Source organism: Kitasatospora sp. NPDC034533 (assembly GCF_055575155.1).
This window is the reverse complement of record NZ_JBVITE010000042.1, coordinates 1-57,671: the sequence shown is the minus strand read 5'-3', so window position 1 is coordinate 57,671 and position 57,671 is coordinate 1. Positions and strand designations below refer to the sequence as shown.

Genomic DNA, 57,671 nt, shown 5'->3' with positions numbered 1-57,671 from the left:
CAGCAGGCCGACCACGTCCGACCCGTGGCGTCGATCGGCTGGGTCTTCGACGGCGGCACGCTCACCGAGGAGCAGCAGGCCCGCATCGTCCTCGACCCGGCCGAGCACTGCGAGCACCGCTTCGAGACGGCCTACGACTGGCGCCACCACATGACTCCCGAGGAGTACCGGGAGCGGCTCCAGGTGCTGCGCGCCGCCCGCTCCGGCCGGGTGCTCTACCTCCAGCGCCCGACCCCGCCCGAGCAGGACTTCGAAGGCGTCGTCGTGTTCGTCACCACGCCTGACGGCGAGCTGCTGGTGCACCACCGGGACGACAAGGAGGGCATCGCCTGGCCCGGACACCGGACCCCCATCGGCGGATGGCGCGAGGACGACGAGACGCCGCCCGAGACCGCGACCCGGGAGGTGTTCGAGGAAGCCGGGATCACCATCACCGACGTCCGGGAGCTGCCCGGCCCCCGCCACGAGCGCGTCTCCGCGATGACCCGCGTCCTGCACGCGGTGTACACCGGCCCGAAGGACGCGATCCGGCTCGGCGACGAAGGCGTGGGCATCGCCTGGGTGCCCTTCGCCGAAGTCGCCGCGCTCCAGACCCCGCCGTACGTCGCCCACTACCTCGACCGGATCGGAGCCTGAACCAGGCTGCGCCCGTCAACATTTGTAGACGGGCGCAGCGGTCACGGCCACTCCAGAGCGGCCGCCAGTGCCACCAGCTCCTCGCCGACCGGCTCAGCCTGGCCAAGCCGGTCGGCCTCCGGGAGCAGAAGCAGGCCGATCGAGCGGGCCAGGAGCGCGGAGAACTCCGGGCTGCGCTGGTGGTTGCCCTCGATCCACATGGCGTGCCGCAGTGCTCTGACGGTGACTGCCAGGTTGCCCCACCGGCGCCAAGTCCAGGCGAAGTCGGCGTCTGAGCGGGCCAGCCGCCAGGCCCCAACTGCCGCAGCTGACCGCAAGGCCCGTAGGTCTGACGCCAGTTGCGTGATCGGCGCTCCGGCGTCGTTCAGCGCGGTGGCCAGCAGCCCGCGGTTGAACTCCTCCGGCTTGGTGTCGAGCCGCCAGCAGCCGTCCCAGAGCGGGGTCCAGGAGTCGCCACACCCTGGGCACAGCAGGAGCAGCGGGCCGTCCAGACGGCCTTGGGCCACGAACCCGGAGACCGTCCGGCACGGTCCGCGTCCGCAGGACACCACCTGCGGGTAGACCGTCTTCGGGTAGACGACGGGGGGCTTCATCGTCGTGTCCTGGGCGATCTCCCAGCACAGCTGCTCCATCTGCGGGTCGGATCGGGGCACCGTCACGCTCTCGCGCAGGATGCCTTGCTACACCGTGTGCCGCTGTGATCACGTTCTCGGTCTACCACGGCCGCGAACGCCGGGGGGGCGCGTTCGCCGAAACCGGTGTGCGCCCCCTGAGCGCTGGACGCGCGCCGGGTGTCAGTCAGTCCGGCAGGGTGATTCGCTGGTTTCTCCGCGCACCGTCCGGGGCAACTCCGCTGCGCAGCGTGTGAGCGGGCGCGACGGTTCGAGCAGTGCTGCGTGCCTCCTTGCCTGCGGGGCGGCGCCGGGGGGTGGACAGGCCCCCGTCCCCCTTCCGCGGCCCAGTATCCGGGGCCGGCCGTCCGCCTCAAGGGCGCTTCGCGTGGCTGCGCCACCGGCCTGCGGCCGGCCCTTGACCCGGACGCCCTCTTTGCCCCGGACCCCAGGCGGCTATCAGGGGGACGGGGGAGGTGTGTACGGGCTGGTCAGCTGTGCCGCCGTACCTACCTTCCGCGCGACCCACAAACGATCATGAATTCGCCTCGGCCGAAGCGGCCTGAAACCACCAGGATGGTTGACCAAAAACCCTCATTGAGGTATTATTGTTCTTGTTGGGAGGGGATGGCACCCCCGCTCAACAGGCAGAGACCAGGCACCTGTTGGAGGATTTGTGACCACCGTAATCGCCCCCGCTGAGCTGCTGGACGACGAGACCTGCGCGCCGGAGCCGATCGAGCTGGCGAACGCAACCGAGGTCGAACCCGGCGACGAGCCCTCCGCCCCGGGGGAGGTCCCGGCGAAGGTCCTCCTTGAAGGAATCGACCCGGCCGAGCTGATCTTCACGCGCAACGTCCGCAAGGCCGAGCTGACGCCCGACTTCGTCGGCTCGATCAAGGAACACGGCCTGCTCCAGCCGATCATCGCGACCCCCTACGAGGGCGGGATCGCGATCATCCTGGGCAACCGGCGCGCCAAGGGCTCGATCGAGGCCAGCCGGACCGTCGACGTCATCGTGCGCAACGACCTGAGTGCCGAAGAAGCGCGGATCATCGCGCAGCTCGTTGAGAACATGCACCGCGAGGACATGCGCGAAAGCGAGATCGCCGACGCCTACGCACAACTGTCCATCGAACTCGGTCTGGACGCCGACCAGATCGCCGCGCGAGTCGCTCAGGACCCGAAGAAGGTCAGGGCCTCTATTGCGCTGTCCGCGATGCCGAAGAGCGCGCGGCAGGCCGTGGACCACGGCGAACTCACGCTGGAGGACGCCGAGAAGCTGGCCGAGTTCGAGGGCGACCCGAAGGCGTACAAGCGGCTGCTCGACACGATTGAGCGGGGCGGAAAGCTGGAATGGGCCCTCGCGAACGAGAGGCGCAAGGCAGTGACGGCCGTGCTGCGGAAGGAGACCACCCAGGCCCTCAAGGCTACCGGTGTCCGGATGGTCGGCGAGCCGTACGGGTTCGGGTGGAACGGGTCGAAGGAGGTCGGCCTTGACCGTCTCGCCGATGCGGACGGAGTGGTCCTGACTCCGGAGAGCCACAAGGACTGCCCCGGCAACGCGGCGTTCTTCCACGAGAACACGCCCGGTGACGTGAAGGCGAGGTTCCTTTGCCGTGACCCTCACCAGTACGGCCACCATGTGACCGGTTCCTACTCGTTCCTCAGCCCGGAGGAGCAGGCCGCCAGGGCAGCGGCCGAGCAGGCTGATCGCGAGCGTCAGGAAGGGCTGGCGATCGCCCGGGAGATCCGGCACGAGTTCATCCAGGAACTCTGCCGGTCCAAGAAGGTGCCAAAGGGGCTGACCAAGCGGGTGCTTGGGCTGCTGTACAGGTTCGGGGCGGACGAGACGAGCCCTGAGGTTCTGGAGTTCCTCAAGGCGCCGGGCGACGACGACCGCAGCGCGCGGTACGGGCGATTCGTCGGGCGTACGGCTGAGGCGCGGCTGCCGTTGGTGCTGCTCGCCAGCGTCGCGGTCAGGGCTGAGCGCCACGTGAGCGACGTGGTTCGCGGCTGGGGGAAGAAGTGGGCTGCCGTCGCCTGGTTCGAGTTCCTGACCGCCTACGGCTACGAACTGAACGAGCCTGAGATCGAGTTGGTCGACGCACTCCGGGCGAAGATCGCCGAAGCCGAGGCGCGGGCGGCGGCCGAGGCGGAGGCCGCCACCGAGGACGACGACGAAGACGAGGAGCTGACTGGGGAGCACGAGGACGAGGACAAGGAGGACGAGGACGGCCAGGAGGTAGTCGCCGACGCCGAGGAGGACGGGAGCAGCGAAGAGCTGACGGCCCAGGACGAGGACCAGGAAGACGCGTTGGACAGGTACCTCGCGATCGTGGAGGACGGCGAGTCCGACCACCCGGCCAGCGAGGACATGGGGGAGCAAGCTGAGGAAGCCGATTGGGAGGCCCGCTACCCGGAGATCAACGAACCGATCGCGGCCTGACCGCCGGGAGGGGTGAACCCCTCCCCACCAGGCCAGGGGTGTCCGATGGCACCGGACACCCCCGGCCCGCAGACCACACCACCCACGCCGGAGGCCCGCATGCACCTGTACCTCGCCACCACCGACGACCTGCCGCTCACCGTCCGGACTGATCTCGCCGTTCACCTTGCTGGCCGCCATGAGACGCACGCCGTGCTGCTCGCCCGGACGATCCTGATGACCATGCCGTCCGCCCGCATCCGCCTCGCCCACCCGCAGCCTGCCTACGAGGCGTACGCCGCGTGGGCAGGCGCCGCCGACCAGGCAGCCAAGCTGTTCGCGGGGGTGCGGTCCGGCGCCGTCCCGGAGCCCGAGGGCCAGATATCCGGGCACCTGCGCCTTGACGCCCCGGTCCGCCCGCCGATCGTGGAGGCGCTGCCCGCGAAGATCAGCCCCACCCGCGCGCCGCAGCTGCGCGTCAGCATCGGCGGGCTGCTGACAATCGTCACCGACATGGACGCCTTCACCAGCCAGCTCAACCTCTGGACCACGGCCTACCGGCACGCCGCGCGCCGCTGGGACAACCTGCCCGACTTCGAGGAGCTGGCTGCCGGGAAGGTACCGACGTTCGAGGACACCGAGGCCCCCGCGCTCACCCGGGCGGCGGCATGAACAGCACCCGGCCGACCGGCCCGCAGTACGTCACCCTGGTCACCGAAGGCGGCTACCGGATGCACGCCACCATCACCCTGGACTGGGATCACGGAGCAGCCCTGTACCGCGTCGCGGAGCTGGGCGGCACCATCACCGTGGGGTGGCAGCCGGGCCACTACTACCTGAACTGCTGCTCCGGCGACGCCATCGAGATCACGTACGGCAAGCCGACGCCGAGCCCGTTCACCCGGCACTTTGAGGACGCGCCGACCGTTTACGGAGTCCAGCTTGCCGAACGGGCGGTCTTCCACCCCGAGTCGATGAACCCGACCAGTCACAGGTGGTTGGTCGTCCGGCGGGAGATCGGCGGCCACTACAGCCCCAGTGCCCCGGAAGGCACTCAGCGCAGGACCGCCGCCATCGTCTACGCGATCACCCAGCACATGCTCACCCGCTCATGGGCGGCCGAGCTGCGCCGGGCCCATGACGAGCAGCACGCACCCGCCCGGCATCGCCACCACCAAAAGGCCATCCGGGAGCTGGAGAACGAGGTGGCCCAGCTCCAGGAGAAGCTGACCCGGGAGCGGGAACAGGCAGCGGCCCAGGCCGCCTTGACCGAGAAGGCCGAAACCGGCGAGGGCCGCCTGACCCGGCCGCCCGTGCCGGTGGCGGAGGCCCCGCCGATCGCCGCCTGACCCGGCCGCCCGAACCGGCGGCCGGCACCGAGGGGGAGGGGCATCGAGCCCCTCCCCCTCGCGCGCGCCCGCCGACCGGGGCCGGCCACCTGCCGCACCCCTCCCGAGCGCCGGTGTGCCCGTCAGCGCCGGGCACGTACGCTGATGAGAACCACCCGCGCCCGCCCCGCGCGGAGACGAGGAGCAACACCGATGCACGACCCCGACACTCCGGAGAGCCGCCGCCGCGCGTTGTCCTCCGCACTGGGCTCCGTCCAGGCGGAGGGGCTCACCCCCACGGCGGACTACGACGCCGACGCGGAGGAGTACGCCGCCGGAACGATCTCCGCCGACGAACTGGTGGCCCGCGCCGAGGCCCGCCACCGCGCCCCGGGCACCGAGCAGCCGGCCCCCTGATGGCCGACCCGTACGCCGACCCGGACAGCGGCGTTCTGCGGAACACGCTCGGCATCACCGACCACCAGGCCCTCGCCGCCGCCGAGGCTGACATCACCGCCGCCCGCCTCACCCGCCTCGCCGAGAAGCCGATCCCCGGCGCCTATGATTTGGCGCACCTCCAGGCGTTCCACCGGGAGGTCTTCGGCAGCATCTACCCGTGGGCTGGCCAGATCCGCAGCATCGAGATCGCCAAGGACAACACCCGGTTCTGCCTCGTCCGCATGATCCCCGACTTCGCGAACGACACCTTCGGCCGTCTCGCTCGCCGCCAGAACCACCTCCGCGGCCTCGACCGCGACAGCTTCCTCACCGGCCTGGCCGACCTCTACGGCGACGTGAACGCACTGCACCCGTTCAGGGAGGGCAACGGGCGGACGCAGAGGGCCTTCCTGGGACAGCTCGCAGCCGAGGCCGGGCACCCGATCGACTGGACTCGGCTCGACCCCGACCGCAACACGCTCGCGTCCATCGCCAGCTTCAACGGCAACAACGGCCCGCTGCGCTCGATGCTCTCGGACCTCACCGTTGACCAGCCGACACCGAGGACCCGCGCCGCCACCGCGACCAGCATGACCGCCAGGGCAACCCCGACGCCGACACCGGCACCGGTGATCCAGCCCCCGCCGCCGGTCCAGCCGCCCAACCACCCGACCATCCGGCGCTGACCCCGAAACGATGGCGGCCGGTGGACACCCCCGCGAACGGGTTGGCACGGTCCACCGGCCAGAGACCACAGCACCCCCGCGAACGCGGTGGAGCATGCGGACCTCCAGAGTAGAGCACCGTCCGAAGCGCCCCGGCGCTCGCTGACGAACCGCCCAGGCCGCCGCGCCCGGTGGTGGTGGTCGCTGTCGGGGCGAGATTCGGGCGCGCCTTCGGCGCGGCTGCTTTTCTGGTCCGGGCGCCCCGCTGCGCGGTCCCCCCGGCCCCCCTTCGCGGCCCAGTATCCGGAGCCGGCCGTCCGCCTCAAGGGCGCTTCGCGTGGCTGCGCCACCGGCCTGCGGCCGGCCCTTGACCCGGACGCCCTCTTTGCCCCGGACCCCAGGCAGCTATCGGGGGGACGGGGGAGGTGCGCCCTCGTAACTGATGGTCCGTCACCCGTCCTCCCGGGGCGGGGGCCCATACTCCTAGTCTTGACCAAAAACCCTCTTTGAGGTATCCTTGTCTTGTTGGTCGGGGATGGCACCCCCGACCGGCGGACCGAGGCCACAGCGCCCGTACCGAACCCCAAGAGGAGCAGCAACATGGCAGGCGAGACCAAGATGACCCTCATCGGCAACCTCGCGGACAATCCGACCCTCCAGTACACGGACGGCGGCGCGGCGGTGGTCAACATGACCGTCATTGCGAACGAGAAGACGTACGACAGCACGGCCCGCGCCTGGCGGGACGGCGACTCCCTGTCCATGCCGTGCGTCGCCTGGCGCCAGTACGCCGAGCACATCGCGGCGAGCCTGACCAAGGGCACCCGCGTGATCGTCACCGGCACGCTCAAGCAGCGCTCCTGCCAGCCCGCAGACGGGCCCCGCCGCATCTACACCGAGCTGCTGATCGACGAGATCGGCCCGGCGCTGCGCTTCGCCACCGCCGAAGTCACCAAGGCGACCGGGAAGCGCCCGGCCTCCCAGCACGCCGCGCCCGCCCAGGGGGCGCCCGCCGTGACGTGGCCGCCCCGCCCCACCACTCCGCCCGCCGCCAACCCCTGGCCGACCCCGGCCATGGCGGGATGATCACCCGGGCCGGGCGGCACCGAGCCGCCCGGCCTGTCGACCTCAGGCCCCGAGAGGCACATCCGTGAGCAACACCCCGCCCGAGTCCGGGCTGATCAACACCCTCAACACGATCCAGCTCGGCCTGTTCGGCACCGTCATCACCCTCATGGGCTTCGGCGCGGCGTGCGCCGTCCACGACCAGGTCCTCACCACCGTCGTGTTGCTGGCCGTCGCTGTCGGCCTCCTCCGGCTCCAAGCGGTGGTCCTACGCCTGCCGAAGCTCATCAACGGGGCCGCCGAAGCACGCGGCATCCCGCCCTTCCTGCCCGGCGCCCCGGATGCCCGGCGCTGACCGACCCCACCGGCCGGGCCGCCGCGGCCCGGCCGGCCACCCGGAGAACCCTTGATCACCACCCACACCGCAACCCGCCTGCTGCTGCGCTATGGCGTCGAGTACGCAGAGAACGGCCTCACCTACTACACCGTCCGCGCCCCGCACGTCTTCGGCACCATCACCGTGCACCCCGAAGCCCCGCCCGGCGAACGCGACGACCCCGACGCCTACACCAGCTTGCGTCTCGTCTCGGGCCGCTACGACCCGACCGAGAACCCCAGCGGGTACACCGACCGCCTCGCCGTCTACAACTCGTGGATCTACGACGGCATCACCCTGCTCCCGCCCGGTACGACCAGTGACCGCGACCCGTGGGAACAGCTCCACCGCAGCCCCTACGAAGTAGCGACCGAGGCTGCCCGCGCCCGCGCACGGGACGTCGGAGAGAAGATCATCGCCGAGTACCGTGTAGACCTCCACCGCCACGCCCAGCACGCGAACTACCTGCGGGCCGCCGCCGATGAGCAGCTTCGCCGAGCGGCGCGGGAGGCCGACGAACTTCGCCCGGCCGTCCGCCGCCTGGCAGCGCTGGAAGCCCGCATCACCCGCTGGACCCGACTGCGGGGCCCTGAAAGCAGCCCCACCACCGTGGAGGTCGGCGGATTCCTCGCCGACTGGCTCAGCGGCCAGTTCGCTGGACACGAACCCCTCACCCCCGGCGCCCAGGAGTTCTACCGGGCGTGGACCGCCGCCCGCCGACTCGGCGACCGCGCGGCGGTCTTCCAGCCCCGCCGGATCATCCTGCATACCCCCGCCGCGCTCGCAGCCTTCACCGTCTACCTCACCGAGGCTGCCCGCGAGGCGCCCAGTCCAGCCGCCCGTGCCGACGCCCGCAGTCGCCTGCGCCGCATCGCCGCCATCCACCCAGCGCTCGCCGTGGACATCCCCGACCGCGAGGACGAAACCCCGCTCGCCGTGTGAGTCCACGACCACCACCACCGGACTGTCCCCGGTGGTGGTGGTTGCTGCCGGGGGCGGGATTCGGGCGCGCCTTCGGCGCGGCTGCCTTTTCTGGTCCGGGCGCCCCGCTGCGCGGTTCCCCCGGCCCCCCTTCGCGGCCCAGTATCCGGAGCCGGCCGCCCGCCTCAAGGGGGCTCCCTGCGGTCGCGTGGCTGCGCCACCGGCCTGCGGCCGGCCCTTGACCCGGACGTCCTCTTTGCCCCGGACCCCAGGCAGCTGTCGGGGGGACGGGGGAGGTGCGCCCTCGTAACTGACGGTCCGTCATCCGCGCCCCAGGGTGGGTGGCCCTGCTCTCAAGCTTGACTAAAAACCCTCTTTGAGGTATTCTTGTCTTGTTGGTCGGGGAGGGCAACCCCGGCCAGCGCCCACGATTCGACCCCACGCGAAGGGACCTCGTACATGACCATCTCCCTGGCCAAGACCTCCACCCGCAACGCCAACCTGCGCGAGATCGTGGACATCCTGCGGGAGCAGCAGCCCCGCAAGGCCGACATCATCACCCCGGCGCAGAACATCCGCGCCGAAGGCGGTCGGCTGATCGTGGACGGCAGCGACTACGAGTACGACATCACCCCGGACGGGGTCACCCGCAAGGCCACCGAGCTTCGCCTCACCGGCGTCGCCGAGGCGGGGCTGGCCGAGAAGCTGGGCATCCCGGTGGGCTACCTGCGCAAGACCCGCGTCGAAGCCCCGGAGCTGTGGGATCAGAACGTCAACGGCTGGCTGAACCACGAGAGCCGCGAGGCCAAGAGCTACATGATCCGTACGCTCCGGCCCGGCCAGGGCGAGGACACCGGCACGGCCCGCGCTTTCCTCTCCGCGAGCTACCGGATCATCGACAACCTGGACATCCTGACGGCCGCACTCCGGGGCGTCCACAACGCGGGCGTTCAGGTCCGCTTGGACAGCTGCGACCTCACCGACCAGCGGATGTACGTCCGGGTTGTCGCGGACGAGGTCCGCGCCTACGCCCCTGAGCTGCTGCGCAACTACCGCAGCCCGTTCACCGAGGCGCGAGGCAGCGACAACCCCACCGTCTTCGCCGGGTTCGAGATCAGCAACAGCGAGACCGGATGCGGCGCGTTCACGATCGTGCCCCGGCTGGTCGTCCAGGTCTGCGACAACGGCATGACCATCACCAAGGACGCGATGAAGTCCGTACACATCGGCGGACGACAGAGCGACGGCGTGATCCAGTGGAGCGGTACCACCCAGGACCGCACCCTCGACCTGGTCACCGCTCAGACGGCCGATGCCGTCCGCACCTTCCTTGACCATGACTACGTCGTCCGGCAGCTGCGTTCCATCGAGGACAAGGCCGGAGCCCGGATCGCGGACCCCGAGAAGGCGATCACCACCGTAAGCAGCCGCCTGCGCTTCACCGAAGCGGTTCGGGCCGATGTCTTCGCCCACTTCATCCGGGGCGCGGACCTGTCCGCCGGTGGCGTCATGCACGCCGTGACCTCCGTCGCCCAGACCCTCCCCGACGCCGACGAGGCCCACGAACTCGAATCCCTCGGCATCCGAGCCATGGAGCTGGCCGCCTCGCTGTGACCGCCCGCCGCCCGGCCCGGCGGGCCGGGCGGCCCATCACAGACCACCAGCCGCAGCCCAGTGCCCCGAGGGAGACCCCGCCGTGAACACCACCGCCGACCGTCTGCGCGATCTGGTCGCCCAGGTCACCACCTTCGAAGAGGAGTGGGAGGAGAAACTGCGCGCAGCCCTCCCGACCTACGACCCGTTCCGCGACGGTTGCCCCGTCGAACCGTGCGACGAAGTCCGCTACTTCGAGCTGTGCGACGACCGCGCCGCCGAGGCCCGTGACCAGCTCCACAGGACGACCATCGGCATCGAGAAGGTCATCAGCGAGCTGACGGACACCGAGCCTGAGCCCGAGGCCGACCAGCCCGGCTAACCGGGCCAACCGCCGCCCAGCGTGATGCTGGGCGGCCCTCCGGCCGGGAGCGCCGAGGAGCGGGGATCGACCCCGCACCTCGGCCCAACCCCTCCGGCCGCTTTCCCACCGCAGCACCAAGCGCCGCACCGCCCGCCGGCCTCTGCCGCCTGTGGCCAGCCGGCCCCCGGCCCGGGGCGCCGAGCTGCGGGGATCGACCCCGCACCTCGGCCCAACCCCGCGCGGCCCTCCTGCTGCCCACCTTCACCCTTCGCACCACCAGGAGAACCACACCGTGCCGACCCTGCCCCACACCGGGCTCCAGACCCCCGACCAGCCCCGCTACGAGGTCACCGCCTGCCGCGAGTTGGCGCTGCTGCGCGGAACGCCGTTCCTGGCCACCATCAGCCACGGCCACCGCGAGATCGGCACGGCCCAGAACTACGGTGACGGCGACCTCACGGAGTTCGTGCCGCACGGCGACTTCGACACGGCGGACTTCGCGAGCTTCGCCGACGCCTGCCGCCTCGACGGCAAGCCTGTCAGCTTGTCGCTGCTCCTCGACCTGCTGATCGAGGAGTACAACGTCGCCCGCTCGCTCCGGGCCCAGCTGCGCCACGGCCGCACGATGCTGCGTGAGGTCACCGCGGACGGCACCCGTATCACCGGCACCGCCGCGATACCTGACACCGCCGCCGGCCGAAAGCGGCTGCGCGAAGCCCTCGGCCAACCGCTGACCCCCGGCGCCGTCACCGAGTTCTGGAACGGCACCAGCTGGGAGCCCCTGACAGGCGCCTCCGAGTCCTGAGCCCACTCCGGGCTCGGCCCGGCAACCTCGCGGCCGTGCCGAGCTCGGCCAGCCCCAAGCCCCCAACTGCCCAGGAGACCAGCAGCATGCCGAAGTACATCGTTCCCGTCGACGTCATCACCGTGCACGTGGTGCCCGTCCTCGCGTCCACTCCCGAAGCTGCTCAGGCTGAGGCCGAGCGCATCGTCACGGGCGACTGGGAGACCTGGTTCGACCACGCCGAGCCCGTGGTGGTCGGGGACGCCCTCACCGAAGCCGAGTGGGACGCCGAGCAGGAGAGCATCAGCCGCACCGGCACCAGCGGTCAGCCCGGCCCCCTCTCGGCCAGCCGGCCGAAGGACACGGGCCCCGCGGCCAAGCCCCGCGCGCCCCGCACCGATCACCACGCGGACGGCACCGAGTGCCCGCCCACCCACAGGCACACCAGCGCGGGCAAGCCGCTCACCGAGGGGTGCCCCGGGCGGGCGTACTCCAGCACCAGGTGCACGTGCGGCTGGACCACACGCAGCACGGTCAAGGGCTACGTCGACGAATCCCGAAAGCGGCACCGCAGCCAGCACCGCTGACACCAGGCATACCCGGCTGATCAACCGTCGCGGCCCGGAGGGCAACCGGGCCGCGACGACCTCCCACGAACCCGGAAGACCAGCACCACGTGACCACCCCAAACCACCCCGGCGATATAGCGGGACGCGACACCGAGCCCGCAGAGTCCCCACCCACCCGGCTCCAGCTCCCGCGCGACGGCGACGCGCTCACCGCGGACATCGTCGTCGGCGTCCTCGGAGTCGCCGCGTTTGCGGTCAGCTTCAAGCACGTCGTCCAGACCGCCGACCGCGCCGGCCAGACCGGATGGGTGGCCTACGCCATCGCCGTCTCCGTCGAACTGATGGCCCTGGGCGCCGTCTCCGAACTGCGCCGCCGCAAGCGCCACGGACACCCCGCCCGCTGGCCCCGCGCCGTCCTGGTCCTCGGCGTCAGCATGAGCTTGGCCGCCAACCTCGCCGTCGCCCAGCCCACCCCGTGGGGGTACGTGATGGCCGCTTGGCCCGCCGTCGCGTTCCTGGCCGCCGCCGGAATCATCGAGTCCCGCTCCTCAACCCGGCCAGCTCCAGAGGCGCCCCCCTTCGCAACCTGCGGCCCGCCCGCCGACCCCGCGGAAGCGACCGGTGCCGACGAGAACCCCGAGGCTGCCGCGCAGCAGTCTGGCCCAACGCCGGCCGACGAGCCCGAACAGCCGGACGCGGCCGAACCGGACATCGAGGACGAGCCCGCCGACGACGAGCAGACCGACCCGGCACCGCCGATCCAGCAGCGCCCGAGCAAGCTGCACGTCATGACCGAGCTGCTCGCCGCGATGACGGCCGACCCGAACTGGAAGCCCGACTACGACGAGTTGATCCGTACGACCGGCTGGGGCCGGTCGTGGTGCGAGAAGCGTGTGGGCGAAGCCCGCACGCTCCACCGGGGCCGTACGGAAGCTGCCGCCCCCGAGGAGGCCACCGTCCGCACGGGCGAGCCGCAGCCCCTCCACCCGGTCCGTACGCCCCGTGACGCCGACGACCAGCCCGTACCTCCCACCTCCCAGCCCGCACCGAACCCGTACAAGGAACCCGCACGTGAGCACCACCCTCCACATACCGCCGCAGCTGCGTGACGCCGACGCGTACGTGCTGAACAACAGCGCGGGCAAGGACAGCGCCGCGATGCTCCACCTGTGGGCGACTACCGCCACCGCCGAGATGCTGGCACGCACCGTCGTGCTCCACCTCGACCTCGGCGACGCCGAGTGGGACGGAGTACCCGCCCTCGCCAGCGAGCAGGCCGCCGCGTACGGACTGCCCTTCGAGGTCCGCCGCCGCGAACGCGGCGGCCTGCTCGACCTCGTCCGGGCCCGCGGCCGTTGGCCTGGGCCCGGTACCCCCTTCTGCCGCAGTTACCTCAAACGGGACGTGGCCAGGAAGTTCTACACCGAGCTGACCACCCGACTCGGCATCACCGGACGCCCCGCGCACATCGTCACCGAACTCGGACTGCGCGCCGACGAGAGCACCGTACGGGCCCGCCGCCCCGCGATCGCACTGGACCGGGCGGCCAGCTCCGGACGACGCCAGATCACCACATGGCTGCCAATCCACCAGCTCAGCACCGACGACGTGTGGAAGACCGTACGGGCCAGCGGCATCCCGCCCCACCCCGTCTACCAGCACCTGCCCCGTCTGAGCTGCCGCCTGTGCCCGTTCGCCGGACGCGCCCACCTCATCACGGCCGCACGGATGGCACCTGACACCGCACTCGACTACGCCCTGGTCGAGGACGAGATCCGCCAGCCCTTCCGCCGCGACCTCTCCATGGCCGAGATCATCGATGCCGCCGAGCGTACGGACGACAACCCCGTACGGGCCCTGCGCCCCTGCGGGACGCCAACCCGTACGCTCTGGCGCCGTACGGAGGGCTGTGCCGCATGATTCGCACCGCACCCGTACGGGCCGACACCGAGACGCCCATCGTGCTGAGCTACGGGATGGGCCTGGACAGCGCAGCCGTTCTCACCCGCTGGCTCACCGAGCCGGCCACCCGCACCTTCCCGCTCGACAAGCTGACCGTGCTCACCGCGATGACCGGCGACGAGCCGGACGTCACCCGGCGCCTCAACGAGGACCACCTGCTGCCGCTGCTGCGCGACACTGGCACGCGCTTCGTCCAGATCAGCCGCACCAGCCAGGACGGCGGGTACACCGTGCTGGACGACTCCCGCACCCCGCGTCGACTGATCATGAAAGGCCCGTGGCGGCTGTCCGACGAACTCCGCGCCAGCGGTACCGTCCCCCAGATCGCGGCCAAACGCCGGCTGTGCAGCCTGCGCGCGAAAGGCCAGGTACTCGACGAGTGGCTGGCCGACGAGTTCGGCGGCCAGCCCTTCCGACACGTCCTCGGCTTCGCCGCCGAGGAACTGCGCCGTGCGGAACGCGACGAGGGGTTCACCGCCATCGGCCGCCGCCCCGAGTACCCGCTGATCGACCCTTGGGGGTGGGACCGTCAGCAGTGCGCGCAGTATCTGCTCGACCGCTTCGGCGAGCCCTGGTCACGCTCCGCGTGCGGGTACTGCCCCTTCTCCGCCGGGCACCGCGGCCGGGCCGAACTTGTCGAACGCTGGCGTGCGGAGCCGGCCATCGGAGCCCAGGCCCTCGCCCTGGAGTACACCGCCATGGCCCTCAACCCGCGCTCGAAGCTCTACGGCACCGTCGCCGCCCAAGACCTCGCCCGCACCCACGACCTGACCGACGTCCTCGCCCGGTTCGAGGAGGACCTTCAGCGGCAACGATGGAGCGTCTACGAGGTGCGCCGCATCGTCCACCCCCGCCGCGACGACCCCGCGGCCAAGGGCACTGCCTGGCGCAGCGTCCGCACGGTGTTCACCGGGCACCGTAACGACGCCCAGCTCATGCTCCGCTCGGCTTCCGCTGGAACGGCCGTCACCGACACGTACGGCATCACCAGGGCCGAGATCATCCCGCGCACCAGCGGCTACCCGGCGATCGAGATGGCGCTCGCCCTCGCACCGGCCGGAGTACGCGACAAGGAACGGCCCGCGTTCGGCTCCTGGTGGGATCGACTTCACCACCATGCCGCGCCCGGAACCCGGCACCCGGTCACCCTCGCGGCGTGACCTGAACGGAAAGCGGGGGCCAGCAGCACGGCCGAAGCCGTGCCGACCTCTCGGATCGGCTGGGCAAGCTGTCTGGCCCCCTCCCACGAAGGCCGATCCCGAAAGACGGCTACCTCGCGCAGGTAGATTAGTCCATGTCGGAACAGGGAGGCCGTCACTCCCGCCGGCCCCACCCGAAGGAGACCCAGCCGATGGCCCCCGCCGTGACGCTCGCCGAGCGGTTGGCCGCCGCTCCGTCCGACAGCCTCAGCGTTGCCGACATCGCCAGCGCGACTGGCCTGTCCGAGTTCACCGTCCGCCGCCTGATCAAGGACCCGCAGTGGCCGGCGGGCTCCGTGCCGGAGGGCGCGGGGGAGCAGCGGTTCGCGCGCGACGCCTGCGTGAAGTGGATGCGTGCCCATCAGGCCGCTCGGGTCGATGTCACCGAGTTGCCCGGGGCGGACAGCGACCGGGTCACCATCACCGACATCGCGAACCGGACTGGCATCGCGCGCGCCACGCTGAGCCCGATGCCCGCGAAGTACAAGGACAGCAGCGACCCGTTCCCCGGTGGCGACGCCCTCGGCACGTACAACTGGGGCGAGGTCAAGGCGTGGCTCAGCCGGCGCCACCACCGCACCGGCCCGCGTGGCACTGCCGAACCCCCGTCCACGACGAAGAAGCCGACCATCACATCGACGTCGGACGTGCTCACCACCGCCGCCATCGAACGGCTCACCGGCCGGGGCAAGGAAGCCGTCAAGACCCTGGTCCGCCGCCCCGAGATCGCCGATCTCAGCAGCGGCAAGGTCGGTCGCTCGCGGGTGTGGCCCGCCGCCGCCCTGCTGCCGGTGCTCTGGCGTCTCGGCTACCTGCCCGAGTCGGGGCCGCTCTCCCCGGAGCAGACCGCCGTCCTCGTTGAACTCGGCTACCTCCCCGAGAAGGGGAAGCCGAACGCCGAGCAGGCCGCTGCGCTGCTCGCCTTCGGCTACGACCCCGAGGGCACTGTTGAACACCGGGCCTGGCTGGCCGGCCCCCTTCGCTCGGCGACCGAGCTGGCCGCCCACTACGGAGTCACCCTCAGTGCGGTCAGCCGGCGATTGAGCCGCGCGCGGGACGCAGGCGAGCCGGTCCCGACCCCGATCGACACCGACGAGGGCACGCGCTACGACCCCAAGGCGTTCGACACCTTCTGGCGCCGGTAGACCCGCCCCCAACACGACGACGGCGCTGCCGACCATCACGGTCGGCAGCGCCGTCGTCGTTCCTCAGCCCGGGCGTCACCCAGCAGCACCCGGCCCTCCCACTCACCCCGGTACCGCTTCGCCGACCACGGCGCCGCCGGAGCCGGCCGCCGAGCCCACCGGCTTTGCCCCTGCCGCAACCTCCGGCCCGGCTCCGCGCCCGCCGTCCCGCGGCGCGGCCGACCCGGCCGCCTCCGCCAGGATCGCCCGGACATCCACCAGCGCCAGCCCCGTCAGCTCGGCGATCTGATCACGCGGCTCGCCCAGACCGTGGAGTGCCACCACCGCCGCCCGCGCCCGCCGCTCCGGCTCCACTGCAGCCGCCTCCGCGTCCGCCAGGACCTTCGCCGCCCGCGCGCTCGCGCTTGCCCGCAACTGCTCCGCCTTCCCCGTCTGCTCGTAGAAGTCGACCAGCACCGCCTCCACCTGCTTCTCGCGCCGGAGACGCTCCGCATCCCGCGCTGCCTTCGCCTGCTGCGCCGCCCGAACCGCACTGGCCCGCGACGCCGAAATTCGTCCGCTCATGCCAGCACCATAACCGCAAAACCGCAGGTTATAAACCCCTTAGATCCCCTCTCGATAGACATCGATAAACATCGAGAAATATCGATAAGAAAACCGAGAGGCGCATCACCAAAAAGCCTCAAAGGAGGCTCTGAGCTTGCCATATGCCAGCCAGGCCAAGTCATCCAGACACCTCTTGCAGATATTCTGAGCACGGTCCGCTGCGCGGGGCTAAAGTACTCTCATGGCATTTGATGAGGCAGGTGAATCGGCGGCTCGAATAGCCGTTGAACCCGCCCTCATCGGTAACCGGAAAAGCTGGGGGTGGTCGCGTTGATGACCATCCACAAGCTCACAGTCGGCAACGGCTACACCTACCTGACGCGCCAGGTCGCGGGCGGCGACGTACAGCGTCAGCGGGGGCAGTCGGCAGCCGAGTACTACACCCAGAAGGGCAACCCGCCGGGCATCTGGCTCGGACGTGGTGCGCCCCTGCTCGGGCTCGACGGCGCCACCGTCACCGAGACGCAGATGAAGGCCCTGTTCGGCCTGGGCCAGCACCCGGACGCCGAGCGGATCATCGCCGAGCACCTGGCCGCCAACGTGCGCGCCGACATGGACTCCGAGCAGCTGGCCGCCGTGCGCGCCGCCGCGATCAAGGCCGCCACCCTCGGTCGCAAGTACCCTGAGTACAAGCCACTCGATGCGTTCGCCGAGCGCGTCGAGAAGCGCCTGGAGGTCATCGAGAAGCAGGCTCGCCGCGAGCCCACCCGCGCCGAGATCAAGAAGATCCAGCACGAGGAATCCCGCCGCCAGCGTGCCGCCGTCGCCGGGTTCGACCTCGTCTTCGCCCCGGTGAAGTCCGCCGCGGTGCTGTGGGCGCTGGACGAACGCGAGGAGGTCCGCGACGCCGTCCGCGCGGCCCACGACGCTGCCCGCGACGCCGCGCTGGAGCTGCTGGAGGAGCACGCCGCCTTCACCCGCACCGGCAGCACCGGCCAGGCCCAGATCGAGACCATGGGCCTGGTCGCCGTCGCCTTCGACCACTTCGACTCCCGGGCCGGCGACCCCAACCTCCACACCCACGTCGCCATCGCCAACAAGATCCAGGGCATCGACGGGAGGTGGCGCTCGCTGGACGCCCGCGGCCTCCTGGCGATGACGGTCGCCACCTCCGAGTTCTACAACTCCCGCTTCGAGACCGAGCTGACCGCCCGACTCGGTGTGCAGTTCGAGGCCCGCGAGGACTCCGCCACCAAGCGGCAGCCGGTGCGCGAGATCGTTGGCGTGCCGACCGAGGCGATCACCCACTTCTCCTCCCGCCGGACCGAGATCGAAGCCCGCTACGAGCAGCTCCTGCGCGAGTACCGGCGCGAGCACGGCCACGACCCCTCCCGCGGCATGACCCACCAGCTCGCCCGCCAGGCCAACCTCGACACCCGTGAGGGCAAGAAGGCCGCCCGCTCCCTTGAGGAGATGCGCGCCGACTGGACCCACACCATCACCACCGCCCACGACCCGGACATCGTCCAGCGCGTGATGGCGGCCGTTCCCGCACCCGAAAGCACCCCGGCCACCGCCCAGCAGCAGGAGCCGAAGCCGGTCGAGATCCCCACCCTCGCCGCCGCCGTGATCACCGCTGTCGGTGAGGAGCGCGCGGTGTGGACGGTGTGGAACCTGCGCGCCCACGCCGAGCGCCTGGCCCGCTCCGAGCACCCCACCACCAGCACCGCCGAGCACCAGCAGCTGGTCGAGGCGATCGTCACCGAGGCCATCTCCCCGACGCACAGCGTCCGCATCGACACCCCCACCCTGCTGGACGAGCCCGAGGAACTGCGCCGGGCCAACGGCGACTCCGTGTTCGTCCAGCACGCCTCCACCCGCTACACCAGCACCGCCATCCTGGACGCCGAGCGCCGCCTGGTCACCGCCGCGCTCACCCCCGTCACCGAGGGCCCGAACCCGGCCTTCGTCGGCGCCGCCCTGGACGGCTTCGAGGCCCGCAACCGCGCACTCGACGAGGGCCAGCGCGCCCTCGTCACCGCGTTCATCACGGACCCGCGGCTGGTCTCCCTCGGCCTCGGCCCGGCCGGCTCCGGCAAGACCACCGCGATGCAGGCGTACGTCCACGTCGCCAACCAGGCCGGCCAGCGCGTCGTCCCGCTCGCCACCTCCGCAGCCTCCGCCGCCGTCCTCGCCAAGGACCTCAAGCAGCCCGCCGAGAACCTCCACAAGTTCCTCTGGGAGTACACCGGCGGTACGTACATGAGCGAGCTGCTCAGCGGCCGGAACGTGCCCGAGAGCCGGGCCGGCTTCGTCCTGAACCCCGGCGACGTCGTCCTGGTGGACGAGGCCGGGATGGCAGGCACCCTCAACCTGGACAACCTCGTCAAGATCGCCGCTCAGCGCGGCGCGACCGTGCGCCTGCTCGGCGACTACCGCCAGCTCAGCAGCGTCGAAGCGGGCGGCGCGCTGCGGCTGATCGCCGCCGAGGCCGGCGCCGTCGAACTCACCACCCTCCACCGGTTCAGCGACAAGGCCGAAGCCGCCGCCACCCTCAAAATCCGCACTGGCGACACCGCCGGGCTGGACTTCTACTTCGCCAACCAGCGGGTGGTCAGCGGCTCGCGCACCGCCATGGTCGAAGCCGCCTACGAAGGCTGGAAGACCGACATGCTCGCCGGCCGCACCACCCTGATCAGCGCCCGCACCGGCACCGACGTCACCGCCCTGTCCGCCCGCGCCCGCGAGGACCGCGTGGCCGCCGGCCAGGTCGAGGCAGGCGGCGTCCTGCTGCGCGACGGCAACCGCGCGGGCCGCGGCGACTGGATCGTCACCCGCAAGAACGACCGCAAACTCACCACCAACCGGGGCCGCGACTTCCTCAAGAACGGCGACGCCTGGGAGGTCCTCAAGCGCCACGAGGACGGCTCCCTCAACGTCCGCCACTTGGAACACCGCGGACGCCTCACCCTGCCCGCCGAGTACGTCGCCGCCAACGTCCAGCTGCTCTACGCCTCCACCATCACCCGCTCCCAGGGCGGCACCGTCGACACCGCCCACCCCCTGGTCACCGACGACACCACCCGCGAGGAGCTGTACGTCCAGCTCACCCGCGCCCGCCACACCACCACCCTCTACACCGCCACCCACGACCTCCTCCCGTTCGACACCGACGAGCATCTCGACCTGCCCAAGAACGACCCCGACTCCTTCGCCGCCCGCGAGGTCCTGGAGCGCGTTCTGAGCCGCGAAGGCGCCCAGCTCTCCGCCACCGAGACCATCCGCAACGCCCAGGAGGACGCCGTCTCCCTGGCCACCCTGGTACCCCGCCACCAGCACGCCACCGAGACCCTGACCACCCCCTACTACCACCAGCTCATCCACCGACTCCTCGGCCCCGCCCTCGCCGAACAGATCACCACCGACGACGCGATGACCGCCGTCACCCGCGCGCTGCGCAACGCCGAAACCATGGGCTGGCAGCCCGAGCGGCTGATCGCCGCCGCCACCTGGCGCGGCGACCTGACCCCCGCCGACTCCCCAGCCCAGGCCCTCGCCTGGCGCCTGAACACCATCACCAACTCGCACCCCGCCCCCGCCCACCTCAACGCCCCCACCACCGCCGACACCACCCGCTACGCCGCCCTGGTCGCGCAGCTCACCAACCTGCCCGCCCACCGCTTCGACCCCGAGACCGCGACCACCGAACCGGCCTCCCTGCGCATCGCGCCCGCCGCCGCCCAAGCCCCCGACGCACACCCGCACGTCTCCGCCGACACCCTCAACCGCTACGCGACCACCACCGCCACCGCGCTCAACACCACCACCGACAAGGTCACCGCCCACCCGCAGTGGCCCCACCTCGCCGGCGCCATGGCCGCCGCCGAACGCACCGGCCGCGACACCACCAACCTGCTCACCACCGTCACCGCCCAGGCCATCGGCACCAGCGACCCGGTCACCGCCCTGACCCGCGCCGCCCGTACCACCCTGGCCGAAGACGGCATCCCCGAGAACCACCAGCAGGCCCCCGAAGCCCTCCGCCACCAGGCCCTCGCCGCCACCGTCCTCGGCGACGCGCACTACACCCGCGCCCGCAACGAGAACACCTGGCCCGCCCTCACCGCCGCCCTGCGCCGCGCCGAGACCACCGGCCACGAACCCGCCGCCCTGCTGCGCCAGGCCGCCGAGCGCCGCTCGCTCACCGGCGCCGACAGCCTCAGCCAGGTCCTCGCCTGGCGCATCGGCCGCCAGCTCGCCGCCAACGCCCCGGCCACCGCCGAGCGGCAGAACGACCGAGCCGAAGCGGAGCTGTGGCGCACCCTCGCCTGGACCCTCAAGGCCATCGAGAACACCGGCACCACCGCGGAGACCGCCCTCTCCGAGGTGACCGGCCGCACCGCCCTGCCCGAACTGCTCCAGCACGCCCAGCAACAGGTGCTCGCCCACACCCGGGCCGCCTCCGGCCGCGCCGACCTCCCGTCCTGGATCAGCGCCGTGCCGCGCTCCACCACGGCCAACCCGCGCCACCACGAGTACCTCACCGACAGCGTCGCCCTGATCGCCAACCGGCTCTCGGTGCTCGCCGACCGCACCGTGGAGAACCGCCCGGAATGGAGCCGGACCCTCGGCGAAACCCCGGCCGACCCCACCCGACGCGCCCAGTGGCAGCAGGAGCTCGCCCTCGTCGCCGCCTACCGCGACCAGTACAAGGTCACCGACGACAACGCCGCCCAGCCGGCCGGCCCCTACATCGAGAAGGGACGCACCGGCCACGACGCCTACTGGCAGGCCACCGCCGCCGCCGTCGCCGCCCGAGACATTGCCGCCGCACCCGTCAGCTCGGCGAGCACCACGGGAAGCACCGACCAGCAGGCCCGCCACCAGCTCACCGCCGACGTCTACCGCGCCCTGCCAGCGGCGGACCAGGCCGAGATCCTGCGCACCGTCGCGACCCGAACCGGCGCCACCTGGCTCGCCAGCCTCCCGCGCCTGGACGACGCCGCCCTGGCCCAGCGGTCCGTCGCCGAGCACGTCACCGCCGTGCTCACCGAGCGCCGCCAGCTGACCGCAGAGGCCACCCAGCCCGAGCAGCCGCAGGCGGAGGAACGACGCCAGCCGACCCTCGCTGAACGCCGCCGCGCCGGCCGCCAGGCCGAGCGCCAGGCCCACCGCGACCAGCTCCAGCAGCGCGGCGGACAGCCCACCCGAGCTGCCCGGCCCGTACCCGGCCACCGACCCGAGCCCGTCGAACAGCGTCAGGCTCAGGCCCCGGTCCAGCGCCCCGCCGCGCCGCAGCAGCAAGTTCAGCAGCCGCCGCAGGCTCGCCAGGACCGCGGTCCGCGCATCCGCTGACGATCATGACCGTTCGAGGCCGAGGTTCCCAGGCCCGGTGCCGAGGTCAGAGCCGTCGAAGTGCCCTCTCGCACTCACGGCATCGCCGGTCCTCGAACGCTGCTGGATACCACGGCTCCCCGTAACCGGCCCGGTAGTGCGTGTGCACCAACGGGTCGGTACGGACGCCGCAGAGCGTCGTCGGCAGCGGGTCCTCCGGCACTTCAGGATCGCTCGCCGCGGCGTGGACTGACCGGACGAAGGCGCGGTCCGCCTCATCCGGGTCAAACCCCTCAAGAACCTCCAGCAGCACCAGTACACCCATACCTCGACGGTGCCCTCGGCGCCTGGTTGGCGCACGCTGAGAACACCAGACGCCGCCCGGCGGCCCGCTAGCTGGGCGGCGCCAGCTCGATGGCAGCCGACCCGAGCCTCAGCCCGCTGACGTCGAGGCAGGCAGGGGCCGGGTACGTGGAGGGCGTCGGCGACCCGGATGGCGCTGTTGACTAGAAGATCTCCCACCTCCGTGGAGGACGGCCCCTTTCGCTAAGTCAGACAACGGCTGGTGTTGCTCCGGCATACGGGCACGAGCTCGGCGGTGTGGGGCCAGTCGGTTCAGGCCCGCTACTGGGCGATGGTGTACCGGGCCCGGAAACCGAGGTGCTGGCAGGTCAGGGCGGCGGAACATTCGGCTTCGACCCGTGGGAGTGGTAGTTGATACCCCTTACAGGGGCGATGAGATGAGAGCCGAGGGGTCGTGGGTTGGTGTGTTCGCGCCGACCTTGGTACCCCTCCGAGGGGTGATGAGGGCATCGTGCGGTTCGTCACGGTCGACCTTGATGAGTTGCTACCCCTGCTGCGGAATGTCGAGTGCACCACAGCGCAGCCCTGATGCTACCGGGGGTTGTCACAGGACCTGGCCGGGTTGGTAGGCGTGTTGGTTGGAGCCTCGGACAGCGAGGAGGCCAAGGTCGGGGTCGTAGTCGGCGTCAAGGATGCGGACGTTGAGGGCCTTCTCGTAGCGGGTGAGTGGGGCGGCCCAGGCGGGCATGGGGATGAGGTACTGGTCGGCGGCGAGTCGTCCCTCCGCGGTGGTGCCTTGGGTGAGTGCATCGGTGTAGGCGCCGCGGTGTTGTTCGAGGATGGCTTCGGTGCCGTCGAAGAGTTCGTCGAAGGTCTGTGCGAGGTCGGTGCGGTCTGCGAAGGGCCGGCGGAAGGTGAGGAAGGCGTTGTCGAAGGCGTCGCGGTGGTTGGTGACTTCGTCGTGCCAGCGCCGGCCCCAGTCGGTGGTGTAGATGGTGTTGAGCCAGTCGGTTGCGTCGGCTTCGCTGACGATGCGGTGCTGGTGTTCGAGAAGGCGGTGCCAGCCGGCCTCGACCGGTTCGCGGGGGTAGATGCCGTCGGCGTACTCGCCGGGCTGGTTGCGTCGGCGAGTCCAGGCCGGTGTGTGGACGATGACGTCGGCCGGGTCGTAGGCGCCGAGGCGGTTGATGCGGCCGAATCGCTGGAGTAGGGCTTCCAGCGGAGCGGCTGCGGTGAACAGCACGTCGAGGTCGAGGTCGAGGCTGACCTCGACAACCTGGGTGGCGACCAGCAGCCCGGGGCGGCGGCGGGCTGCGCTGGCGAATCGGTTTCGGATGTTCTGCTCGATACGGCTGCGGTCTTGGCGGGTGAAGCGGGAGTGCAGGAGGAAGGCGCTGTCGTCGCCGTGGAGGGCCCGGCAGTGCGGGGCGAGTTCGCTGAACAGGGCCAGGGCGTGCGCGACGTTGTTGGCGACGACCAGGACGCTCTGACCGCGGTCGAGTCGAGCGCGGATCTCGTGGGTGGTGGCCGGGTCGGTGAGGTGGTGGCGGCGTACCTGAAGGCGGTGACGGGGCGGCAGGCCGAGATCGGGGGTGTCCACCAGGGCGGGTGCCTGGGCGAGCGTGTCCTCGAAGAGGTCGGCGAGGACGTCGGGCAGGGTGGCGGAGACGACGGCGATCCGCCCTCCCAGGCGTTCCCACATCCGGGCCGTGGCGAGGACGTAGCCGAGGCGGCGGGAGTCGTAGGCGTGCAGCTCGTCGAGGATGAAGACCGAGTTCGCGGCGTCCACGAGCAGGCCGGCATGGGCCGGGCCGGCGAGGGCGGCGCGGAGTAGCTGGTAGGGCGTGCCCACCCGCACGCTCTCGCGGAACAGCCGGGTGGCCGCCGCCCTGGCGAGGGCCTTGGTGGCTTCGCTCGGTCGGCAGGGCCCGGTCTCCTCCTGCTCCTGGCTGTCGGTGGAGCGGATGGCGGCGGCCAGGTGGTAGGAGGAGGCGCGGGAGTGGGCGACGCCGACCAGGCCCGGGTTGCCGAGGAGGTCGGCGAAGCGGTCGGTCATCGCGTTGATGGAGGCGAGATAGGGCAGGGTGAAGAAGACCCTGGGCACGCCGCCCGAGTGCTGGGTGAGTTCGGTGACCTGGCGGGCCGCCCACAGCAGCACAGCCTCGGTCTTCCCGCTGCCGGTGGGCGCCCGCAGAAGCAGGTGGCCGCTGGTCTCGGCCGCGCGGACCTGGTGCTCGCGCAGCGCCCGGCCCTTGACGGCCATCTGCTCTTCGAGGGCGGGCCGGAAGCGGTGGTCGAAGGGCTGGGTGGTGTGGAGGGAGCCATGGGCAGAGGAGAGGTGGTCGGCGACCGTTACTGCCCCTTGGAGCAGGACGGCGGCCAGGCCGATGTCGGGACTCACCCGCCGGTCCCAGCGGTGCAGCAGCTCGGTGAGGGTGCGGTGTGCCGCGTCGATGAGGTCGGTGCCGCTCAGCGGGCTGGTCTTCGGGGTGGTGGGGAGCATGGTCGCGGTCGCGGTGGTGTGCAGCCAGGCGAGCAGCGCCGTCACCGCGTTCTCGTCGATCGGGCCGATTCGCTTCGCGAGGTCCTCCGGTGTCAGGCCGTCGTAGAGGAAGCGCAGATCGCGGCCGTTGCTTCCGGTCAGTGCGCGGTGGTGGGTGGCGACGCCGGTCGCCACCCAGCCGCACAGTTGCTCGTCCGGTACGAGGCTGGGGAGGAAACCGAGGGAAACGACCTCGTGCCGCTCGCCCCAGGAGCGGACCCGGCCGAGGAGCATCTGCTGGCAGCCGTCCGTGAGCTTGCCGCCGTCGTGGTACAGCCCGCTCAGCTGGGCGGTCGGCCAGAACCGGTCGTCCAGCACATGCTCTGCGGCCTCGATCCGGCCGACCCGCCGGGCGAGCTCGACCCCCGCCGTCAATGTGGCGTCCAGATGCACCGTCAGCTCTTCGGACGGCACGGCGCCGCGGGCGCTCTTGGCCAGCAGCGTCCGTAGGGGATCGGCGCTCGTGCCCAAGGTCGTCTCCTTCTTCTGGGTCAGGCCGGGCTGACGGTGGTGGTGAAGTGGGCGCCGGGGTGGACGGCTGGCAGCAGCAGAACGGCCTGGCCGTCAGCATCCGACCAGCTGCCGGGCACGATGGTGCGGCTGCGGCCGGTGGCGTCGTGCCGGTAGTCACCCCAGACGGTCCGCTCCCGCCCCGGGGCCACCGCGGTCGGCAGTCGCAGCAGCGTGCCCTGGGCCTTGGGGAAAACGGGGACGACGGCGCCGCGCTGCTCACCCTCGACCGGGGTGAGGACGGTGTGATCGAGGCGGATTCCGACGAGGTCCTGGCTTCGGCCAAGCCGCAGCGGCCATACCGGCCTCCGCAACCGGCCGCGCCATACCTCGGCATCGTCCAGCAGCCAGATGCGCACGGTGGCGTCGGCGAGGAACTCCCGGGTACGCGGGACCGGGGTGGTGGCCTTCCCAGTGGCATCCAGCGGGTGGTAGGTCTCCAAGTCGACCCCGGCGCCAGCAGCGTGGAAGGCCATGGCGAACCGCAGGCCAACGTCGACCGCGTCCCAGCCGCCGGCCGCCGCCGCGAGTATCCCGGCGACGGTGGACGGCGGCGGACAGGGATGAGTGACCTGCACACCGGCATACAGGTGGTTGCGGAAGGAGACCACCGGCGCGGTCAGCGTCACCCGCAGCGCCGTAACCGAGGCGGCCGTCATGCCGCGGGGTCCTCGAACCAGGCGTCGTGCTCGCCAGCACCGATCCGGTCGGCCAGGCCGTTGAGGATCACCCGGGGGTGCCCGAAGACCACGGCGCCGCTGTCGACGAGGTCAGCGAGATCCTTGACCGCCCGCTCGCGCTGGTCGCCGAGGAACCCGGGCGCCCAGCCGACCAGCACCGGGCCGTCCAGCTCGTCGCGCCACGCCCCGATCTCCTCGCGCAGCACATCGGCCTGGAAGACAGGCCGGCCGTCGTCGGCGCCGACGATCCGGGTGAACGGGTTCACGCCGCCCTTGACCGGGGCGAGCAGCACCAGCGCCGGGGCGCGGTCGCCGTAGTGGAGGGCCTGCTTCGCGCCGCCGCGCACCGCGGCGAGCGTGCGCAGCACGGCGTCCACCCGTCGCCGACGCTCTGCCAGGGGCAGCCGCACCGCGCCGACGCTGCGCAGCACCGTCTTCTCGGCACCCGCCTTGACGGCCTCCTCCGCGGCGGCCGGGCTCAGCGCGGTACGCAGCCCAGTGCCGTCCGTCTCGAAGACGCCGACACGGGGAAGGTCCAGGAGCACGTCCCCGGCCAGGACGGCGCTGTAGAGCTCGTGGGAGTGGATCACCGGGTGCTCGCCAGCGGGGAAGTCCCGGCTCATGGTGCCGAAGTCGCTGGTGGGCCGCTGCGGGACGACGGAGACGAACGTGCCGGTCGCCAGCACCGTCTCCCGGCCGTAGCTCTCCTTCTTCACCGCGACCATGTAGCCGAACAAGTCGTCGTCCAGGTGCAGATCGGGGCGGCCCGCAGTGTACGCCTGCTGCTTGGCGCCGGCGCCGCTGCGGATCACCGGCGACCGCGACTCCTGCACGGGCAGGCTGTCGCGCAGCCAACGGCGGAACGCCTGCGCGGACACGTACGGATGGACGTCCCGCCCGACCCGCAACTGCTTGACCTTGCCGTTGTTGTCCTCCGCCAAGCCGTTGTTCGGGGCTCCCGCCACAACATCCAGAACGATCTTGCCAACCAGGTACGTCACTGCTGCTCATCCTCCGTGTCGAACGTCAGGGCTTCGAGGTCGCGGGGATCGAGATCCTCCTCGCCCTCCTCCTCCGGCTGCTCGGGCTTCCAGCCGAGCGAGTTCAGCTCCTGCAGCACACCGACCAGGAGCATGTCCCGGTGGAACCAGGCCGGGTTCTGCGAGACCGGGCTGAACAGCAGCTCGAAGCCCCGCTCGGTCACCAACGGCCCCGCAGCTCCCGTGGGCGGCTTGACGGTCCATTGCACGCCCTGGGATGTGAGCCATCCGCGCAGCTTCGACGGGTCGCGAAGCAGCGTGCGGAAGCTCCGCAATTGGCCGCCGGTGGTGGCGGTGCTCAGCAGCACGGCCACGTTGCGGGCGGTCCTGGCGATCTCGGCCAGGTCTTTCTCGGTCATCAGCATTACCTCGGTCGCGAAGGAGTTGAGCAGCACCGCCAGGGCCTCGGCCCGGGACCGGTCACGCCCGGTGCGGGTCAGGCAGCCGAGCAACCGGCCGTGGCCGGCGGCCACGATCCGGCTGGGCGAGCGGAAGACGTTGCGGGCCAAGGCCACGAGCCCAGGCGTCGACGCACTGGCATGGGCGCGCACCAGCTCCGCGAAACCGGCCCGCCGGTCACCCAATCGCTGGGTGCGGCGCAGCCACTCGGCCAGCGGCTGCTCCAGCGCGTGGGTCTCCAGCTCCTGGCCGCGGTTGTTGTTGTTGAACACCACGAGGTCGACGGCAGCGCCCATCGGGCGGCGGTGGGTGCGCAGCGCGACAAGTGCGACGACCTCCTGCGCGCCGGTCTGCCGTTTGCTGCCGTCGCCGGTGGCGGCGAGCATCCGGTTGTGGTCGACCTGCTCGGCCACAGCGTGCTGGAGGAAGTCGTCGTCCCAGCTGTGCAGGGCGATGGACGGCCCGCCGGTCAGGCGCACCCCGTAGGGCAGCGCGTAGAAGCTGCACAGACACGGCCAGCACAGGGCCATCCCGTCGTGGCCTCGCGGGGTGGTGTTGCGGTACGACTGGCTCTCGGCGAGCGGCACGTCGCTCTTCCCGTAGTACCCGACCGCCTGCCGTGAGCACAGCGAGCACACCGTGGGCGGCCAGCCGGACGGCGAGGGCAGAGTCCGCCACTGCTCCACCCGCTCCGCGATCTCGGCATCGGTGCGCTTGCCGTTGCCGGGGTGGTTCATCGCGGTGTTGGGGAAGAAGGAGTAGCTGACCTTCAACCAGAAACCGTCCGTCGCCTTGGTGTCGCGTCCGAGCGCTGCACGCAGCGCGTCCCGGGACATCTGCGACAGCGCCGCCTCGAACTCGGCCCCGGTGGTCTCCTCCGGAGAGCCGTCGCCGGCCAAGGCGGCGAGCGCGAACGCCCCCACCCGCTGCAAGGGGTGCGCCGTCAGCACCAGTCGGCCCTGGCCGAGGTCATCGCGAGCCAGCGTGGTCATGCCGCCACCCAGCCGAACCCGGCCGAGTTCGCCTGGCCCAGGCCCCAGCTCCACAAGGCCCGCAGCGTCTCCGGCGCTCCAGACAGCTCCACCTCGACGGCGGCCCCAGGCTTGGCACCCTGCCCCACGACGAACGACCTCTTCGGCCCCACCCAGGACACCGACTCCAGGTTGACCCCGGCGTCCAGGCCCAAGGTCTCGGCCTTGCGCCGCAGGTTCCCCTGGAAGTAGCCCGCCCACTCCAGCTCCGTCGGCAGCACCCATGCCTGACGCGGCCCGCGCACCCCATCCGCGCTGTAGCCGGAGCCCTTCATCACCACCGGAGTTGACGTCCGCAACACGGCCCGGCCATCCGCAAACTCCGGCGGCTCCACCAGGCCGAGGCCCGTCAGGCGCAGGGCGACCCCGCCCCAGTCCAACAATTCACGCTCCGCGAACCCTGCCGCCAGCGCCTCCACGATGGCCGGCACCGGGCTGCCGAACTCGACCACCCCCCGCCCGCCCGCCGCATACCGCCCCGGCCGCCGCCGTGCGGACGAGAACACCGGCGCACCATGCCCGAACGGTGCCATCCCGTGGGGCCCCTCACCGTGCTCGTGCAACCGGCGCCCAAGCTCCGGAGCTACCCGTCCCAGCACGTCGTAGACCACCCCCCGGCCAGGGGCCAGCACGCTGCCCCACGGCACCTCCTCCGCTGCCGTCACCACGGCCAGCCGCACCCTCATCCCGCGCTCCAACGCTCAAACGGCATGACAAACCAGCAAGCTGACGAACCGCCAGTCGCACAGTCCAGGACCCTAAACTGCGCCACTGACAGCCGTCACAAGATTGCGCACAGTCACTCACGACCCCGGGCAGCACGCGATGCCGTACCGTTGAACAAGGCCACCGCAGACCAACGCCAAGCTGCGCACCGCAGAGCCACGACGTGGCCAACAGCATCACCGGGTTCCCACTGCAGAACCTGGCTCACTGACCAGTCACATCCGCTGGCTGACCTGCAGCTTTACCATCGGGCCTCATCGCCCCCGGGGAGGGGTAGCAACGTCACGCGGACCTCCATGGCTGGTGGATGGCCATGCGGGCCTCATCGCCCCCGGGGAGGGGTAGCAACCAGGTGGCGCGCACACTGACTGATCACCTGCTGATCGCCTCATCGCCCCCGGGAAGGGGTAGCAACGCACCTACGCCGCTGTTTTCGGCCTGACGGGCTGGCGTCTCATCGCCCCCGGGGAGGGGTAGCAACACGTAGCCACCCGGCAGCGCCCACGAGCCCATGTGCGGGCCTCATCGCCCTCGGGGAGGGGTAGCAATATGCCGGGGTGCTGGTAGAGGGGCACGCCGAGCCCCGCCTCATCGCCGCTGGGGAGGGGTAGCAACCCGTGGCGCACCGCGACCCACGGGTACGCGCCGAAGCCCAGCCTCATCCCCCTGGGAGAGTCAGCAACTTGATCAGAGATCAGCAGGTGATCTGTCAGTGTGCGTGCCTCATAGCCCCTGGGAGGGGTAGCAACTACATCATCGCGATGCCGGCGAACCCGTCCGGCGAGGCATCATCGCCCCTGGGAGGGGTAGCAACGACTCCAGCCGGAACCCGGCGTCGTACGCGGCCAGACATCATCGCCCCTGGGAGGGGCAGCAACCTCGGCCAGATGGGTCAACCGGCAGATACGGCCCGCCTCATCACCCCTGGGAGGGGTAGCAACTGCGTCGCCGCGTACAGCTCCAGGGCCGTGTCCTGGCGCCTCATCGCCCCTGGGGGTAGCAACGCGTGGCGCTCCAACCAGGCGTGCACGGGCCCGGGCCTCATCGCCCCTGGGAGGGTTAGCAACGTGATGCCGTCGCCGCGCAGGACGTGCGGGTGGATGCCTCATCGCCCCTGGGAGGGGTCGCAACGGGTAGACGACGGCGGGGGCCGCCTGGCGGCGGTGAGCCTCATCGCCCCTGGGAGGGGTAGCAACACGCTGAACAGCGCCGCCGGCAGCCGGACGGAGCCGGCCTCATCGCCCCTGGGAGGGTAGCAACCTGCTGTCCGCGCTCACCAGCGACTCCCGGCTGCTGGCCTCATCGCCCCTGGGAGGGGTAGCAACCCGAGGTACTTCGCGCTGTCGGCCGCGCTGATCCGCCTCATCGCCCCTGGGAGGGGTAGCAACCGGGCCAGAGCGCGAGCGGCGTGCAGGACGACCGGGCGCCTCATCGCCCCTGGGAGGGGTAGCAACCCGTGGATCAGCGGTGCGTGGAGCGGGAGGTCCGCGGTCTTATCGCCCCTGTGAGGGGTAGCAACAACGCCGGGCCGCACTTGGCGCCGGCGACCAGGCGATCCCTATCTTCCCTGCGAGGGGTAGCAACAGGCCGGGCCCGGTGCTGGCCCGGAGCGAGCTGCCCGCCTCATCGCCCCTGCGGGGGGTGGCAATACGCTGACCGGCAGGGCCCGGGCCAGCCAGCCGCGCGCCTCATCGCCCCTGCGAGGGGTAGCAACGGGCTCGCGGGTCTTCCCCGTTGGGCGGCTTGCGGTGTCTCATCACCCCTGGGAGGGGTAGCAACTCGATCCCGTCTCCGCCGATGTAGTGGCCGATCAGTCCGGTATTATCACCCCTGCGATGGGTAGCAACCTGGTCAGCAGCACCAGGTGACCGGCCAGGATCTCGCCTCATCGCCCCTGCGAGGGGTAGCAACAGGATGACCTGGGTGTGTGCAGCGAGGGTGTGGCCGGCCTCATCACCCCTGCGAGGGGTAGTAACCTGGGGAGCTTCACCCACCAGGTGATGACCGTGCCGGCCTCATCGCCCCTGGGAGGGGTAACAACTTGACGCCGTCCAGCACCTGAATGCCGATGCCGGCCTCATACCCCCTGGGAGGGTTAGCAATCGGACGGCGAGGTAGGAGCCTCCGAGGCCGATCGCCGCCTCATCTCATCGCCCCTGGGAGGGGTAGCAACTCCCAGGCGGTGCAGTGCGAGCGCTTGACGCCGTCGCCGTCCTGCCTCATCGCCCTGGGAGGGGTAACGACGTGGCCTGGGCGAGTCCAAGCCGTGCCCAGTGCGGGCGAGGCCACCGTGCCGTTCGCGGACTGGGATTGGCAGGTCGACCTGGTCGAGGGTGTGGTGCCGCGCGAGGTCGAGGAGTTGGTCGTGGCGCTGGTGGACCGGATCTGTGACCTGGCGGAGAAGGAGAACAGGCCATATGCCGCCGCCCGTGCGGCGGCCCGGTTCGAGCGCGCCGCCGGTTCGACCGCGCTGCTGGCCGGACGCCAGGCCCGCAGCAGCATGATGACCTGGGAGTACATCGGCCGCGCCTTCGGCTGCTCGCCGGAGCAGGCGCCGGAGCGGTTCGGCGAGACACCGCCCGACGTCGATCAGGGTGGAGAGGAGTAGGTCGTCAGCCGCCGAGTTGAGGCCGGTGACCCCCGCCAGGCTGAGTCCCCGGTCCAGCCGCGGCCGTGGGAGATTGGGCGGGACCAGCAGGGACCGCGTCATCGCTAAGCCGGGGCACCTCGGCCGTTTATTCTCCGAGGAGCAGTGCCCAGCGCTCCGAGCAGGCCGGTAGCGCTGCCGCCTGCTCGCACAGCGCGCGGAGCGCGGAGTTGCTCCGGACCTGACCGAGGGGGCTCTGGTCCAGCGCGAGGTCGCGCGCCGCGTTGATCTGGTTGGTCAGCACGACAGCCTGGCGCTGGAGAGCCATGGCGTCGCGGTTCTCTTCCGCGTACGCCATGTAGCCAGCACGGAGGTCGGATTCAAGCTCGCGCAAGTCCACGGGGCCGATCGGATCGCAGGATGGGAGAACGGCTGAATCACGGGGCTCGGCATGCCAGAGCACCGAGCCAGTCGAGAGTTCGACGGCCTCGATCCACATCCCGATCGGGATTTCGGTAGAGGTGACGTACCAGGTGGCAGGGTCGGAGTCACCCGCGATCTCAAGGGGCCTGGCAAGCCCGTCCCCGACCCCGAGCTCATGCTTGTGCACAGCCCAGGGCACTACCCCCCTGTCCAGCCGGACCGCTATTCGGATCGTCGTTCTGGTTGCCTCAAGCCCTGTCGTCTTAGGGTCGGTGCTGTCGCTCAACCAGATCAGTGGAAGCTCGTCGAAGAAGCTGGTGGCGTTCGTGCTGTATGGGACGATCGCGCCGACTGCTTGGAGGCCGGGTCGCGCGGGATCAGCAGGGACACTCCACGCGTCATGGTCGGTGTAGTGGAACAAGGTGACGGCCATGGCCGTACCCTCCCACACGACCGAGCTGCTCGTTCAGCGTCCGTGCTCACCCAACTTCGGCCGAACCTGGGGCCGGAGGGCGGCTGACCCGGCGCGTTACGCGTCAACTCCCGTGTCGTCGGAGTTGGCCGATGCAGGAAGTTGCTCGGGGACGTTTCGCAAGAGTGCGGCGGTCATCGCAAGCAGCGCTTCGGCTTCGGCCCTGCTGTACTCGAACGACTTCGTGATGGCGTCGTTGTGCATGGCCCCGGAGGTCTGGCTGTACAGCGAATCTTGGATTCGCCACCAGCGCTCCGACTGAGTGCACTGGTTGGCGAGCTTCTTGGAACCAGGGTTGTCCCACCCAGCATTGTGCTGCATCCACTCCAGGACGCGGCGTACTTCCAGAATCGCTGCCCGGATGCTGCCTCTGGTGATCAAGCGCTGGGCTTCACGGAGGGCGAGTCCAGGCGCGGCACGCCGAGAGTCGTGGAGCGGGTATGGGACGGCCATCTCGAACGCTGCGGATGGGGCCGCTTGCTCCAGCTGTTCCTCCCACCGACTCCTCGGGATGGACATCTGGTCCGTGATGAGCGCGGTGCCGGGATAACCCGCCGCCTGCGGAAGCGTCGCCGACACCTCCACCTCGAACCGGGCGTCCCCAGACCGGCCAGCCTCGACCGCGTGAAGCTGCACGGTGGTGAGCGGGAACACCAAGGTTTGCCGATGAACGGTGACGGTCGGCGTGTATGCCAGGTTCGCCGTCACCCGCCCAAGCTGGGCCCGGTTGATCGGCGAAGCCGCGAACCCGAACAAGGTTGCCTCCAGCGAGAGGAGCTTCCCGGCCTCACTCAACGGCGATACGCCGACCGCGGCCTGGACTCGCAGTTCCTGGCCGCCGATCGAGCGGTGGAGCCACACCTGCTCGCCCATCTCCAGCGTGAACCTGATGTCGTTCTCGAAGCGCAGTTCCTGCACGGGTTCCCCCAGCTGAGCATCATTGGTCCCCCAATTCTGCCTGCCCTGATGCCCGTACCGCCGCTGGTTTCCCGCTTGGCTGGCGCGGCAGACCGACAGTTCTTGCGGGATGCCGACAGGTCCTATCCACCGAGCAGCCGCGACTCAGTCCGCCGGCCTGGGCTTCCATCCGAAGCCGGAGTTCCGGAAGGCGTGTATCGAGCACCCGGCGTATTGGCGTGCCGCCCGGACCGCCGTCTTTCGGGACATGGCCTTCCCTCCTTCGGTGAAGATGGCGCCCTCCGTGCGGTTGCCGATGGCCTCCCGGAGAAGGACTGAGGCACTTTCTGGGATGAGCATCTCCGCCAGCCTGCTCTTCGAAGCGCCAGCGGCGGACAACGTGGTGTCGGTCGCGTCCCGGACGTCGAGAGAAAGGAAGTCCGTGAGGTTGAACTTGACCTCCGCGAGCAGCACCCACAGAGTGCGTTGAGCGACGGGGATGGCCGAGTCCGAGATCAGTTCGTCGAACTGCTGGGGGGTGATGGTGTCGAGGTGCACGGTCGGCTCCTTGGTCACGTTACGTGATAAACGGGGTGAGCAAGGGTGCGCTGCCGCCCACAGGTTCGCAGCGATGTCCGGCCCCGTTCGGTACCCGCGAGGGAGCCGTGGGCCTGCGATACTTGTCGGGCCGCAAGGCGGCCGAGCAGCGAGGCAATCGGCGGCGGCCAGAAGGCCGGCGGACCACCTCCCAGCACGGAATCGGCACACATGAGGCCGAGAAGCGCGGAGAGGTTGCGAGAGCCCGGTGAGGCGTTCTCGCAGGTCAGTGGCCAAGTGGTCAACGTTTCTGCAGGTCAGCGCCTTGCCAGGGGAAAACTTACAAAGCAGATGTCGGCGGTTCGAAACCGTCCGCGCCCACCCCTTGAACAGCTGAAACGCGGGCTGCGGCCCAGGTCGGGAGCATGATCCCGACCTGGGCCGCAGTCGTTTCCGTGGTTTCACCGGAGCCCCGGCGCGCTCGCGGGGCGGAAGATCATCTCCTGAAGATCTCCCAAACGATCATGCCGAACCGGAAGGCCGGTGGGGCGGCGGCTCCGCCGTGTGGCGGGGGTGGGGCAAGGGGGTGAGGATCGGGGGGAGCGGTCGGACCCCTGGGAGCGGTGGCGGATGGCTGAGCAGGTCGAGGGGGCGCGGGCGCAGTTGTCCTCGCGCCTGAACTGGCTGCGGGCGGCCGTGCTGGGTGCCAATGACGGGGTGGTGTCGACGGCCGGGATCGTGACCGGTGTCGCGGGCGCGGCGGGTTCCCGGACGGCGCTGCTCGCGGCCGGGGTGGCCGGGCTGCTGGCCGGGGCGATGTCGATGGCGGCCGGCGAGTACGTCTCGGTGAGCACCCAACGGGACACCGAGCGGGCCGCGTTGGCGCAGGAGCGGCGGGAGCTCGCGGAGGATCCGGAAGGGGAGCTGGACGAGCTGACCGACTACTACCGGGGCAGCGGGCTGGCGGACGGCCTGGCCCGGGAGGTGGCGGCGGCGCTGACCGAACGGGACGCGCTGGCGGCCCACGCGCAGACCGAACTCGGCATCGACCCGGACGTGTTGACCAACCCCTGGGAGGCGGCTGGGGCCAGTGCGGCGGCGTTCACGCTGGGGGCGCTGGTGCCGCTGCTGGCGGTGCTGCTGCCGCCGGAGTCGTGGCGGCTGCTGGTGACGGTGGTGGCGGTGGTGGCCGCGCTCACCCTGTCGGGCTGGGCGAGTGCGCGGCTGGGCGGTGCGGGGCCGGCGCGGGCGGTGATGCGCAACGTGGTCGGTGGGCTGCTGGCGATGGCGGTGACGTACAGCGGCGGCGTGCTGCTGGATCAGGTCACCCGGTGAGTGCGAGTCCGCGCGGTGCCCGAGGTGACCGGGCGGCCCCGGTGGCTCCGGTGGCGTCGGCGGCCTTAGCGGGCTCGGCGGCCTCGACGGGCGAGGTCGGGCGGCCTGTGTTTGTGTGGCTGCAGACCGCTTGGGAGAGGTGAATCGCTGTGACCATGCCCCCGTTCGGGTCGAACGACCCGTTCTCCGACCTGCTCAGCCGGTTCTTCGGGATGAGCCCGCTGGCCTCCCCGCCCGCCGTGCAGCGGGTGCCCATCGGGCGGCTGCTGAGCGAGTCCTCGCAGGAACTGCTGGCGCTGGCCGCGCAGCGGGCGGCCGAGGACGGCTCCAGCGACCTCGACACCGCGCACCTGGCCTGGGCGGCCACCCGGGTGGAACCCTCGCGCCGGATGCTGGAGCGGGCCGGCATCGACCCGGACCGGCTCTCCGGGGACCTGGAGCACGCCCTGCCGACCGGCACCGCCGACCAGGTGGACGACCGGCCGGCGCTCACCCCGTCGGCGAAGCGCGCGCTGCTCGCCGCACACGCCCGTTCGCAGGCGGCCGGTGCCTCGTACATCGGGCCGGAGCACATCCTCGGCGCGCTGCTCGACCAGGAGCGCTCGGGCGCCGGCGTGGCGCTGCGCAACGCGGCGCCCTCGCAGGAGGCGCTGAAGTCGGTGCTGGAGGGGCGCGGCACCGGCGGCGAGCGCACCGGCACGGGCGCTCGCCCGAGCGAGACGCCGACGCTGGACGAGTACGGGCGCGACCTGACCGAGGAGGCGCGCTCGGGCCGGCTGGACCCGGTGGTCGGGCGGGCCGAGGAGATCGAGCAGACCGTCGAGATCCTGTCCCGGCGGACCAAGAACAACCCGGTGCTGATCGGCGAGCCGGGCGTCGGCAAGACCGCGATCGTGGAGGGCCTGGCCCAGCGGATCGTCTCCGGCGACGTGCCGCAGAGCCTCCGGGAGAAGCGGGTGGTCACCCTCGACCTGACCGCGCTGGTGGCCGGCTCCAAGTACCGGGGCGAGTTCGAGGAGCGGCTGAAGAGCGTGATCGACGAGGTCGTCGCGGCCGAGAAGAGCGTGATCCTCTTCCTGGACGAGCTGCACACCGTGGTCGGCGCGGGCAGCGGCGGCGAGGGCTCGATGGACGCCGGCAACATCCTCAAACCGGCGCTCGCGCGCGGGGAGTTGAGCGTGGTGGGCGCGACCACGCTGGACGAGTACCGCAGGCACGTGGAGAAGGACGCCGCGCTGGAGCGGCGCTTCCAGCCGGTGCTGGTGCCCGAGCCGAGCGTCGAGGAGACGATCGAGATCCTCCACGGGCTGCGTGACGCGTACGAGGCGCACCACCAGGTGCGGTTCACCGACGAGGCGCTGGACGCGGCGGCGGCGCTCTCCGACCGGTACGTCAGCGACCGCTTCCTGCCCGACAAGGCGATCGACCTGCTGGACCAGGCCGGCGCGAGGGTCCGGCTGCGCAGCCTGAGCGGGTCCACCGAGGCGACCGGCGTGCAGGACCGGATCACCAAGCTGAAGCGGGAGCTGGACGAGGCCGTCGCGGACGAGGAGTTCGTCAGGGCGGCCAACCTGAAGACCGAACTGCGGCAGACCGAGGACGAGTTGGCGTCGATCGCCGAGTCCCGCGAGGACGTCGTCGACGTGACGGCCGACGACATCGCGCAGGTGCTCTCCTCCCGCACCGGCATCCCGGTCGCGGAGCTGAACGCGACCGAGAAGGAGCGGCTGCTCAAGCTGGAGGAGCACCTGCACGAGAAGGTGATCGGCCAGGACGAGGCGGTCACCGCGGTCGCCCAGGCGGTGCGCCGCGGCCGGGCCGGGATGGGCGACCCGGAGCGGCCGACCGGCTCCTTCCTCTTCCTCGGGCCGACCGGCGTCGGCAAGACCGAGCTGGCGAAGGCACTGGCGGCGCTGCTGTTCGGTGACCCGGACCGGATGATCCGCTTCGACATGAGCGAGTTCCAGGAGAAGCACACCGTCTCCCGGCTGGTCGGCTCCCCGCCCGGCTACGTCGGCTACGAGGAGGCCGGGCAGCTGACCGAGGCGGTGCGCCGCAAGCCGTACAGCGTGCTGCTCTTCGACGAGGTGGAGAAGGCGCACCCGGACGTCTTCAACCTGCTGCTCCAGGTGCTGGACGACGGACGGCTGACCGACTCCCAGGGGCGTACGGTCGACTTCCGCAACACCGTGGTGATCATGACCAGCAACATCGGCTCGCAGCGGATCCTGGACCACGCCGGCGATGTGGACGAGATCAGGGACGACCTGATGCGCGACCTGCGCACCCGGTTCCGGCCGGAGTTCCTCAACCGGATCGACGAGGTGATCGTCTTCCACGCACTCACCCGCAAGGACCTGCTGTCCGTGGTGGACCTGCTGCTGGAGCGCAGCCGGCGCCGGCTGCGGGCCCAGGACGTCCGGCTGGACGTCACCGAGGCGGCCAAGGAGTACCTGGTCAACCGGGGCTACCAGCCGGAGTTCGGGGCCCGGCCGCTGCGCCGGACGATCCAGTCGGAGCTGGACAACCGGATCTCCAACCTGTTGCTCGACGGAACGGTGCGGGAGGGGGACACGCTGGTCGCGGACGTGAGCGACGGGGAACTGGTGGTCACCCTGGCGAGGCCGGAGGCCTCGGCGACCTTCGAGGAGGCGGAGGCGAAGGCGCGGGGCGCCGAGGAGGGCTGATCCGGGCGTGGCCGCCGACCTTCGGGCGTACTCCGGCGGGAGTACGCCCGAACGCCACTGGTGGAGGACGCGCGGGAGCGGGGCGCGGGTCTAGCTTGTGGGCATGATGCCGCCCACGCACCCGCCGACCGAGCCGCCCCCGGCGGACCGGCCGGCGGACCGGCCGTCGGGCCGCCCGCCCGGCCGGCCGCCGGAGGAGCCGCCGGGTCGGCCACCGGAGGAGCCGCCCGAGCCGTGGCGCCCGCCGTGGGCGCGCGCGGCCAGGGCGGGTTACCCGCTGGGGCTGGCGGCGGCGGCCGCGGTGGTCCAGGTGGTCGGCTCCACCTTCGCCGGGCACAACCAGCACGGGCGGGTCCCGCTGGACGCCTTCGGCTACCTCCTGCTGCTGCTCGGGCCGGCCCTGCTGGTGCTGCGCGGTCGCCGACCGGTCGCGGTGGTGGCCGGTACCTCGGTGGTCACCGCCGGGTACCTGGCCGCCGGATACCCGTACGGGCCGTCCTTCGCGAGCTGGCTGATCGCCTGCTGCGCGGCGATCGGCTCCGGCCACCGCAGGGCGGCCTGGGCCGGTGCGGGCGGGGTCTACCTGGTGCACCTGCTGGGCACCTTCGCGCTGCCGGAGAGCTGGCAGCGCGCGGCCCCGCCGTCCGGCAGCGTCTGGCCGGCGGAACTCGGGCTGCTGGCCTGGCTGCTGCTGGTGATGGCGGGGGGAGAGCTGGTGCGGTTCCGGCGCGAGCGGATCGCCGCCCACCGGGCCTACCGGCAGCAGCTGGAGGAGCGCCGGGCCAACGAGGAACGGCTCAGGATGGCCCGGGAACTGCACGACATCCTGGCGCACAGCCTGTCGCTGATCAACGTCCAGGCGGGAGCCGCTCTCGCGCTGCTGGACCGGCGGCCGGAGGAGGCCCGCAGCGCCCTGGTCACCATCAAGTCGACCAGCAAGGAGGCGCTCGGCGAGGTCCGCCAGGTGCTCGCCACGCTGCGCGGGCCCGGCGCGGCGCCGCGCGGCCCGGCCCCCGGGCTGGACCGGCTGGACGAACTCGCCGAGCAGGCGGACCGGGTGGGCCTGGAGGCGGAGGTGCTGGAGCGCGGCGAGCGGCGCGCGCTGTCCGCCGCCGTCGACCTCACCGCCTTCCGGATCGTCCAGGAGGCGCTCACCAACGTGGTGCGGCACTCCGCGGCCCGGCAGGCGGTCGTGGTGCTGGACTGGACGGACCCGGCCCGGCTGGTGGTCCGGGTGGAGGACCCCGGGCCGGCGGTGCTCGGGGACGCGGGCGGGTCGGGCAGCGGGCTGGTCGGGATGCGGGAACGGGCGGCGGCGTTCGGTGGCACCATCACCGCGGGGCCGCTGCCGGACGGCGGCTTCCGGGTCCGGGCGGAGCTGCCGACACCGAAGGCGGAGAGCGATTGATTCGGGTACTGCTGGCAGATGACCAACTGCTGGTCCGGGCGGGCTTCCGGGCCCTGTTGGACCTACAGGACGACCTCACGGTGGTCGGCGAGGCGGACGACGGCGAGGCCGCACTGCGGCTCGCCCGCGACCTCGTGCCGGACGTGGTGCTGATGGACGTCCGGATGCCGCGGATGGACGGGCTGGAGGCGACCAGGAGGATCGCCGAGGACCCGGCGCTGTCCTCCGTACGGGTGGTCGTGCTGACCACCTTCGAGCTGGACGAGTACGTCTTCGAGGCGCTGCGCTCGGGGGCGTCGGGCTTCCTGGTCAAGGACACCGAGCCGGCCGACCTGCTGCGGGCGGTGCGGGTGGCCGTCGCCGGGGACGCGCTGTTGTCGCCGGGGGTCACCCGGCGGCTGATCGGTGAGTTCGCCGCCCGGTCGAAGGCGCCCGAGTCCGGGGCGGCGGTGCCCTCGGACGTCTCGATGCTGACCGAGCGGGAGCGCGAAGTGCTGGCGCTGGTCGGGATGGGGCTGTCCAACGAGGAGATCGCCCGGCGGTTGGTGGTCAGCCCGTTGACGGCGAAGACCCACGTCAGCCGGGCGATGGTGAAGCTCGGCGCGCGGGACCGGGCGCAACTGGTGGTACTGGCCTATGAGTCGGGGCTGGTGCGGCCCGGCTGGCTGGGCTGAGGGAGCTCTCGGCGGCTGCTTCCTGCGCTGCCTGGCGAGGGTGGTTCGTACTCCCTCGGAAGTATCCCGACTGCCGCTGCTGGTAGGACGCGTGATGAGGCCCGGAGGCGGGACGCTTCAGACACCTCGGGAAACCACCCGAGGACCTGGAGGCCCACCACCGAGGAGTTGAACCACCATGTACACCCAGCTGGCCGACTGGCACGGCCCCGGCCCGTGGATCCTGCTGATCCCACTGGTCTGGATCGCCGTGGTGGTCCTGGTGATCGCGCTGCTGCGCCGCACGGTCTGGCGGCGGCACGGCTGCGGGTTCGTGGCCGGAGCCGGAGCCGGAGCCGGAGCCGGAGCCGGAGCCGCAGCCGGAACCGCGGCCGGAGGCCGAACCGGAAGCGCGACCGCGGCGGAGCACCCGCTGGCCGTCCTGGGCCGCCGCTACGCCGAGGGCGAGATCGACGCCGAGGAGTACCGCGCCAAGCGGGCCGTGCTCAGCGAGCCGCCACCGGACGATGTCGGACGGGGTGGCGCCACGTGACGAGCCTGGACACCGTCCGGAGCGCCGCCGTCCGGAGTGCCACCGTCCGGAGCACCACCGTCCGGAGCGCCGCAGCTCAGGCTGCCGCCGCCCGGGCTGCCGACGCCGTGGGCTTCCACGGCGCCGGCAGCCCGGCCGGTGCCTCAGAGGGTCACGCGCACGTCGTACGTCCGCAGCCAGTCGTCCAGCTGGAGCGTCGTCTCCAGCGCCGCCCGGCTCATGCCCTGCTCCAGCGCCGCGGCGCCCCCCTTGGCGACGGCCTGCTTGAGCTCGGCCGAGAACAGCGGGGCGAGCGGGCTGTCGTCCGTGCGGACGACGTCCGCGAGCCGCTCCCGGAGCGTCCGGTTGTAGGCCTCGGCCCGGATGGAGGGGTACGGCGTCTTGACCCGCTGCGCCACCGCCTCCGGCAGGAGGTCCTTCATGGCCGCGCGCAGCAGGCTCTTCTCCCGGCCGTCGAAGCTCTTCATGGCCCAGGGGATGTTGAAGGTGTACTCGACGAGCCGGTGGTCGGCGAAGGGCACCCTGACCTCCAGCCCGGTGGCCATGCTCATCCGGTCCTTGCGGTCGAACAGCACCTGGGCGTGGCGGGTGAGCGCCAGGTAGGTGACCTCCCGGTAGCGCGCCTCCGCGGCGTCGTCGAGGTGCTCGCCCGCCGAGATCTCGGCCACCGCGGCGCTGTGGCAGTCGCGCTCGTACGCCGCGAGGTCGAGCTTGGCCAGCAGGTCGGGCGCGAAGATCACCTCGTTGCCCTGGTAGTTGGCCCTGCCCTCGTGCACCCAGGGGAAGGTGGGGGAGAAGACCGCGTCGGGGTCGCGCTGCCAGCGGTACCCGCCGAAGACCTCGTCTCCGCACTCCCCGGAGAGGGCGACGGTGGAGTGCCCGCGCACCAGGCCGAACAGCAGGTGCAGCGAGGCGTGTTCGTCACCCTTGGCGATCGGCAGGTCGTAGCCGGCCAGCACGGAGGACCTCAGCGCCGGGTCGAGCAGGTCGGGCGCCTTCAGCGGCAGTTCGCTGTGCTCCGAGTCCACGTGCCGCGCCAGCAGCCGGGCGTAGAACTGGTCGTCGTTGGCCTGGCTGCCGTGGACGCCGGCCGCGCCCGCCGGGTCCGGGTCGGTGACGGAGCAGGAGCGGACCCGCCCCTGCCCCCGGCTGCGGGACACCTGGGCCGCGAGCGCGGTGAGCGAGCTGGAGTCCAGGCCTCCCGAGAGCAGGGTGCACAGCGGCACGTCGGCCACCATCTGCTCGGTGACGATGGTTTCGAGCATCTCGCGCACGGTGCCGATGGTCCGGTCCAGGGAGTCGGTGTGCTCGCCGACCCGCAGTTGCCAGTAGCGCTGCTCGACCGCGCCGGAGCGGCTCACCCGCACGACGCAGCCGGGCTGCACCTCCCGCATCCCGCGGAAGATCGCGTGTCCGGGCACCTTGGCGACCGACAGGATGTCGCGGAGCCCGTCGGCGTCCACCACGGCCTCGAAGTCCGGGTGGGCCAGGATAGCCTTCGGCTCCGAGCCGAAGATCACCCCGGAGGGGGTCGTCGCGTAGTACAGCGGCTTCACGCCCATCCGGTCACGGACCAGGACCAGCTCCTCCCGGTCCAGGTCCCAGACGGCGAAGGCGAAGATGCCCTCCAGCCGGGTGGCGAAGTCGGGCCCCCACTCCAGGTAGGCGCGGAGCACCACCTCGGTGTCGCTCCGGGTCTTGAACCGGTGCCCCAGGGAGACGAGCTGGTTGCGCAGTTCCTGGAAGTTGTACGTCTCGCCGCTGTAGGTCAGCACGGCGCGGGAGCCGGGGCCCTCCTCGGCCCCCATGGGCTGGCAGCCGCCTTCGAGGTCGATGACGGACAGCCGCCGGTGCCCCAGCGCGACGTGCCGCCCGAGCCAGAGCCCTTCCGCGTCCGGCCCGCGCCGGGCCATCGTGTTCGTCATCGCCTGTGCGATGTCCTGGTGCTGGGTCACGTCACACGAGAAGTCGACCCATCCGGCAATACCGCACATGGAGTTACTCCTGGGAGAGGGGAATGTGGAAGAGGACGAGTGGGGTGGTCAGGGGGTGCGGCCGCCCGGCGGCGGGTGGTCCTAAAGACGCTCGACGTGGGGCTGTGGGCGGGCGGAGCCCCGGGTGTCGAGCAGCAGCGGCGCCTGCCGCGCGATCAGGTCGAGGTCGTAGGAGCTGTGGCGCTGCAACAGGATGGCCAGGTCCGACTGGGCCAGGGCTTCCGGCAGTTCGGCCGTGGCGGCGGGCACCGCGACGCCCTCCACCTCCCACTGCGGCACGTAGGGGTCGTGGAACGACACGTCGGCGCCGAGGGCGCGCAGCCGCTTGACCACGTCCCGGGCGGAGGTCTCGCGCTGGTCGGCGATGTCGGCCTTGTAGGTGACGCCGAGCAGCAGCACCCGTGCCCCGCTGAGGGTCTTGCCGGCCCGGTCGAGCAGGTGCTGGGCGCGCTCCACGACGTAGCGGGGCATCCGGGTGTTGATCTCCTGGGCGAGCTCGACCATCCGGAACGGGTAGCCCAGGGTGCGCACCTTGTGCGCCAGGTAGTTGGGGTCGATGGGGATGCAGTGGCCGCCGACGCCGGGGCCGGGCCGGAAGGCCTGGAAGCCGAAGGGCTTGGTGGCCGCGCAGGAGATCGAGTCCCACAGGTCGATTCCGAGTTCGTGGCAGAACACCGCCATCTCGTTGACCAGGGCGATGTTGACGTGCCGGTAGGTGTTCTCGATGAGCTTGGCCATCTCGGCCTCGCGGGTGCCGGCGGCCTGGACGACGCTGTCGACGAACTTGCTGTAGAAGGCGGCGACGGCGGCCGTGCAGGCGGGCGTGTAGCCGCCGACGACCTTCGGGGTGTTCTTGATCCCGTAGTGCTTGTTCCCCGGGTCGACGCGCTCGGGGGAGAAGGCCAGGTGGAAGTCGGCCCCGGCGGTCAGGCCGGAGCGCTCCAGGATCGGGCGGACGATCTCGTCGGTGGTCCCCGGGTAGGTGGTGGACTCCAGGACCACCAGCGTCCCGGGCCGGAGGTTCCGGCTCACCGCGGTGCAGGCGCTCTCCACCATGGCGAGGTCGGGCCCGCCGTGCGGGGACAGCGGGGTCGGCACGCAGATCACCACCGTGGCGGCGTCCGCGATCACCCGCTCGTCGGTCGTCGCGGTGAAGCCCGCCGCGCACATGCCGGCGACCGAGGCGTCGTCGATGTCATCGATGTGGGAGGTGCCGGAGTTGAGGCCGGCCACCGTTCGTTCGTCGAGGTCCAGGCCGGTGACGGCCAGCCCGGACCGGCTGGCTTCCAGGGCGAGCGGCAGTCCGACGTAACCAAGGCCGATGACGACCAGGTCGATGCGCACGATGATCCCTTTCTGGTGAGGAAAACGGTCAAGGTGGTGTGGGAGCCCGTCGGTCCGTCCGCGCGGTCGCTGGTTCCGCGGGGTCGCCTACTCCTTGCGGGCGCGTACGGCGAGCAGGGCGATCAGCAGGGTCGGGACGAGCAGCAGTCCGAAGGCGGCGCCGTAGCCGGCGAGTTCGGAGGAGCCCAGACCCAGGAACGTGTTGAGCACGGCGGAGAAGAGGGCCATGACGGTGATCTGGCCGAGGTTCTGGTTGGTCTGCATCGCGCTGCTCGCGTAGCCCTGGCGGCCGGCCGGGCTGTGCGAGAGCGACAACACGGTGAGGCAGGGGTCCAGCAGGCCCATGCCGACGGCCGCCAGGGGCATCGCCGCCGCGGCGGCGAGCGTCGGCACCGCTTCGAGCGCCCCGGCCGCGGCGAGTACGATCGAGGCCATCATGATCACCGCGCCGATGGTGACCATCCGGTGCCGGGGCACGTCCTGCAGCAGCCGCCCCTGGACCCAGGAGGCGCCCGCCCACACCACGGCGGAGAGCGTGAACGACACGCCGACCACCACCGCGGCCGTGTGCCGTTCGGTGATCAGCATCAGCGGCAGGAAGGCCTCCACGGTGAAGTACGTGCCGGAGGCCAGGCCGCGCAGCAGCACCGTGGTCGGCAGGCCGTGGGCGGCCCGCCAGGTGCCCACTGGCAGCAGCCGCGGCGCGAAGAACACCAGCAGCCCCAGCCCGACGGCCACGAACAGCAGGTGGCGGGCGTCCCAGCCGGAGACGCCGTACTGTCCGAGAGCCGCGCCGAGGCTGAGCGTCGCCGCGATCAGCACCGGCGGGCGCGACGGGTGCTCGTCCGAGGGCGTGAACTCCTCCGCCGAGGAGCGGCCGCGCAGCACGACCACCAGCGCGAGCGTCGGCAGCAGGGACAGTACGGCCAGGCCGTAGAACACCACCCGCCAGGACCACCACTCGGACACCAGCCCCGCCAGCGGGGGGCCCACCAGCGAGGGGATGATCCAGCTGGTGCTCATCATGGCCAGCATCCGGGGGCGCAGGCGCTCCGGATACGCCTGGCCGATGGCGGTGTTGACGGACACCCCGACCATGCCGGCCGCGAGACCGTCCACGAACCGCCCCGCGGCGAGCTGCCATATCGAGGTGCTGGTGGCCGAGACCAGCAGGGTGACCACCGACAGCACCATGCCCGCCGCCAGCGGCCGCCGGGCCCCGGAGCGGTCGGCCCAGTGGCCGCCCAGGACGCCGCCCAGGAGGCTGGCCGCCACGAAGCAGCCAGCCACCACCGGGAACAGGGAGACACCGTCCAGGTCCTTGGCCGCCGTCGGCAGGGTGGGTACCACCGCCAGCGCGGCGAACCCGGTCAGGAACATCACCGCGGTGAAGGTGGTCGTGGCGGCCGCGTACTCCCGGGAGAACATCCCGGTCTCGGAGTCCGCGGGCCGGTTCAGAGCTTGCTCAGACATTGGTTCCCAACTGTGGAAGACCGGTGATCGCGTCATGGGTGTCGCAGGCCAGCCACTGCGCGAGGGCTCGCAGCGCCTCGTGCGACTGTGCCGACGGCCGCCACCGCAACTCGGTCGTGATCAGTTCGGTGGCCATGACGCCCTGCCGTACGGCAGGTTGGGGGAGATCTTCCCAGAGGGTGCGGCGGGCGATGAGCGCGACCAGTTCGGCCAACTCCTCCTCGGTGTAGGTCTCGGAGGCGAGGTTGAACACCGGCTGGGTGACGGGCGCGGAGAGGACGGCGTCGATCGCCGAGGCCAGGTCGCGGTAGTCCACGATCTGGTGCCGGCGGCTCCGGTCCAGCAGCAGCGAGCGGCGCGTCCAGGCGCGGTGCATCCAGTTCGCGGCCGAGCCCTCCACCAGGACGCCGGGACCGACCGGTTCGGCCGACCGCAGCACCTGCACCTCGACGCCGTGCTCGGCGCCCCAGCGGCGGCACTGCTCCTCCTCGTGCCACCAGGCCAGTGCCGCCGGGTCGTTCGGTGCTTCCGTCACCGAGGTCTCCGTGACGGACTGCTCGTCGGTGCCCCGGTAGACCGCCGCGGATCCGACGTAGACCAGCCGGTCGATCCGGCCCCGGCCGGCCGCCGCCAGCACTCCCGCCAGGGCGTCCGGACCGTCGCCGGGGGAGCCGAGGTGCACCAGGTAGCCGGCTTCGTCCAGCTGCCCGGCGCCGGGCACGTCCGGAAGGTGGACCGCCTCGCGGACCAAGTCGCCGAGCAGCCCGGCGAGTTGGTGCCCGAAACCGCCGTTGCCGCCGGTCACCGTCACCCGAACTGGCCGGCCGGCCGTGGAAGCGCCCGCCGAGGTCGCGCCCGTCAGAGCGGCGCCCGCCCGCTTGGCACGGCGGCCCTCCGCGAATGCGACGAGTGCCAACTCCCGTACCGGCGGGATGAGTTCACCCAGCTCCTCGGCGGTGTAGTCCTCGCACAGACCGCCGGGGCCGAGGGTGTTCATCACGGCGCGGGTCAGTTCCTCCGCCGGCGGTTCGGCGGTGACGGAGGCCACGACCACCCCCATCGCGAACGCCGTCTCCCAGACCGGCCGGGCTATCCGCTCGGACAGCGAGGAGGGGGGAGCGGCGTCGAAGGCCGTACGGCACTGCTCCGCCAGCCCGAGGCGACGCAGGTAGCGCTCGGTTTCGAGGTACTCCCACTCGGCGTCCTTGCCGTGCCGGACGGCCGTCCGGGCGTCGCCGTACTGGTAGAACGGGACGACCGCGAACTGGGCGCAGTCGAACGTCGACGGCACCACGGCCCGGCTGGTGAACAGGGCCGCCTCCCGCCAGCCGTGGGTGCTGTTGCCGGCGATGCTGGGCACCTCACTGTGGTCCACCGTGCAGGGCACGGCCACCCGGATCGGCACCTCCAGCGAGTTCAGGTAGCGCTGCATCACGACGTCGTACGGCCAGCCGACCCCGTGCTCGGCGGCGAAGCCCGTGTAGCCGCGGGCCGCGCGCGCCGGGAGCATCAGCGCCAGGCAGGGGGTGTGCTCCTCGACGGCGTACGTCCACTGCTCGCCGGTCAGCGCCGCGAGCCGCACCGCCGCACCGGTGCGGCCCTCCCAGCCCGCGTAGAAGGCCACCGCCTCGTGCGGGACGGCCGCCGCGACCTGCTCGGCGTACGCGAAGAACCCCTCGGCCAGCACCACGTCGTCCTGGAGCACCAGGTGGTGGGTGGCGTCCGGTGCCACGCTGTCCCAGGCGAGCGCCGCGGAGCGCAGCGCCGTCGGCGGACCCTCGGGCTCGGGGTCCGTGACCACCCGCACCCGCCCGGCGGTGTCCGTCTCCGCGATCAGCGTGGCCGCCTCGACGCGTTTCGGGTGCGTCATCACCGCACCGCTCAGCCGGACCGGTCCGCTGGTGACGGCCGTGTGGTTCTGGGAATCCATGGCAATACCTCGCAGAAATGGGTGGCACATTTCGGGGGAACTACGGGAAGGCCGCGCCGGGCCGGTCCGGCGGTACCGCGGAACGGGCCGGAAGCCCGCCGTCACTCAGGAATCGGCGTCTTCCGCATTCTTGTTGCGCACCTTGCGCTCGTTGTCCTCCAGGCCGTGGTCCATGCCCTGTTCCCGTTCGAGCCGGATCATTTCGGCGGGCCGGTAATTGAGGATGTAGGCGCGTCGATTGCGGTCGGTGGTGTTGCCTCGGGAATAGTGCAGGGTCTGGCCGGCATGTGCGACGGCCTCGCCCGCGGCCAAGGGCACCGCGGTCGCGCCGGGCTCGTTCTCCGAGCAGTCGCATTCGATGTTCCGGCCGTCGCTGGTCGGGCGGTGGGTCCGCAGCGGCTCCTGGTGGGAGCCGCGGATGTACCACATGCAGCCGTTGTCCGGGGTCGCCTCGTCCAGCGCCACCCAGATGGAGACCGCGCGGGTGTCCGGCAGGTCGATCCAGTAGGCCGCGTCCTGGTGCCAGGGCGTCGGCACCGCGGAGCCCGGGGACTTGTGGATCATCATGTCGAAGTCCAGGACGGCGTCGTCGCCGATGAGCTCGCGGGCCACCGCCAGCGCCTTTGCCTGCAAGGGGAGTTCGCGCAGCGGGGGGTGGAGGGCGGAGGGCCACATGATCTGCGTGATGTTCTCGCGGACGCCCTCCCGGAGCGGGAGGTGGGACGCGAGGTCGGAGCGCTTGTCGCCGCTCTCGATCTCGCCGCTGAGGAGCTTGTCGTAGATCTCGCGGTGGATCTCGAGTTCCTCGGGGGACAGGAGCGTTCCGACGGTGGCGAACCCGTCCCGCAGGAACGCCTCGGTCTGTAAGGTGCCGGCTTGCGCGGTCATGACAATCGAAGCCCTTCCTCTGTCTGCTGCTGTCGTCGAATCTCTGAATCGCGGCCGGTAGCTCGGATCGGAAAGCGCCGCGCCGCCCGCGGGAACATGCCGGGCGCGGAGGAAAAGGCGCGGGAACCGGCTCTCCGTCGTGATGCGGGTGGGTTCATTCGCACCTGCGGGCAACGGCTGCCGGCGAGCATTCGGAACATGTCGCACCGGAAACATAAGGGGATGTCTCGAAGATCGTCAAGGGATTGGTCCAGACCACCCATTCGTCAAGTTCTGCCCGCTTTGTCAGGCTTTGCCCGGGTGGCGGGCCTCCGGAATTCGCTGGCCCGCCCGGTGGTGCGCGCAGATTTGGCCGGATGGGCACCGCTCGGGCGTCGATTTCCCGCCGCCTTTCCCGGAGGGGTGGGGGCATTCGAAGGTTCGCGCGAAATTAACGGAAGCCGTGGCGGTGCCGCGCCACCAGCGGACTTCCACCCTGCGGAAGCGGCGGACCGACCGCCCGCCGCCAAACGTGATCCCGGTCACCGGACCCGTCGCCCGTGAGGTGATCACATCATTGGCCTCTCCCACCCCACACGCCCCGGAGGTTGGTATGACCGGCGTCGGCACCGTCTCGCCCGAAGGCCTGAAGGTCCAAGCGGCACACCGCAGGAACCCCTACGCGTACATGCTCACCGGCGGAGAACTGGACGCACTGCTGCTGGAGGTCGGGCTCCGCCGTGCGGCGAGCGTCTGGAAGCAGCACACCACCGAGGAACTGCGGGCGCCCCGAGGCACCTACCCCCGCCCGGCGATGGGTTTCGTCCTCCTGGACGCCACCGCGGGCGGCTGGATCCCCAACGAGGAGGCGGTGCTCGGGGTGGTCACCATCGGGGAGGGCGGCGAGGCCTTCCTGCCGAAGGCAGCCGCCAAGGCCGCGGCCCACCGCCGGCTCGGCCGCAACAACGGCGAGGCCGTGCACGTCGACCCGCACCTGCTCGGCACCGGCGGATTCCGCTACGGGCACTCGGCCGAGGTGCGCGGGCAGATCGTCGCCGCCAGCTCGCAGAGCACCGACCAGGACCTCTACGAGGCGGCCCGGCTGGCCGGCGACTTCGTCGACGCGGTGAACGACCGGCACCTGGCCTGGGAGCACGAGCACGGCCAGGGGGACTGGGCGGCGGCCGACGGCGCGCCGGGGCGCGAGTACCGGGCCATGACCGACTGGTTCGAGCCGAGCTGAGTGCTCGCGCCGTCGTTCAACCGCCTGGCCGCCGGTGCGCCCGCCGGTCGATGGACAGCCGGGCCGCCGGTGCGCCGTCCGGCCGACTTCCGGTCGCGGCAAGGGCGTTGGAAGACGGCTGCCCGCCGGCCGCCATCGGCCCGGCGGGGCAGCGCGTCGACGGATCAGCCGGTCGCCTGCGGGAAGACCTCCCGCAGCAGCGGGTCCGGCAGGCCGCGCTTGCGCCACTCGCGCGGGTAGCCGAGCGACACCTCGGTGAACGGGACGCCGTCGTAGGTGGTCAGGCGCGGGATGTGGAGGTGGCCGTAGATCATCGCGGCGGTGTTGAAGCGGGTGTGCCAGTCGGCGGTCAGCTCCGTCCCGCACCACTGGGCGAACTCGGGGTACCAGAGGATGTCGGTGGGCTGACGGACCAGCGGGTAGTGGTTGACCAGGACGAGGGGGACGTCCGGGTCGCAGGCCGCCAGCCGCTTCTCGGTCAGCCGCACGCGCTCGCGGCACCAGGAGTCGCGGTCCGGGAACGGGTCCGGGTGGAGCATCCGCTCGTCCGCGCAGACGATGCCGCTCTCGTAGGCGGCCGCCAGGGAGGCCTCCTTGGTGGTCGTGCCCGGCGCGCGGAAGGAGTAGTCGTAGAGCAGGAAGAGCGGAGCGACGCGGACCGGCCCGCCGGGGCCCTCCCAGAGCGGGTACGGGTCCTCGGGGGTCACCACGCCGAGGCGGCGGCAGCGCTCGACCAGGTGCTCGTAGCGGGCCACCCCGCGCAGCTGCACCGGATCCTCGGGGTGGGTCCACAGCTCGTGGTTGCCGGGCGCCCACACCACGCGGGCGAAGCGTTCGGCGAGCAGGCCGAGGGCCCACTCGATGCTGGTGGTGAGCTCGGCGACATCGCCGGCGACGATCAGCCAGTCGCCGGGGTGGGAGGGCTGGAGCTTCTCCACCAGGTCGCGGTTCTCCTGGTAGGAGATGTGCAGATCGCTCACGGCGAGCAGCCGCCCGCCCGTCGGGGCGGGCCGTTCCGACCGTGCGTCGCTGCGGTTCTCCGTAGTCACTCCTGCCCCCTGAGGTCGCTCGGCCGATGGGCCCACCCTACGCGGCGGGCCGGAGGAGTGGGGCGGGTTGACGGGATCGGTCGTCCGGTCCGTCGGTGCGCCGTCCGAGGTCAGCCCGGTGCGCCGGTCATGGCCGGTCGGGCGGACGCGCCCTCAGAAGGTCAAACGCGGAAGGTGGTCGGGCCGGTTCAGGAGCCGATGTCGATCAGGACTCCGTGGGAGGCGGCGTTGGTGGCGACGAGGAGCGCCAGTGAGGCGGTGCCGAGGGCCAGCCCGAGGAGGGCGCGGCCGCGCCGGCCGGTGCCGCGGGCCAGGGCCAGGACGGCGAGGGTGATGGCGGTCGGCCCGAGGACGATGTTGAACAGCAGCAGGCCGGGGAGGCCGAGGAGGAAGGAGGCGACAGCGAGGTTGTCGGCCTCGGCGGTGTCCTGACGTCCCGTGCGGGACTCGGCTCCCCGGGAGCCGGTGGTCGGGCGGGCGGTGGCCGGGCGGTCGGTGGCCGGGCGGGCGGTGGCGGTGCTCATGGTGGTGCGGGTCCTCTCTGTGGAGTGGCCGCGGGGTGCGGTCCGCGGAGCGGCCGGGTCAGCGGTGCCGGAGGCGGGCGATGCCCTCGCGGGCGCCGAAGGCGAGCAGCCAGGCGGTGATGCCGGCGGAGGCGGCGAGGAAGACCGGGAGCGAGGTGTGGGCGGCGGTGCCGATCAGGACACCCATGGCGACCAGAGCGGAGAACAGGATCATGGCTGGCTCCTTCGGTTGGGCCGGGGCCGGGGCTGAGGCTGAGGCTGCGACTGGAACTGGACCTGAGCGGGATCTTCACCGGAGCTGGAACCGAACCCCGACCGGGGCCTGGGCCGGGGCCGGGGCCGGAGTCTGGGCCGGACGAGCCGGAACCGGCACGAAGCCGGGTTCAGTTGACAAGTGTTCACTGACTTCGACCCCACTCTACGCCCGGCTGGCCAATTTCGGCAAACGACTGTTTACTGAATGGCGTGAGTCACACCGTGGGGGCCAGACAGGCCCAGAAGCAGCAGAGCCGGCGGGCGTTGCTGGACGCCGGACTGCACCTGTTGGCCGATCAGAACCTGGCGAGCCTGGGCGTCCGCGAGGTCACCCGTGAGGCGGGGCTCTCCCCGGCCGCGTTCTACCGGCACTTCCCGGACCTCGCCGCCCTCGGAGTCGCGCTGGTCGAGGAGTCGCTGGCCAGCCTGCACGTCATGATCCGCTCGGTGCTCGCCGAGGCCGGCGCTGCCGAGGAGCTGATCGACCGCGCGGTGGGCGTGATCGAGCGGCACGTCCGCGAACACCGCGCGCACGTCCGCTTCCTGGCGCGGGAGCGGCACGGCGGGGTGCGGCAGGTGCGCGAGGCGATCGACGCCGAACTCGGCCGCTTCGCCGCCGAGGTGGGGGCCGCCCTGGCGTCGCAGCCGGTGTCCGAGGGGTGGAGCGAGCGGGACCTGCGGATGCTCGCCGAGTTGTACGTCGACCACATGGTCTCCACGGCCGCCGCCTTCATGGAGGCGCTGGAGGCCGATCCGGCCCGGGAGCGGCGGATCGCCGCCACCGCGCGCCTGCAACTGCGCCTGATCAGCCTCGGCCGGGCGCACTGGCCCAAGGGCTGACCGGCCGGTGGGCGCCGACGCCGCCCAGGAGTCGGGATCGGCGTCCCCGGTGCGGGAGTTGACGGCCTCCTCGCGCACGACCGGTGGACCACGGGCCCGGCGGTGACGGTAACCGGCCAATGAGCCTTGGGCGGCTCTTGGTGTCGCTTTGACTCTTGACAGTGGGTCATGTCCGCGACAGCTTGGGTGCACCCCCACCCGTGGACCCCCACACCGAGAGGTCTCTCATGAAGAAGCCGCTCATAGGCACGGCCGCAACGCTCCTGGTCACCGGGGCCACCGCCCTGGTCGGAGCCGTTCCGGCCCAAGCCGCAGCCCCCGCCGCCGAGTCGGCGGCCAAGCCCGTCGCCGCCGTCACCTTCGCCGGGACGGTGGCGCTCAGCAACTGCTCCGGCTCGCTGGTGCGGATGCCCGGCTCGGCCGCGAGCGACCCGGCCCTCATCCTCTCCAACGGCCACTGCCTGGAGACCGGCATGCCCGGTCCGGGCCAGGTGGTCCTCAACCGGTCCTCCACCCGCACCTTCACCCTGCTCAACGCCGCCGGCAGCGGTGTCGCCACGCTGCGCGCGAACAAGATCGTCTACGGTGCGATGACCGACACCGACGTGTCGATCTACCAGCTGAACACCAGCTACGCCTCGATCCAGTCCCAGTACGGAATAGCCCCGTTGACCATCGCGGCCACCCACCCGGTCCAGGGCACCTCGATCCGGGTCGTCTCCGGCTACTGGAAGAAGATCTACTCCTGCTCGGTCGACGGCTTCGCCTACCGGTTGAAGGAAGCCGACTGGACCTTCAAGGACTCGGTCCGCTACACCTCCACCTGCAACGTGATCGGCGGCACCTCCGGCTCGCCGGTGGTCGACGCCTCGACCGGCCAGGTGGTCGCCGTCAACAACACGATCAACGAGAACGGCGAGAGCTGCACCCTGGACAACCCCTGCGAGGTCGACCAGAACGGCACGGTGACGGTGCGCCCGGGCATCGGCTACGCCCAGGAGACGTACGGCATCCCGGCCTGTTTCGCCGCCGGCAACCGCTTCGACCTGACCCTCCCCGGCTGCACCCTGCCCCGCCCGTAGTCCGCAGGGCGAACCCGCTGACCAGCACTTTTCTCCCGATGGGCCATCCGTGAACGGCGGGTGGCCCATTCGGCCGTCCGCCTGCCGTCCGTCTGCCGGTCGGCGGCGGGCCGTCGTGGGCACCCCAGCCCGCGGCACCCCCGGTCCGCACCACCCGCACCACCCGAACCACCGCACCACCCGTGCCGCATCGCCGAACCGGCGAGCGGCGGTCATGTCAGTTACGCAGATGGAGAGTTGATGACCACCACCATGAGAAGGCTCCTGGCGTCAGCCCTGCTGATACCCCTGCTCGCCGTCGGAGGCCTGGCGAACCCGGCGTCCGCCGCCGACGGCCAGGGCGCGCAGGGCAGCCAGGGCGCGCAGGGCGGCCAAGGCGACCAGGGAGACCAGGGCAACGGCTCCCGCCACGGCCGGAGCCCCGCCGACGACCCGAACGCCGACATCAAGGACCGCCTGGCCGCCATCCCCGGGGTGACCATCACCGAGGAGAAGCCGACCACCACCGGTCACCGTTACTTCATCGCCACCTACACCCAGCCGATCGACCACAACCGCCCCTGGCTGGGCACCTTCCAGCAGCGCTTCAGCCTGCTGCACCGCGGCTACGACCGCCCGACCGTCTTCTACACCAACGGCTACACCCTGGGCACCAACCCGTCCCGCACCGAGCCGACCCGGCTGGTGGACGGCAACCAGGTGTCCATCGAGTACCGGTTCTTCACCCCCTCCCGCCCGGAGCCGGCGGACTGGACCAAGGCCGGCATCCGCCAGGGCGCCGCCGACTCGCACCGGCTGGTGACCGCCCTCAAGCGGATCTACCAGCAGGAGTGGCTGTCCACCGGCGCCAGCAAGGGCGGCATGTCCTCCACCTACTTCCGCCGCTTCTACCCGGACGACGTGGCCGGCACGATCGCCTACGTCGCGCCCAACAACACCAACGTCAACGACTACCAGGCCTACAGCGACTTCTTCCGCACCGTCGGCACCCCCGAGTGCCGGGCCAAGCTGAACGCCGCCCAGCGCGAGCTGCTGGTGCGCCGCGACCGCCTGGAGGCCCGCTTCGTCGCCGACAACAAGGCGGCCGGCTCCACCTTCAACACCCTCGGCACCCCGGACCGGGCGTACGAGGCCGGCGTGCTGGACGTGATCTGGGCGTTCTGGCAGTACAGCCTGGAGTCCGACTGCGCCAAGGTCCCGGTGGCCGCCACCGCGACCGACGACGAGCTGTACGCGTGGTTCGACGCCCAGTCCGGCATCACCGGCAACAGCGACCAGTCGCTGGCGAAGTACACCGCCTACTACTACCAGGCGGCCACCGAGCTGGGCGCGCCCTTCTTCGACGTCTCGCACCTGAAGGGCGTGCTGCACTACGACTACAAGGAGCTCTACTCGGTCCGCAGCTACGTGCCGAAGGAGATCCCGACCGTCTTCAACCCGAACGCGATGCCCGACATCGACCGCTGGGTGAAGCGCGAGGGCGAGCGGATCATGTACGTCTACGGCGGCAACGACCCGTGGGGCGCCAAGCCGTTCCACCTGGGCCGGGGCAGCGAGGACAGCTACGTCTACACCGTGCCCGGCGGCAACCACGGCTCCAAGATCGAGCAGCTGCCCGCCGAGCAGGCGGCGGCGGCCACCGCGAAGGTGCTGGAGTGGGCCGGCCTGGGCGACTCGAACGCCGCCCGCTCGCTCGCCACGTCGCCGCGGTCGATCCCGGAGTTCGGCCCGCTGGACGTCGAGGGCCGACGGCTGGAGCAGGAGCGCCGCCCGCTGTAGTGCCTGAAGGGCACCAGCAGAGCCGGCACCCACGGGAGGCCGCCCCGGACCGCGGGGCGGCCTCCTCGCGTTCCCCGGCGCACCCCCCTCCCCGAAGCGGTGAATCAGTGCTTCAATGCTTCCATGGCCTACCGACGCACCCCCGCCGTACAAGCCCGCCTGGACGCCCAGCGCGAAGCGGTGCTCCAGGCGGCGGTCGGCCTGCTCGCCGAGCGCGGCTACGGCGGCTGCACGATGGCCGCGGTGGCGGACCGCGCCGGCATCGCCACCGGCAGCCTCTACCAGCACTTCGCCAACAAGGCCGAGTTGTCGGTGGAGCTGTTCCGCCGGGTGGTGACCGGCGAGATCGAGGCGGTCAACGCGGCCGTCGCCCGCCGGGACACCCCGCGGCAGCGGATCGCCGCCGTGGTCGAGACCTTCGCCGCCCGCGCCCTGCGCGCGCCCCGGCTGGCGTACGCGCTGTTGGTGGAACCGGCCGACACCGTGGTCGACGCGGAGCGCCTGGTCTTCCGGCGGGCGTTCCGCGACGTGATCGCCGCCGAGATAGCCGCCGCCGTGGCGGCCGGCGAACTGCCCGAGCAGGACGCGGTGCTGACCGCCGCCGCCCTGGTCGGCGCGGTCGGCGAGGCACTGGCCGGACCGCTCGCCGCGGCGCCGCTCGGCAGCGCCGGGCCCACGCGGAGCACGAGGACCGCACAGGCCACAGGGCCCGCGCACGGCACAGGGCCCGCGCACGGCACCGGGCCCGAACACAGCGACAACACCACGGTGGTCCCCGCCCTGGTCTCCTTCACCCTGCGTGCCCTGGGAGGACGCGATGACAGCGACGCATGAGGTCACCAACCAGGTGCCCCTGCCGTACGGACACGACACCGCCGCCGACCCCGCCCTGCTCGCCGCCCTCCAGCGGGCCGGCGCCGGCTGGGCCGAGCCCGAACTGCGCGAGCTGGGCCGGCTGGCGGGCTCCGAGCAGGCCGCCGAGTGGGGCCGACTGGCCAACGAGAACCCGCCGGTGCTGCGCACCCACGACCGGTTCGGCAACCGGATCGACGAGGTCGAGTTCCACCCGGCCTGGCACGAGCTGATGCGCACCGCCGTCTCGCACGGTCTGCACGCCGCACCCTGGCGCGACGAGCGCCCCGGCGCCCACTCCGCCCGCGCCGCCAAGTTCTACGTCTGGGGCCAGGTCGAGGCCGGCCACACCTGCCCGGTCTCGATGACCTACGCGGCCGTCCCGGCGCTGCGCGCCACCCCCGCCCTGGCCGCCGAACTGGAGCCGCTGCTGGCGGCCACCGAGTACGACTTCGGGCTGCGCGAGCCGCGCACCAAGCGCGGGCTGATCGCCGGCATGTCGATGACCGAGAAGCAGGGCGGCTCGGACGTCCGCACCAACACCACCACCGCCGCGCCGCAGCCGGACGGCACCTACCGGCTCACCGGCCACAAGTGGTTCACCTCGGCGCCGATGTCCGACCTCTTCCTGACCCTCGCCCAGGCCCCGGGCGGCCTCAGCTGCTTCGTGCTGCCGCGCGTCCTCCCGGACGGCAGCCGCAACCGGCTCCAGCTGATGCGGCTCAAGGACAAGCTCGGCAACAAGTCCAACGCCTCCGCCGAGCTGGAGTACGACGGCGCGGTCGGGCTGCTGGTCGGCGAGGAGGGCCGGGGCGTGCCGACCATCATCGAGATGGTCAACATGACCCGCCTGGACTGCACCATCGGCGCCGCCTCCGGCATGCGCTACGGCGCCACCCGGGCGGTCCACCACGCCCTGCACCGGCGCGCGTTCGGCAGGGCGCTGGTCGACCAGCCGCTGATGCGCAACGTGCTCGCCGACCTGGTGGTGGAGTCCGAGGCGGCCACCACCGTCGCGATGCGGCTCGCCCACGCCACCGACCTCGCCCTCGCCGGGGACGGGAACGAGGCGCTGGTACGGCGGTTGGGCCTGGCGGTGGCCAAGTACTGGGTGTGCAAGCGCGGTCCGGCGCACTCCGCCGAGGCACTGGAGTGCCTGGGCGGCAACGGCTACGTCGAGGAGTCCGGGATGCCCCGGCTCTACCGGGAGGCGCCGCTGGTGTCGATCTGGGAGGGCTCCGGCAACGTCGCCGCGCTGGACGCGCTGCGCGCCATGGCCAAGCGCCCGGAGAGCGTGGAGGCGTTCCTCGGCGAACTCGACGCCGCCGCCGGCGCGGACCGCCGGCTCGACGCGGCGGTCGCGGCCCTGCGCAAGGAGCTGACGGACCTCGGCGACCTGGAGTACCGCACCCGCCGGCTGGTCGAGTCGATGGCCCTCGCCTTCCAGGGATCGCTGCTGGTCCGGTACGGCAGCCCGGCGGTGGCCGACGCGTTCTGCGCGAGCCGGCTGGGCGGCGACCACGGCGCGGCCTTCGGCACCCTGCCGGCCGGGGTCGACACCGGGGCGATCATCGACCGGGCCCGGCCGGTGCCCGCGTGAGTTTCCTGAGTCAACCTCTATGCCGCCGGAGCCGTCTCGGGAGTCGTTTTGATCTTGTTGTTGGTCTGGTGGGTGACGGGGTCGTAGGGGGT

General features: G+C 71.5%; 49 protein-coding genes (1 of these 49 running past the window's edge). 30 read left to right on the top strand and 19 right to left on the bottom strand.

Features of this window, described 5'->3' with window-relative positions; genetic code table 11:
* On the top strand, positions 1-636 hold the 3' portion of the coding sequence (locus ACZ55U_RS25875; protein WP_465529440.1) for an NUDIX domain-containing protein. 705 nt of this gene lie to the left of the window's left edge; only the last 636 of its 1,341 coding nucleotides appear in the window; the start codon falls outside the window, past its left edge; the stop codon is at positions 634-636.
* 41 nt (positions 637-677) lie between these two features.
* On the opposite strand, the gene ACZ55U_RS25870 is transcribed toward ACZ55U_RS25875, so the two are convergent.
* Positions 678-1,295: a hypothetical protein gene (locus tag ACZ55U_RS25870; protein ID WP_465529438.1), complete on the bottom strand. Its 618-nt coding sequence runs from the start codon at positions 1,293-1,295 to the stop codon at positions 678-680.
* A 628-nt stretch (positions 1,296-1,923) separates the two neighbouring features.
* Between ACZ55U_RS25870 and ACZ55U_RS25865 the strand changes: the two genes are divergently transcribed.
* From ACZ55U_RS25865 to ACZ55U_RS25790, 16 genes are all read left to right on the top strand, one after another.
* Positions 1,924-3,696 carry a ParB/RepB/Spo0J family partition protein gene (locus tag ACZ55U_RS25865; protein WP_465529436.1) on the top strand — a complete coding sequence of 591 codons (1,773 nt, stop codon included), beginning with the start codon at positions 1,924-1,926 and terminating at the stop codon, positions 3,694-3,696.
* A gap of 45 nt (positions 3,697-3,741) precedes the next feature.
* Entirely contained in the window at positions 3,742-4,347 is a 606-nt protein-coding gene (locus tag ACZ55U_RS25860) for a hypothetical protein (RefSeq protein ID WP_465529434.1), read from the top strand.
* Positions 4,344-5,024, top strand: coding sequence for a hypothetical protein (locus ACZ55U_RS25855; protein WP_465529432.1), 681 nt, complete (start codon positions 4,344-4,346; stop codon positions 5,022-5,024). The genes ACZ55U_RS25860 and ACZ55U_RS25855 overlap by 4 nt, the downstream gene beginning before the upstream one ends.
* A gap of 192 nt (positions 5,025-5,216) precedes the next feature.
* Complete coding sequence (locus tag ACZ55U_RS25850) at positions 5,217-5,420, top strand: antitoxin VbhA family protein (protein WP_045700686.1); 204 nt, start codon at positions 5,217-5,219, stop codon at positions 5,418-5,420.
* Positions 5,420-6,127, top strand: a complete 708-nt coding sequence (locus tag ACZ55U_RS25845; RefSeq protein ID WP_465529430.1) for a Fic/DOC family protein — start codon at positions 5,420-5,422, stop codon at positions 6,125-6,127. The genes ACZ55U_RS25850 and ACZ55U_RS25845 overlap by 1 nt, the downstream gene beginning before the upstream one ends.
* Before the next feature lie 579 nt (positions 6,128-6,706).
* Positions 6,707-7,192: a single-stranded DNA-binding protein gene (gene ssb, locus ACZ55U_RS25840; RefSeq protein ID WP_465529428.1), complete on the top strand. Its 486-nt coding sequence runs from the start codon at positions 6,707-6,709 to the stop codon at positions 7,190-7,192.
* 64 nt (positions 7,193-7,256) lie between these two features.
* Complete coding sequence (locus tag ACZ55U_RS25835) at positions 7,257-7,526, top strand: hypothetical protein (protein ID WP_465529426.1); 270 nt, start codon at positions 7,257-7,259, stop codon at positions 7,524-7,526.
* 51 nt (positions 7,527-7,577) lie between these two features.
* Positions 7,578-8,489, top strand: coding sequence for a hypothetical protein (locus ACZ55U_RS25830; RefSeq protein WP_465529424.1), 912 nt, complete (start codon positions 7,578-7,580; stop codon positions 8,487-8,489).
* 438 nt (positions 8,490-8,927) lie between these two features.
* Positions 8,928-10,082 carry a DUF932 domain-containing protein gene (locus ACZ55U_RS25825; protein WP_465529422.1) on the top strand — a complete coding sequence of 385 codons (1,155 nt, stop codon included), beginning with the start codon at positions 8,928-8,930 and terminating at the stop codon, positions 10,080-10,082.
* Positions 10,083-10,164: 82 nt separating this feature from the next.
* Complete coding sequence (locus ACZ55U_RS25820) at positions 10,165-10,443, top strand: hypothetical protein (protein WP_465529420.1); 279 nt, start codon at positions 10,165-10,167, stop codon at positions 10,441-10,443.
* Between the two features lie 274 nt (positions 10,444-10,717).
* Positions 10,718-11,230, top strand: a complete 513-nt coding sequence (locus ACZ55U_RS25815; RefSeq protein ID WP_465529418.1) for a hypothetical protein — start codon at positions 10,718-10,720, stop codon at positions 11,228-11,230.
* Positions 11,231-11,316: 86 nt separating this feature from the next.
* Positions 11,317-11,796, top strand: a complete 480-nt coding sequence (locus ACZ55U_RS25810) for a hypothetical protein (RefSeq protein ID WP_465529416.1) — start codon at positions 11,317-11,319, stop codon at positions 11,794-11,796.
* 89 nt (positions 11,797-11,885) lie between these two features.
* Complete coding sequence (locus tag ACZ55U_RS25805; protein WP_465529414.1) at positions 11,886-12,887, top strand: DUF2637 domain-containing protein; 1,002 nt, start codon at positions 11,886-11,888, stop codon at positions 12,885-12,887.
* Positions 12,850-13,698, top strand: a complete 849-nt coding sequence (locus ACZ55U_RS25800; RefSeq protein ID WP_465529412.1) for a phosphoadenosine phosphosulfate reductase domain-containing protein — start codon at positions 12,850-12,852, stop codon at positions 13,696-13,698. Before ACZ55U_RS25805 ends, ACZ55U_RS25800 begins: the two co-directional genes overlap by 38 nt.
* Positions 13,695-14,900 (top strand): hypothetical protein, encoded by a 1,206-nt coding sequence (locus ACZ55U_RS25795; protein ID WP_465529410.1) that lies wholly within the window; start codon positions 13,695-13,697, stop codon positions 14,898-14,900. The genes ACZ55U_RS25800 and ACZ55U_RS25795 overlap by 4 nt, the downstream gene beginning before the upstream one ends.
* A 191-nt stretch (positions 14,901-15,091) precedes the next feature.
* Positions 15,092-16,084 (top strand): helix-turn-helix transcriptional regulator, encoded by a 993-nt coding sequence (locus ACZ55U_RS25790; protein ID WP_465529408.1) that lies wholly within the window; start codon positions 15,092-15,094, stop codon positions 16,082-16,084.
* A 102-nt stretch (positions 16,085-16,186) separates the two neighbouring features.
* On the opposite strand, the gene ACZ55U_RS25785 is transcribed toward ACZ55U_RS25790, so the two are convergent.
* Positions 16,187-16,648, bottom strand: coding sequence for a hypothetical protein (locus ACZ55U_RS25785; RefSeq protein ID WP_465529406.1), 462 nt, complete (start codon positions 16,646-16,648; stop codon positions 16,187-16,189).
* A gap of 315 nt (positions 16,649-16,963) precedes the next feature.
* Between ACZ55U_RS25785 and mobF the strand changes: the two genes are divergently transcribed.
* Positions 16,964-21,985: a MobF family relaxase gene (gene mobF, locus ACZ55U_RS25780; protein WP_465529404.1), complete on the top strand. Its 5,022-nt coding sequence runs from the start codon at positions 16,964-16,966 to the stop codon at positions 21,983-21,985.
* Positions 21,986-22,031: 46 nt separating this feature from the next.
* Here the strand turns inward: mobF and ACZ55U_RS25775 are convergent, their stop codons facing one another.
* From ACZ55U_RS25775 to ACZ55U_RS25750, 6 genes are all read right to left on the bottom strand, one after another.
* The gene (locus tag ACZ55U_RS25775) at positions 22,032-22,289 is read right to left on the bottom strand and encodes a hypothetical protein (RefSeq protein WP_465529402.1); all 258 of its coding nucleotides are present in this window, start codon (positions 22,287-22,289) and stop codon (positions 22,032-22,034) included.
* Between the two features lie 582 nt (positions 22,290-22,871).
* Positions 22,872-25,280, bottom strand: a complete 2,409-nt coding sequence (gene cas3 / locus ACZ55U_RS25770; RefSeq protein WP_465529400.1) for a CRISPR-associated helicase Cas3' — start codon at positions 25,278-25,280, stop codon at positions 22,872-22,874.
* Positions 25,281-25,300: 20 nt separating this feature from the next.
* On the bottom strand, positions 25,301-25,978 hold the full coding sequence (gene cas5 / locus ACZ55U_RS25765; protein WP_465529398.1) for a CRISPR-associated protein Cas5: 678 nt from the start codon (positions 25,976-25,978) through the stop codon (positions 25,301-25,303).
* Positions 25,975-27,000, bottom strand: a complete 1,026-nt coding sequence (cas7i, locus tag ACZ55U_RS25760; protein WP_465529396.1) for a type I-B CRISPR-associated protein Cas7/Cst2/DevR — start codon at positions 26,998-27,000, stop codon at positions 25,975-25,977. Before cas7i ends, cas5 begins: the two co-directional genes overlap by 4 nt.
* On the bottom strand, positions 26,997-28,430 hold the full coding sequence (locus ACZ55U_RS25755; protein WP_465529394.1) for a hypothetical protein: 1,434 nt from the start codon (positions 28,428-28,430) through the stop codon (positions 26,997-26,999). Before ACZ55U_RS25755 ends, cas7i begins: the two co-directional genes overlap by 4 nt.
* Complete coding sequence (locus ACZ55U_RS25750) at positions 28,427-29,155, bottom strand: CRISPR-associated endoribonuclease Cas6 (RefSeq protein WP_465529390.1); 729 nt, start codon at positions 29,153-29,155, stop codon at positions 28,427-28,429. Before ACZ55U_RS25750 ends, ACZ55U_RS25755 begins: the two co-directional genes overlap by 4 nt.
* 2,306 nt (positions 29,156-31,461) lie before the next feature.
* On the opposite strand from ACZ55U_RS25750, the gene ACZ55U_RS25745 reads away from it, so the two are divergent.
* Positions 31,462-31,803, top strand: a complete 342-nt coding sequence (locus tag ACZ55U_RS25745; protein ID WP_465529388.1) for a hypothetical protein — start codon at positions 31,462-31,464, stop codon at positions 31,801-31,803.
* Positions 31,804-31,930: 127 nt separating this feature from the next.
* Here ACZ55U_RS25745 and ACZ55U_RS25740 read toward each other — a convergent pair whose 3' ends face one another.
* From ACZ55U_RS25740 to ACZ55U_RS25730, 3 genes are all read right to left on the bottom strand, one after another.
* Complete coding sequence (locus ACZ55U_RS25740; protein ID WP_465529386.1) at positions 31,931-32,638, bottom strand: hypothetical protein; 708 nt, start codon at positions 32,636-32,638, stop codon at positions 31,931-31,933.
* Between the two features lie 96 nt (positions 32,639-32,734).
* A complete protein-coding gene (locus ACZ55U_RS25735) occupies positions 32,735-33,595 on the bottom strand; it encodes a hypothetical protein (RefSeq protein ID WP_465529384.1) in 861 nt (286 codons plus the stop codon).
* A 144-nt stretch (positions 33,596-33,739) separates the two neighbouring features.
* The gene (locus ACZ55U_RS25730) at positions 33,740-34,132 is read right to left on the bottom strand and encodes a hypothetical protein (protein ID WP_465529382.1); all 393 of its coding nucleotides are present in this window, start codon (positions 34,130-34,132) and stop codon (positions 33,740-33,742) included.
* A gap of 609 nt (positions 34,133-34,741) precedes the next feature.
* Between ACZ55U_RS25730 and ACZ55U_RS25725 the strand changes: the two genes are divergently transcribed.
* The 5 genes from ACZ55U_RS25725 to ACZ55U_RS25705 all read left to right on the top strand — a co-directional run bounded on the left by ACZ55U_RS25725 (position 34,742) and on the right by ACZ55U_RS25705 (position 40,747).
* A complete protein-coding gene (locus ACZ55U_RS25725) occupies positions 34,742-35,446 on the top strand; it encodes a VIT1/CCC1 transporter family protein (RefSeq protein WP_465529380.1) in 705 nt (234 codons plus the stop codon).
* A gap of 155 nt (positions 35,447-35,601) precedes the next feature.
* Positions 35,602-38,133, top strand: a complete 2,532-nt coding sequence (locus tag ACZ55U_RS25720; protein WP_465529476.1) for an ATP-dependent Clp protease ATP-binding subunit — start codon at positions 35,602-35,604, stop codon at positions 38,131-38,133.
* Positions 38,134-38,236: 103 nt separating this feature from the next.
* On the top strand, positions 38,237-39,541 hold the full coding sequence (locus ACZ55U_RS25715) for a sensor histidine kinase (RefSeq protein ID WP_465529378.1): 1,305 nt from the start codon (positions 38,237-38,239) through the stop codon (positions 39,539-39,541).
* A complete protein-coding gene (locus ACZ55U_RS25710) occupies positions 39,538-40,215 on the top strand; it encodes a response regulator (RefSeq protein ID WP_465529376.1) in 678 nt (225 codons plus the stop codon). The genes ACZ55U_RS25715 and ACZ55U_RS25710 overlap by 4 nt, the downstream gene beginning before the upstream one ends.
* A 178-nt stretch (positions 40,216-40,393) precedes the next feature.
* Positions 40,394-40,747 carry an SHOCT domain-containing protein gene (locus tag ACZ55U_RS25705; RefSeq protein ID WP_465529374.1) on the top strand — a complete coding sequence of 118 codons (354 nt, stop codon included), beginning with the start codon at positions 40,394-40,396 and terminating at the stop codon, positions 40,745-40,747.
* A 143-nt stretch (positions 40,748-40,890) separates the two neighbouring features.
* On the opposite strand, the gene asnB is transcribed toward ACZ55U_RS25705, so the two are convergent.
* From asnB to ACZ55U_RS25680, 5 genes are all read right to left on the bottom strand, one after another.
* Positions 40,891-42,741 carry an asparagine synthase (glutamine-hydrolyzing) gene (gene asnB / locus ACZ55U_RS25700; RefSeq protein ID WP_465529373.1) on the bottom strand — a complete coding sequence of 617 codons (1,851 nt, stop codon included), beginning with the start codon at positions 42,739-42,741 and terminating at the stop codon, positions 40,891-40,893.
* A gap of 81 nt (positions 42,742-42,822) precedes the next feature.
* Entirely contained in the window at positions 42,823-44,085 is a 1,263-nt protein-coding gene (locus ACZ55U_RS25695; protein ID WP_465529371.1) for a nucleotide sugar dehydrogenase, read from the bottom strand.
* Positions 44,086-44,172: 87 nt separating this feature from the next.
* Positions 44,173-45,558 carry an MFS transporter gene (locus tag ACZ55U_RS25690; protein WP_465529369.1) on the bottom strand — a complete coding sequence of 462 codons (1,386 nt, stop codon included), beginning with the start codon at positions 45,556-45,558 and terminating at the stop codon, positions 44,173-44,175.
* A complete protein-coding gene (locus ACZ55U_RS25685) occupies positions 45,551-47,488 on the bottom strand; it encodes an NAD-dependent epimerase/dehydratase family protein (RefSeq protein ID WP_465529367.1) in 1,938 nt (645 codons plus the stop codon). The genes ACZ55U_RS25690 and ACZ55U_RS25685 overlap by 8 nt, the downstream gene beginning before the upstream one ends.
* Before the next feature lie 105 nt (positions 47,489-47,593).
* A complete protein-coding gene (locus ACZ55U_RS25680; protein WP_465529365.1) occupies positions 47,594-48,376 on the bottom strand; it encodes a phytanoyl-CoA dioxygenase family protein in 783 nt (260 codons plus the stop codon).
* Positions 48,377-48,968: 592 nt separating this feature from the next.
* Between ACZ55U_RS25680 and ACZ55U_RS25675 the strand changes: the two genes are divergently transcribed.
* The gene (locus ACZ55U_RS25675; protein ID WP_465529363.1) at positions 48,969-49,598 is read left to right on the top strand and encodes a hypothetical protein; all 630 of its coding nucleotides are present in this window, start codon (positions 48,969-48,971) and stop codon (positions 49,596-49,598) included.
* A 164-nt stretch (positions 49,599-49,762) separates the two neighbouring features.
* On the opposite strand, the gene ACZ55U_RS25670 is transcribed toward ACZ55U_RS25675, so the two are convergent.
* From ACZ55U_RS25670 to ACZ55U_RS25660, 3 genes are all read right to left on the bottom strand, one after another.
* A complete protein-coding gene (locus ACZ55U_RS25670; RefSeq protein ID WP_465529361.1) occupies positions 49,763-50,647 on the bottom strand; it encodes a metallophosphoesterase family protein in 885 nt (294 codons plus the stop codon).
* Between the two features lie 188 nt (positions 50,648-50,835).
* Positions 50,836-51,171: a DUF4190 domain-containing protein gene (locus ACZ55U_RS25665; RefSeq protein WP_465529359.1), complete on the bottom strand. Its 336-nt coding sequence runs from the start codon at positions 51,169-51,171 to the stop codon at positions 50,836-50,838.
* A gap of 58 nt (positions 51,172-51,229) precedes the next feature.
* A complete protein-coding gene (locus ACZ55U_RS25660) occupies positions 51,230-51,385 on the bottom strand; it encodes a hypothetical protein (RefSeq protein WP_224277104.1) in 156 nt (51 codons plus the stop codon).
* A 251-nt stretch (positions 51,386-51,636) separates the two neighbouring features.
* Between ACZ55U_RS25660 and ACZ55U_RS25655 the strand changes: the two genes are divergently transcribed.
* The 5 genes from ACZ55U_RS25655 (at position 51,637) to ACZ55U_RS25635 (ending at position 57,579) form a co-directional block, all read left to right on the top strand.
* Positions 51,637-52,266 carry a TetR family transcriptional regulator gene (locus tag ACZ55U_RS25655; protein ID WP_465529357.1) on the top strand — a complete coding sequence of 210 codons (630 nt, stop codon included), beginning with the start codon at positions 51,637-51,639 and terminating at the stop codon, positions 52,264-52,266.
* Positions 52,267-52,493: 227 nt separating this feature from the next.
* Positions 52,494-53,348, top strand: coding sequence for a S1 family peptidase (locus tag ACZ55U_RS25650; protein ID WP_465529355.1), 855 nt, complete (start codon positions 52,494-52,496; stop codon positions 53,346-53,348).
* Between the two features lie 240 nt (positions 53,349-53,588).
* Positions 53,589-55,127 carry a S28 family serine protease gene (locus ACZ55U_RS25645; protein WP_465529353.1) on the top strand — a complete coding sequence of 513 codons (1,539 nt, stop codon included), beginning with the start codon at positions 53,589-53,591 and terminating at the stop codon, positions 55,125-55,127.
* A 123-nt stretch (positions 55,128-55,250) separates the two neighbouring features.
* Positions 55,251-55,961 carry a TetR/AcrR family transcriptional regulator gene (locus tag ACZ55U_RS25640; RefSeq protein WP_465529351.1) on the top strand — a complete coding sequence of 237 codons (711 nt, stop codon included), beginning with the start codon at positions 55,251-55,253 and terminating at the stop codon, positions 55,959-55,961.
* On the top strand, positions 55,945-57,579 hold the full coding sequence (locus tag ACZ55U_RS25635; protein ID WP_465529349.1) for an acyl-CoA dehydrogenase family protein: 1,635 nt from the start codon (positions 55,945-55,947) through the stop codon (positions 57,577-57,579). Before ACZ55U_RS25640 ends, ACZ55U_RS25635 begins: the two co-directional genes overlap by 17 nt.
* Positions 57,580-57,671: the final 92 nt, after the last annotated feature.

Coding starts and splice junctions, on each gene's coding strand:
- ACZ55U_RS25785 (WP_465529406.1), bottom strand. CDS start 16,648: ATGAGCGGACGAATTTCGGCGTCGCGGGCCAGTGCGGTTCGGGCGGCG.
- ACZ55U_RS25690 (WP_465529369.1), bottom strand. CDS start 45,558: ATGTCTGAGCAAGCTCTGAACCGGCCCGCGGACTCCGAGACCGGGATG.
- ACZ55U_RS25645 (WP_465529353.1), top strand. CDS start 53,589: ATGACCACCACCATGAGAAGGCTCCTGGCGTCAGCCCTGCTGATACCC.
- cas5 (WP_465529398.1), bottom strand. CDS start 25,978: ATGACGGCCGCCTCGGTTACGGCGCTGCGGGTGACGCTGACCGCGCCG.
- ACZ55U_RS25675 (WP_465529363.1), top strand. CDS start 48,969: ATGACCGGCGTCGGCACCGTCTCGCCCGAAGGCCTGAAGGTCCAAGCG.
- mobF (WP_465529404.1), top strand. CDS start 16,964: ATGACCATCCACAAGCTCACAGTCGGCAACGGCTACACCTACCTGACG.
- ACZ55U_RS25855 (WP_465529432.1), top strand. CDS start 4,344: ATGAACAGCACCCGGCCGACCGGCCCGCAGTACGTCACCCTGGTCACC.
- ACZ55U_RS25750 (WP_465529390.1), bottom strand. CDS start 29,155: ATGAGGGTGCGGCTGGCCGTGGTGACGGCAGCGGAGGAGGTGCCGTGG.
- ACZ55U_RS25755 (WP_465529394.1), bottom strand. CDS start 28,430: ATGACCACGCTGGCTCGCGATGACCTCGGCCAGGGCCGACTGGTGCTG.
- asnB (WP_465529373.1), bottom strand. CDS start 42,741: ATGTGCGGTATTGCCGGATGGGTCGACTTCTCGTGTGACGTGACCCAG.
- ACZ55U_RS25725 (WP_465529380.1), top strand. CDS start 34,742: ATGGCTGAGCAGGTCGAGGGGGCGCGGGCGCAGTTGTCCTCGCGCCTG.
- ACZ55U_RS25860 (WP_465529434.1), top strand. CDS start 3,742: ATGGCACCGGACACCCCCGGCCCGCAGACCACACCACCCACGCCGGAG.
- ACZ55U_RS25795 (WP_465529410.1), top strand. CDS start 13,695: ATGATTCGCACCGCACCCGTACGGGCCGACACCGAGACGCCCATCGTG.
- ACZ55U_RS25680 (WP_465529365.1), bottom strand. CDS start 48,376: ATGACCGCGCAAGCCGGCACCTTACAGACCGAGGCGTTCCTGCGGGAC.
- ACZ55U_RS25685 (WP_465529367.1), bottom strand. CDS start 47,488: ATGGATTCCCAGAACCACACGGCCGTCACCAGCGGACCGGTCCGGCTG.
- ACZ55U_RS25640 (WP_465529351.1), top strand. CDS start 55,251: ATGGCCTACCGACGCACCCCCGCCGTACAAGCCCGCCTGGACGCCCAG.
- ACZ55U_RS25740 (WP_465529386.1), bottom strand. CDS start 32,638: ATGGCCGTCACCTTGTTCCACTACACCGACCATGACGCGTGGAGTGTC.
- ACZ55U_RS25715 (WP_465529378.1), top strand. CDS start 38,237: ATGATGCCGCCCACGCACCCGCCGACCGAGCCGCCCCCGGCGGACCGG.
- ACZ55U_RS25790 (WP_465529408.1), top strand. CDS start 15,092: ATGGCCCCCGCCGTGACGCTCGCCGAGCGGTTGGCCGCCGCTCCGTCC.
- ACZ55U_RS25775 (WP_465529402.1), bottom strand. CDS start 22,289: ATGGGTGTACTGGTGCTGCTGGAGGTTCTTGAGGGGTTTGACCCGGAT.
- ACZ55U_RS25705 (WP_465529374.1), top strand. CDS start 40,394: ATGTACACCCAGCTGGCCGACTGGCACGGCCCCGGCCCGTGGATCCTG.
- ACZ55U_RS25825 (WP_465529422.1), top strand. CDS start 8,928: ATGACCATCTCCCTGGCCAAGACCTCCACCCGCAACGCCAACCTGCGC.
- ACZ55U_RS25660 (WP_224277104.1), bottom strand. CDS start 51,385: ATGATCCTGTTCTCCGCTCTGGTCGCCATGGGTGTCCTGATCGGCACC.
- ACZ55U_RS25665 (WP_465529359.1), bottom strand. CDS start 51,171: ATGAGCACCGCCACCGCCCGCCCGGCCACCGACCGCCCGGCCACCGCC.
- ACZ55U_RS25720 (WP_465529476.1), top strand. CDS start 35,602: ATGCCCCCGTTCGGGTCGAACGACCCGTTCTCCGACCTGCTCAGCCGG.
- ACZ55U_RS25635 (WP_465529349.1), top strand. CDS start 55,945: ATGACAGCGACGCATGAGGTCACCAACCAGGTGCCCCTGCCGTACGGA.
- ssb (WP_465529428.1), top strand. CDS start 6,707: ATGGCAGGCGAGACCAAGATGACCCTCATCGGCAACCTCGCGGACAAT.
- ACZ55U_RS25845 (WP_465529430.1), top strand. CDS start 5,420: ATGGCCGACCCGTACGCCGACCCGGACAGCGGCGTTCTGCGGAACACG.
- ACZ55U_RS25850 (WP_045700686.1), top strand. CDS start 5,217: ATGCACGACCCCGACACTCCGGAGAGCCGCCGCCGCGCGTTGTCCTCC.
- ACZ55U_RS25650 (WP_465529355.1), top strand. CDS start 52,494: ATGAAGAAGCCGCTCATAGGCACGGCCGCAACGCTCCTGGTCACCGGG.
- ACZ55U_RS25810 (WP_465529416.1), top strand. CDS start 11,317: ATGCCGAAGTACATCGTTCCCGTCGACGTCATCACCGTGCACGTGGTG.